This window comes from Ideonella sp. (assembly GCF_041918995.1).
Classification (GTDB): domain Bacteria; phylum Pseudomonadota; class Gammaproteobacteria; order Burkholderiales; family Burkholderiaceae_C; genus Ideonella.
Genome location: NZ_JAYRUN010000001.1, coordinates 274,414 through 331,203, shown reverse-complemented (window position 1 = coordinate 331,203; position 56,790 = coordinate 274,414). Strand labels below are relative to the sequence as shown.

44 protein-coding genes (2 of these 44 cut by a window edge) are annotated in these 56,790 nt (G+C 73.5%); 19 read left to right on the top strand and 25 right to left on the bottom strand.

The window, feature by feature from the left end; all coding sequences use genetic code 11:
- Positions 1-247 carry the start of a YajQ family cyclic di-GMP-binding protein gene (locus ACE3UN_RS01560; protein WP_374673137.1) on the bottom strand. The gene continues 254 nt to the left of window position 1, outside the view, so only the first 247 of its 501 coding nucleotides appear in the window; the start codon lies at positions 245-247; its stop codon lies off the left edge, out of view.
- Positions 248-375: 128 nt separating this feature from the next.
- Between ACE3UN_RS01560 and murB the strand changes: the two genes are divergently transcribed.
- A complete protein-coding gene (gene murB, locus ACE3UN_RS01555; RefSeq protein WP_374673188.1) occupies positions 376-1,392 on the top strand; it encodes a UDP-N-acetylmuramate dehydrogenase in 1,017 nt (338 codons plus the stop codon).
- Between the two features lie 21 nt (positions 1,393-1,413).
- Here murB and ACE3UN_RS01550 read toward each other — a convergent pair whose 3' ends face one another.
- Positions 1,414-3,804 (bottom strand): ATP-binding protein, encoded by a 2,391-nt coding sequence (locus tag ACE3UN_RS01550; protein ID WP_374673136.1) that lies wholly within the window; start codon positions 3,802-3,804, stop codon positions 1,414-1,416.
- A gap of 100 nt (positions 3,805-3,904) precedes the next feature.
- Complete coding sequence (locus ACE3UN_RS01545; protein WP_374673135.1) at positions 3,905-4,414, bottom strand: hypothetical protein; 510 nt, start codon at positions 4,412-4,414, stop codon at positions 3,905-3,907.
- Positions 4,415-4,623: 209 nt separating this feature from the next.
- Here ACE3UN_RS01545 and ACE3UN_RS01540 point away from each other — a divergent pair, with 209 nt between their 5' ends.
- Positions 4,624-6,315, top strand: a complete 1,692-nt coding sequence (locus ACE3UN_RS01540) for a long-chain fatty acid--CoA ligase (protein WP_374673134.1) — start codon at positions 4,624-4,626, stop codon at positions 6,313-6,315.
- Between the two features lie 25 nt (positions 6,316-6,340).
- On the opposite strand, the gene ACE3UN_RS01535 is transcribed toward ACE3UN_RS01540, so the two are convergent.
- The 3 genes from ACE3UN_RS01535 to ACE3UN_RS01525 all read right to left on the bottom strand — a co-directional run bounded on the left by ACE3UN_RS01535 (position 6,341) and on the right by ACE3UN_RS01525 (position 10,124).
- Positions 6,341-7,258: a glutaminase gene (locus ACE3UN_RS01535; RefSeq protein ID WP_374673133.1), complete on the bottom strand. Its 918-nt coding sequence runs from the start codon at positions 7,256-7,258 to the stop codon at positions 6,341-6,343.
- Positions 7,259-7,274: 16 nt separating this feature from the next.
- Positions 7,275-9,440, bottom strand: coding sequence for a prolyl oligopeptidase family protein (locus ACE3UN_RS01530; RefSeq protein ID WP_374673132.1), 2,166 nt, complete (start codon positions 9,438-9,440; stop codon positions 7,275-7,277).
- 114 nt (positions 9,441-9,554) lie between these two features.
- A complete protein-coding gene (locus tag ACE3UN_RS01525) occupies positions 9,555-10,124 on the bottom strand; it encodes a YaeQ family protein (RefSeq protein ID WP_374673131.1) in 570 nt (189 codons plus the stop codon).
- A gap of 116 nt (positions 10,125-10,240) precedes the next feature.
- Between ACE3UN_RS01525 and ACE3UN_RS01520 the strand changes: the two genes are divergently transcribed.
- Positions 10,241-12,334, top strand: coding sequence for a M3 family metallopeptidase (locus tag ACE3UN_RS01520; protein ID WP_374673130.1), 2,094 nt, complete (start codon positions 10,241-10,243; stop codon positions 12,332-12,334).
- On the opposite strand, the gene ACE3UN_RS01515 is transcribed toward ACE3UN_RS01520, so the two are convergent.
- Positions 12,235-13,827, bottom strand: a complete 1,593-nt coding sequence (locus tag ACE3UN_RS01515; RefSeq protein ID WP_374673129.1) for a DEAD/DEAH box helicase — start codon at positions 13,825-13,827, stop codon at positions 12,235-12,237. The two genes, ACE3UN_RS01520 and ACE3UN_RS01515, sit on opposite strands and share 100 nt — an antisense overlap.
- Before the next feature lie 348 nt (positions 13,828-14,175).
- Between ACE3UN_RS01515 and ACE3UN_RS01510 the strand changes: the two genes are divergently transcribed.
- Positions 14,176-16,416, top strand: a complete 2,241-nt coding sequence (locus ACE3UN_RS01510) for a TonB-dependent receptor plug domain-containing protein (protein WP_374673128.1) — start codon at positions 14,176-14,178, stop codon at positions 16,414-16,416.
- On the opposite strand, the gene ACE3UN_RS01505 is transcribed toward ACE3UN_RS01510, so the two are convergent.
- On the bottom strand, positions 16,394-16,630 hold the full coding sequence (locus ACE3UN_RS01505; RefSeq protein ID WP_374673127.1) for an RNA-binding S4 domain-containing protein: 237 nt from the start codon (positions 16,628-16,630) through the stop codon (positions 16,394-16,396). The two genes, ACE3UN_RS01510 and ACE3UN_RS01505, sit on opposite strands and share 23 nt — an antisense overlap.
- 300 nt (positions 16,631-16,930) lie before the next feature.
- On the opposite strand from ACE3UN_RS01505, the gene rsgA reads away from it, so the two are divergent.
- Positions 16,931-18,088, top strand: a complete 1,158-nt coding sequence (rsgA, locus tag ACE3UN_RS01500; protein ID WP_374673126.1) for a ribosome small subunit-dependent GTPase A — start codon at positions 16,931-16,933, stop codon at positions 18,086-18,088.
- A gap of 31 nt (positions 18,089-18,119) precedes the next feature.
- Here the strand turns inward: rsgA and ACE3UN_RS01495 are convergent, their stop codons facing one another.
- The 5 genes from ACE3UN_RS01495 to ACE3UN_RS01475 all read right to left on the bottom strand — a co-directional run bounded on the left by ACE3UN_RS01495 (position 18,120) and on the right by ACE3UN_RS01475 (position 23,611).
- Positions 18,120-18,722: a peroxiredoxin gene (locus ACE3UN_RS01495; RefSeq protein ID WP_374673125.1), complete on the bottom strand. Its 603-nt coding sequence runs from the start codon at positions 18,720-18,722 to the stop codon at positions 18,120-18,122.
- A gap of 19 nt (positions 18,723-18,741) precedes the next feature.
- Entirely contained in the window at positions 18,742-19,236 is a 495-nt protein-coding gene (locus tag ACE3UN_RS01490) for a DUF4440 domain-containing protein (protein ID WP_374673124.1), read from the bottom strand.
- 72 nt (positions 19,237-19,308) lie between these two features.
- Positions 19,309-20,508, bottom strand: a complete 1,200-nt coding sequence (locus ACE3UN_RS01485) for a hypothetical protein (protein ID WP_374673123.1) — start codon at positions 20,506-20,508, stop codon at positions 19,309-19,311.
- Complete coding sequence (locus ACE3UN_RS01480) at positions 20,505-21,392, bottom strand: hypothetical protein (RefSeq protein WP_374673122.1); 888 nt, start codon at positions 21,390-21,392, stop codon at positions 20,505-20,507. The genes ACE3UN_RS01485 and ACE3UN_RS01480 overlap by 4 nt, the downstream gene beginning before the upstream one ends.
- Before the next feature lie 113 nt (positions 21,393-21,505).
- Entirely contained in the window at positions 21,506-23,611 is a 2,106-nt protein-coding gene (locus ACE3UN_RS01475) for a prolyl oligopeptidase family serine peptidase (RefSeq protein ID WP_374673121.1), read from the bottom strand.
- Between the two features lie 165 nt (positions 23,612-23,776).
- Here ACE3UN_RS01475 and ACE3UN_RS01470 point away from each other — a divergent pair, with 165 nt between their 5' ends.
- Both ACE3UN_RS01470 and ACE3UN_RS01465 read left to right on the top strand, forming a co-directional pair.
- Positions 23,777-24,703, top strand: coding sequence for a DUF808 domain-containing protein (locus tag ACE3UN_RS01470; RefSeq protein WP_374673120.1), 927 nt, complete (start codon positions 23,777-23,779; stop codon positions 24,701-24,703).
- Positions 24,704-24,842: 139 nt separating this feature from the next.
- On the top strand, positions 24,843-25,085 hold the full coding sequence (locus tag ACE3UN_RS01465; protein ID WP_374673119.1) for a hypothetical protein: 243 nt from the start codon (positions 24,843-24,845) through the stop codon (positions 25,083-25,085).
- On the opposite strand, the gene ACE3UN_RS01460 is transcribed toward ACE3UN_RS01465, so the two are convergent.
- On the bottom strand, positions 25,064-26,236 hold the full coding sequence (locus ACE3UN_RS01460) for an alkane 1-monooxygenase (protein ID WP_374673118.1): 1,173 nt from the start codon (positions 26,234-26,236) through the stop codon (positions 25,064-25,066). The genes ACE3UN_RS01465 and ACE3UN_RS01460 overlap by 22 nt on opposite strands.
- 128 nt (positions 26,237-26,364) lie before the next feature.
- Here ACE3UN_RS01460 and ACE3UN_RS01455 point away from each other — a divergent pair, with 128 nt between their 5' ends.
- Complete coding sequence (locus ACE3UN_RS01455; RefSeq protein WP_374673117.1) at positions 26,365-27,357, top strand: tRNA dihydrouridine synthase; 993 nt, start codon at positions 26,365-26,367, stop codon at positions 27,355-27,357.
- Here ACE3UN_RS01455 and ACE3UN_RS01450 read toward each other — a convergent pair.
- Positions 27,349-28,254 carry an HDOD domain-containing protein gene (locus tag ACE3UN_RS01450; protein WP_374673116.1) on the bottom strand — a complete coding sequence of 302 codons (906 nt, stop codon included), beginning with the start codon at positions 28,252-28,254 and terminating at the stop codon, positions 27,349-27,351. The two genes, ACE3UN_RS01455 and ACE3UN_RS01450, sit on opposite strands and share 9 nt — an antisense overlap.
- 138 nt (positions 28,255-28,392) lie before the next feature.
- Here ACE3UN_RS01450 and ACE3UN_RS01445 point away from each other — a divergent pair, with 138 nt between their 5' ends.
- Positions 28,393-30,774, top strand: coding sequence for a putative bifunctional diguanylate cyclase/phosphodiesterase (locus ACE3UN_RS01445; RefSeq protein WP_374673115.1), 2,382 nt, complete (start codon positions 28,393-28,395; stop codon positions 30,772-30,774).
- Here the strand turns inward: ACE3UN_RS01445 and ACE3UN_RS01440 are convergent.
- The 6 genes from ACE3UN_RS01440 to ACE3UN_RS01415 all read right to left on the bottom strand — a co-directional run bounded on the left by ACE3UN_RS01440 (position 30,675) and on the right by ACE3UN_RS01415 (position 38,567).
- Complete coding sequence (locus ACE3UN_RS01440) at positions 30,675-31,091, bottom strand: heme-binding protein (RefSeq protein ID WP_374673114.1); 417 nt, start codon at positions 31,089-31,091, stop codon at positions 30,675-30,677. The genes ACE3UN_RS01445 and ACE3UN_RS01440 overlap by 100 nt on opposite strands.
- Positions 31,092-31,189: 98 nt before the next feature.
- Positions 31,190-32,038 carry an alpha/beta fold hydrolase gene (locus ACE3UN_RS01435; RefSeq protein ID WP_374673113.1) on the bottom strand — a complete coding sequence of 283 codons (849 nt, stop codon included), beginning with the start codon at positions 32,036-32,038 and terminating at the stop codon, positions 31,190-31,192.
- Between the two features lie 8 nt (positions 32,039-32,046).
- The gene (locus ACE3UN_RS01430) at positions 32,047-32,847 is read right to left on the bottom strand and encodes a ParA family protein (protein ID WP_374673112.1); all 801 of its coding nucleotides are present in this window, start codon (positions 32,845-32,847) and stop codon (positions 32,047-32,049) included.
- 83 nt (positions 32,848-32,930) lie between these two features.
- Positions 32,931-34,937 carry a serine hydrolase gene (locus tag ACE3UN_RS01425; protein WP_374673111.1) on the bottom strand — a complete coding sequence of 669 codons (2,007 nt, stop codon included), beginning with the start codon at positions 34,935-34,937 and terminating at the stop codon, positions 32,931-32,933.
- Positions 34,938-35,085: 148 nt separating this feature from the next.
- Positions 35,086-38,013: a protein kinase gene (locus tag ACE3UN_RS01420; protein WP_374673110.1), complete on the bottom strand. Its 2,928-nt coding sequence runs from the start codon at positions 38,011-38,013 to the stop codon at positions 35,086-35,088.
- Between the two features lie 26 nt (positions 38,014-38,039).
- Positions 38,040-38,567, bottom strand: coding sequence for an ECF-type sigma factor (locus tag ACE3UN_RS01415; RefSeq protein WP_374673109.1), 528 nt, complete (start codon positions 38,565-38,567; stop codon positions 38,040-38,042).
- A 97-nt stretch (positions 38,568-38,664) separates the two neighbouring features.
- Between ACE3UN_RS01415 and ACE3UN_RS01410 the strand changes: the two genes are divergently transcribed.
- The 4 genes from ACE3UN_RS01410 to ACE3UN_RS01395 all read left to right on the top strand — a co-directional run bounded on the left by ACE3UN_RS01410 (position 38,665) and on the right by ACE3UN_RS01395 (position 44,067).
- On the top strand, positions 38,665-40,281 hold the full coding sequence (locus tag ACE3UN_RS01410) for a diguanylate cyclase (protein WP_374673108.1): 1,617 nt from the start codon (positions 38,665-38,667) through the stop codon (positions 40,279-40,281).
- Positions 40,282-40,415: 134 nt separating this feature from the next.
- Positions 40,416-41,561, top strand: a complete 1,146-nt coding sequence (locus ACE3UN_RS01405) for a homoserine O-acetyltransferase (protein ID WP_374673107.1) — start codon at positions 40,416-40,418, stop codon at positions 41,559-41,561.
- Entirely contained in the window at positions 41,558-42,142 is a 585-nt protein-coding gene (gene metW / locus ACE3UN_RS01400; RefSeq protein WP_374673106.1) for a methionine biosynthesis protein MetW, read from the top strand. Before ACE3UN_RS01405 ends, metW begins: the two co-directional genes overlap by 4 nt.
- 200 nt (positions 42,143-42,342) lie before the next feature.
- The gene (locus tag ACE3UN_RS01395; protein WP_374673105.1) at positions 42,343-44,067 is read left to right on the top strand and encodes a S8 family peptidase; all 1,725 of its coding nucleotides are present in this window, start codon (positions 42,343-42,345) and stop codon (positions 44,065-44,067) included.
- On the opposite strand, the gene ACE3UN_RS01390 is transcribed toward ACE3UN_RS01395, so the two are convergent.
- On the bottom strand, positions 44,057-44,950 hold the full coding sequence (locus tag ACE3UN_RS01390; protein WP_374673187.1) for an AraC family transcriptional regulator: 894 nt from the start codon (positions 44,948-44,950) through the stop codon (positions 44,057-44,059). The genes ACE3UN_RS01395 and ACE3UN_RS01390 overlap by 11 nt on opposite strands.
- Positions 44,951-45,109: 159 nt before the next feature.
- Between ACE3UN_RS01390 and ACE3UN_RS01385 the strand changes: the two genes are divergently transcribed.
- A complete protein-coding gene (locus ACE3UN_RS01385) occupies positions 45,110-45,667 on the top strand; it encodes a carboxymuconolactone decarboxylase family protein (protein WP_374673104.1) in 558 nt (185 codons plus the stop codon).
- Between the two features lie 36 nt (positions 45,668-45,703).
- Here ACE3UN_RS01385 and ACE3UN_RS01380 read toward each other — a convergent pair whose 3' ends face one another.
- Together ACE3UN_RS01380 and ACE3UN_RS01375 are read right to left on the bottom strand one after the other, a co-directional pair.
- Positions 45,704-46,552: an enoyl-CoA hydratase-related protein gene (locus ACE3UN_RS01380; protein ID WP_374673103.1), complete on the bottom strand. Its 849-nt coding sequence runs from the start codon at positions 46,550-46,552 to the stop codon at positions 45,704-45,706.
- A 47-nt stretch (positions 46,553-46,599) separates the two neighbouring features.
- Positions 46,600-47,097, bottom strand: coding sequence for a hypothetical protein (locus ACE3UN_RS01375; RefSeq protein ID WP_374673102.1), 498 nt, complete (start codon positions 47,095-47,097; stop codon positions 46,600-46,602).
- Positions 47,098-47,205: 108 nt separating this feature from the next.
- On the opposite strand from ACE3UN_RS01375, the gene ACE3UN_RS01370 reads away from it, so the two are divergent.
- Together ACE3UN_RS01370 and ACE3UN_RS01365 are read left to right on the top strand one after the other, a co-directional pair.
- Complete coding sequence (locus ACE3UN_RS01370) at positions 47,206-50,598, top strand: BTAD domain-containing putative transcriptional regulator (RefSeq protein WP_374673101.1); 3,393 nt, start codon at positions 47,206-47,208, stop codon at positions 50,596-50,598.
- An 11-nt stretch (positions 50,599-50,609) separates the two neighbouring features.
- Positions 50,610-51,464: a lysophospholipase gene (locus ACE3UN_RS01365; protein ID WP_374673100.1), complete on the top strand. Its 855-nt coding sequence runs from the start codon at positions 50,610-50,612 to the stop codon at positions 51,462-51,464.
- A 200-nt stretch (positions 51,465-51,664) separates the two neighbouring features.
- On the opposite strand, the gene ACE3UN_RS01360 is transcribed toward ACE3UN_RS01365, so the two are convergent.
- Positions 51,665-53,185: a CoA-acylating methylmalonate-semialdehyde dehydrogenase gene (locus ACE3UN_RS01360; RefSeq protein ID WP_374673099.1), complete on the bottom strand. Its 1,521-nt coding sequence runs from the start codon at positions 53,183-53,185 to the stop codon at positions 51,665-51,667.
- A gap of 127 nt (positions 53,186-53,312) precedes the next feature.
- Between ACE3UN_RS01360 and ACE3UN_RS01355 the strand changes: the two genes are divergently transcribed.
- The 3 genes from ACE3UN_RS01355 to ACE3UN_RS01345 form a co-directional block, all read left to right on the top strand.
- Positions 53,313-54,266: a LysR family transcriptional regulator gene (locus tag ACE3UN_RS01355; RefSeq protein ID WP_374673098.1), complete on the top strand. Its 954-nt coding sequence runs from the start codon at positions 53,313-53,315 to the stop codon at positions 54,264-54,266.
- Positions 54,267-54,404: 138 nt separating this feature from the next.
- The gene (locus ACE3UN_RS01350; RefSeq protein WP_374673097.1) at positions 54,405-55,988 is read left to right on the top strand and encodes a methyl-accepting chemotaxis protein; all 1,584 of its coding nucleotides are present in this window, start codon (positions 54,405-54,407) and stop codon (positions 55,986-55,988) included.
- A gap of 271 nt (positions 55,989-56,259) precedes the next feature.
- On the top strand, positions 56,260-56,790 hold the 5' portion of the coding sequence (locus tag ACE3UN_RS01345) for a YecA family protein (RefSeq protein WP_374673096.1). The gene runs 225 nt beyond the window's last position; 531 of the gene's 756 nt are visible here — the first part of the coding sequence; the start codon lies at positions 56,260-56,262; the stop codon falls past the right edge of the window.

Here is a 56,790-nt window from a genome sequence, read left to right as displayed (position 1 = left end):
GGTCGAGGAAGCGGGCGTCGACGCCGCGCTTGGTGAGCTTGGCCATCAGCACGTCCTGCACCTGGCTCAGCTGGAAGTCGCTGTCGGCGAAGAGCGTGAGCGTCTTGTCCTTGCCCTTGTCGGCCAGCTCGACGCGGGCGTCCGAGCCCTTGAAGTCGAAGCGGGTGCCGATCTCCTTGTTGGCCTGGTCGGCCGCATTGCGCAGCTCGACGAAATTGGGTTCGAGAACGGTGTCGAAGCTGGGCATGGCGATGGTTGTCCGAAAGACGACAGGGGCAGGCCGGCCGGCGGGCCAGGCGGATGGGCGAAAATTCTGCCATGCAGGACCCCCGCCCGGCCGACGCGGCCGCCTCGCCTTCGCCCGACGCCGCGCCGCTGGGGATCGAGCACGATGTGCCCTTGCGCGAGCACAACACCTTCGGGCTGCCCGCCACGGCGCGCCGGCTGGTGCGCATCCGCCACGAATCCGACGTGCGGCGCGTGCTCGCCCACCCCGAGCTGGGCCGGGCGCCCAAGTTCGTGCTCGGCGGCGGCAGCAACGTCATCCTCACCCGCGACATGCCGGAGCTGGTGCTGAAGGTGGAGGTGCGCGGCATCCGCGTGGTGCGCGAGACCGACGACGCGGTGGTGGTGGAGGCGGGCGCCGGCGAGCGCTGGCACGACCTTGTCGCCTGCACGCTGGACATGGGGGTGGGCGGGCTGGAGAACCTGGCCCTCATTCCCGGCACCGTGGGCGCCGCGCCCGTGCAGAACATCGGCGCCTACGGCCTGGAGCTGGCCGACCGCTTCGCCTCGCTGGACACCGTGGACCTGGTGACGGGCCGCACCGTGACGCTGGACGCCAGCCAGTGCCGCTTCGGCTACCGCGACAGCGTCTTCAAGGGCGCGCTGGCCGGCAAGAGCGTGATCACCCGCGTGCGGCTTCGCCTGCCGCGGCCCTGGCGGCCCGTGCTGGGCTACCTCGACCTCGAGCGCAAGGTGGCCGAGACCGGCGTCACCGAGCCCGACGCCCGCACGGTGTTCGACTGGGTCTGCGCCATCCGCCGCGCCAAGCTGCCCGACCCCGCGCGGGTGGGCAACGTGGGCAGCTTCTTCAAGAACCCGCTGGTGAGCGCCGAGCAGTGCCGCGACATCATCGCGCGCGACCCGCACGTGGTGCACTACCCCATGCCCGACGGCCAGTTCAAGCTGGCGGCGGGCTGGCTCATCGACGCCTGCGGCTGGAAGGGCAAGGCCATCGGCCATGCGGGGGTCTACGACCGCCAGGCCCTGGTGCTGGTGAACCGCGGCGGCGCCATCGGCTCCGAGGTGGTCACGCTGGCGCGGGCCATCCAGGAAAGCGTCTACGGGCGCTTCGGCATCCGCCTGGATCCGGAGCCGGTGATCGTCTGACCGGGAGGGCACGCGGCTGCGTCAGCCGCGCGGCTCCGGCTCCAGCAGGCCCAGGCGGCGGCACATGGTCTGGCTGGCCTGCCAGGCCATGCGCAGCGACACGATGGCCGCGTCGGCGTCGTCGTCGCTCCAGGGGCCGGCATGGGCATGCACGGCCTCGGCGCGCTCGGCCAGCCACGGCATGCCCATGAGGTGGGCGGCACCCTTGAAGCGGTGGGCGCTGCCGGCCACCGCCGCGGCGTCACGGCGCTGCAGCGCGTCGATCAGGTCCGCCCAGGCGCGGGATGCGTCACCGAACAGGTCGGCCACCAGCACGCGCACCGCGGGCAGCCCGAGCAGGCCGCTCAGATCGGCCAGCGCCTTGGCGTCCACCGCCACCGGCGCCTCCGTGCGGCCGCGTGCGGGGGTGGCGTCGACGCCGTCACCCGGGGGCACGGGCGGCGTGGCGGGCGGCTCCCCGCCGGCCAGCGGGCGCGGCGCGCCGGGGGGCGCGGGGCCGTCCACGCCGAAGAACGCCAGCAGCAGCGATTCCAGCGCCGCCGCATCGAACGGCTTGACCAGGTGCGCGTCGGCCCCGGCGGCGGCCATGCGGTCGCGGGTGGCGTCGAAGGCATCGGCCGTGACGCCCACCACCTTCACGGTCGACAGCGGCCTGCCGCAGGTGCGCAAGGCCTGCAGGGCCCGCACCCCGTCCAGCACCGGCATGTGCACGTCCATCAGGATCAGGTCGGGCACGGCGCGTTGCGCCTCGTCCAGCGCCGCCTGGCCGTTGGCCGCGAACCGCACCTGGTGGCCGGCGCGCTGCAGCAGCGCGCCCACGTACTGCCGGTTGACGGCGTGGTCCTCGGCCACCAGCACGTCCAGCGCGCGCGGCAGGTGGCGCGCGGCGGCCGGCTCTGCGCGCCGGGGCGCCACCTGGGAGCCCGTCGTCTCCACCAGCGGCACCTCCAGGCTGAAGGTGCTGCCCAGGCCGGGGCTGCTGTCCACCAGGATGTCGCCGCCCATCAGCCGCGCCAGCCCGCGCGAGATCTCCAGGCCCAGCCCCGTGCCGCCATGGGCGCGGCTCACGCTGTCGTCGCCCTGGACGAAGCGCTCGAAGAGCTGCTGGCGCAGGTCGGGCTCGATGCCGCGGCCGGTGTCGCGCACGCGAAAGGCCATCCACACCGCCTCGCTGTCGTGCAGGGGCCGGCCGCGGGTGGGCGCGCGCTCGATGAGCAACTCCACCTCGCCGTGGTCGGTGAACTTGATGGCGTTGGACAGCAGGTTGAACAGCACCTGCTTCAGGCGCGTGGCATCGGCCAGCACGGTGTGCGGCGTGCCGGGCGCGATGCGCCACTCCAGGCGCAGCTGGCCGGCCGCCGCGGCGGGCGCCATGACGGTGTGCACGGCGCGCGCCAGCTCGCCCAGGTCCACCGCGTCGCGCCGCAGGGACAGCCGGCCCTGCTCCAGGCGCGACGCGTCGAGCAGGTCGTTGAGCAGCGCCAGCAGGTGGGTGGCGGATTCACGTGCCGTGCGCAGCGTGCGCCGCTGCACCTCGTCCAGCGGGCTGTCGTCCAGCAGCGCGAGCATGCCCAGCACGCCGTTGAAGGGCGTGCGCAACTCATGGCTCATGTTGGCGAGGAACACGCTCTTGCTCTGGTTGGCCACCTCGGCGCTGGCGCGCGCGGCGTCCAGCCGGGCCGCCAGCTCGCGCAGCTCGCCCTGCCGCCGGCCGGCCTGGCGGAGCTGGCGCAGCAGCAGCAGCGCGAAGCCGGCGGTGACCAGCGCCTGCACCAGCGTCAGCGACAGCGCCAGGCGCTGGTGGTCGTGCAGCGCCCGGCTGCGTTGCAGCGCGCGCTCGGCGGCCTGCTGGCTGGCGGCGCGGGACAGCCGGCGCAGGTCGGGCATCAGCAGCTCCAGATCGTCCCGCAGCGAGGCGATGGCGTCGGCCGTGGGCGTGCTCGTGCCCAGCAGGGCCACGGCCCGTGGCTGCCAGGCGCGCAGGGCCTGCAGCGTGCCCGCGGGTGCCGGGAGGGCGGAGGAAGGGGCCGACTCCGCATCCGGCGACGACTCACCCTGCAGCGGCGCCATCAGGCGGCCTGCCTCGGCCAGCCGCTCGCGCGCGCGGTGCCAGGGCACGGCAGCGGGTGGCGTGTCCGGTGCCGGCGGTGGCACCGCATGCAGCGCGTCCAGCAGCGCCTGCAAGGAAGCCTCCAGCTCGAACAGCCGCCAGGCCTGCCGGCTGTCCTGCGGCGTGGCCGCATCGCCCGCCACGCGGTCCAGGCGCAGGTGCAGCCATCCGGTGGCCAGCAGCGTGAGCAGCAGCACGGTGCCCACGCCCCACATGAGGCGCTGCACCGTGGCCGGTGCCCAACGGCCGCGCGTCGCGTCCGGCGCCACGGCGGGCGCCGCCTCGGCGGGCGGGGCGCTCACGGCGAGGGCGGGCGCAGGGGGCCGGGGGCCTGCGGACCAGGGGCGGGGGGGCGGAGGGGCATGGTGCGGAGCCGCGATTCTAGGCAGCCCCGCCGGGCCCTCACGGTGCGCGGCCGGCCATGACCGGGGCCGCCACGCCCAGGTGGCGCAGGGCACGCTGCACCACCCGGGCGTCGTTGCTGGCCCGGTGCCGGTCCACGCGCAGCCGGCGCTGTGCCGCGGCGAACGCGCGGTCCCACCGGGCGGCCTGCGATTCGTCGAGCAGCTGCCGCAGGTGGGCCAGGCGGAATGCCGGCGCCACCCCGGCGGCGTCGAACAGGCGCGCGAGCCAGGGGTAGTCGTGCGCCCAGTTGTCGGTGTAGGCCAGGCGCCCGGCCAGGTCGTCGTTGAGCATGCGCGCCACCACCGCCACCGGGCGGCCGTGGCGGCGCAGCAGGTCCCGGTCGATGCCGTGCAGGCGCTGGGCCCGCTCGTCCCAGTGCGTCCAGCCGGTGGCCGGCTGCACGAGTGTGCAGCGGGCGCCGCCATCCGGCAGCACGTAGCCCACCTCGATGGGGTAGCTGCCGGGTCCGAACCCGGAGGCTTCGATGTCGATGACGCAGGGCAGCATGGGATGCCGGGCGGACGCCGGGCAGGGGTGTGCGGCGGCGCGCGGTGCCCCCGGCGCGAGCAAGTGCTGTGCCGGCCGGCGGGGCACGGACGCCTGTCCCGGCGGTGACAGGGGGGCCCCGGGCATGCCCGGTGGTGGGGGCGGGCCGGGCGCGGCTATACCGGCAGATCGACGCCGCGCGCCTGCGGCCGCCACCTTCCGATCCCGCCATGATCCCTTCGCACCGCCCCCATCTCGCCCACTGGCCGCGCCGCCTGCCCCATGAGCTGGCGGTGCCCCAGACCAGCCTGTGGTTCAACCTCGAGGTCTCCGCGGCCCGCCATCCCGACAAGCCGGTGGCCTGGTTCTTCGGCACCTCGCTCAGCTATGCCGCGCTCAAGGCGCAGGCCGAGACGCTGGCAGGCTGGCTGCAGGCCCAGGGCGTGCGCCGGGGCGACCGCGTGGCGCTGTTCCTGCAGAACTGCCCGCAGTACCTCGTGGCCTTCTATGCCGTGATGCGCGCCGACGCGGTGGTGGTGCCGGTGAACCCGATGAACCGGGTCGACGAGTTCGGCCACTACATCACCGACCCCGGGACCCAGGTGGTCATCTGTGCGGCCGACCTGGCGCCCATCGTGGCCGAGGCCGACGCGCGCCTGGCGCCCGGGCAGCGGCTGCGTGCCATCCTGGCGACCCGTTATGCCGACATGCTGCCCGAGGTGGTGCCGCCGGACCTGGAGCCGCCCGCGGCCATGGGGCAGTGGCTGAGGGCCGACCCGCCGCTGCCGGCGGGCGTCACCCGCTGGGCGGATGCGCTGGGCGCGGGCCTGGCGCCTGCGGGCCCGTCGCAGGCGCAGCCCGACGACCTGGCCCTGCTGCCCTACACCTCGGGCACGACCGGCCTGCCCAAGGGCTGCATGCACACGCACCGCACGCTGATGCCCAACACGGTCGGCGGCGGCCTGTGGGGCTTCGCGTCGGCCGAATCGGTGAGCCTGGCCGTGGTGCCCATGTTCCACATCACCGGCACGCTGTACGGCGTGCTCGCGCCGGTGTATGCCGGCTCCACCATGGTCATCCTGCCGCGCTGGGACCGCGAGCTGGCCGGGCGCATGATCTCGCGCTACCGGGTGACGCACTGGACCTGCATCCCCACGATGATCATCGACCTGTTCGCCAGCCCCAACTACCGCAGCTTCGACCTGTCCAGCCTGCTGTACCTGTCGGGCGGCGGGGCGGCCATGCCGGCGGCGGTGGCCCAGCGGCTGAAGGACGAGTTCGGCCTGTCCTTCGCCGAAGGCTACGGGCTCACGGAGACCGCGGCACCGAGCCACGCCAACCCGCCCGAGCGGGCCAAGCTGCAATGCCTGGGCATGCCCATCTTCGGCGTGGACTCGCTGGTGGTGGACCCCGAGACCCAGCAGGCGCTGCCGCCGGGCGAGGTGGGCGAGATCATCACCAGCGGGCCGATGGTGTTCCAGGGCTACTGGCAGCACCCGCAGGCCACGGCCGCGGCCTTCGTCGAGAAGGACGGCCGGCGCTACTTCCGCACCGGCGACCTGGGCCGCATCGACGAGGACGGCTACTTCTTCATCACCGACCGCCTCAAGCGCATGATCAACGCCAGCGGCTTCAAGGTGTGGCCATCGGAGGTGGAGCTGCTGCTGTATGGCCACCCGGCCGTGGCGGAGGCCTGCGTGATCGCCGCGAAGGACGCCTACCGCGGCGAGACCGTGAAGGCCATCGTGGTGCTGCGCCCGGAGGCGCGGGGTCAGGTGAGCGAGCAGCAGATCATCGACTGGGCCCACGAGCACATGGCGGCCTACAAGGCGCCGCGCATCGTGCAGTTCGCCGAGGCCCTGCCGAAGTCGGGCTCGGGCAAGGTGATGTGGCGGCTGCTGCAGGAGAAGGAGCCGCACTGAGCGCCGGCCGCCTGCCCGGCGCGGCTCAGAACAGCGAGCGTCCGGTGAGCGTGGTGAAGCGTTCCAGCGCCACGCTGCCGGCCAGCGAGTTGCCCGATGCCTCCAGCGCCGGCGACCAGACGCACACGCCCAGCTCCCCCGGGATGTGGCCGACGATGCCACCGCCCACGCCGCTCTTGCAGGGGATGCCCACGCGGTAGGCGAAGTCGCCCGCCGCGTCGTAGGTGCCGCAGGTGAGCATGAGGGCCGACAGGCGCTTGGCCGAGCTCTCGCTGACGATGCGCTCGCCCGTCCACGGGTTGACGCCCCCGTTGGCCAGGAAGGCCACCGCGCGCGCCAGGTCCACGCAGTCCATGCGGATGGCGCAGTGCCGGCAGTAGGCGTCGATGACGTCGTCCACCGGATTGACCAGGTTGCCGAAGCTGCGCATGAAGTGCGCCATCGCCCGGTTGCGGAAGGCGGTGTCCAGCTCGCTGCGCGCCACGCGCAGGTCGTAGTCGATGCCGGTGTTGCCCGACAGCCGGCGCACGAACTCCACCAGCGCCGTCTCGGGGTTGACGAAGCGGGTGCAGAGCACGTCGGTCACCACCAGCGCCCCGGCGTTGATGAACGGGTTGCGCGGGATGCCTTTTTCCGTCTCCAGCTGCACCAGCGAGTTGAACGCGGTGCCCGAGGGCTCGCGCCCCACGCGCTGCCACAGCGCGTCGCCCAGGCAGGTGAAGGCGAGGGTGAGCGAGAACAGCTTGGAGATGGACTGGATGGAGAACGGCACGCGTGCATCACCGCACGCATGCACGCTGCCATCGAGCGTGACGACCGCCATGCCGAACTGGTCGGGGTGCACGCCCGCCAGTTCGGGGATGTAGCGGGCCACCTCGCCCTGGACGGCCAGGGGCCGTGCCTCCTGCTCGATCTGCTCGAGCACCGTCGAATAGCCGCCCATCGTCACCCGCGGGGCATCACTTGCCCAGCCGCTGCCAGAGGTAGGCCATCTCCAGGGCCTGGCGGTCGGCGTGCTGGAAGTTGTCCGCGCCGGCGCCGTGGCCGCCTTCGATGTTCTCGTAGTACAGCACCTCGTGCCCTTGCTCCATCATCCGGGCGGCCATCTTGCGTGCATGGCCGGGGTGCACGCGGTCGTCGCGCGTGCTGGTGATGATCAGCGGGTGCGGGTAGCGCACGCCGGGCTTCACGTTGTGGTACGGGCTGTAGCGGGAGATCACGGCCCAGTCCGCCGGCACGTCCGGGTTGCCGTACTCGGCCATCCAGCTGGCGCCTGCCAGCAGCTGGTTGAAGCGCCGCATGTCCAGCAGCGGCACCTGGCAGACCACCGCGTTGAACAGCTCGGGGCGCTGGGTCATCACCGCGCCCACCAGCAGGCCGCCGTTGCTGCCACCCATGATGCCCAGGTGGCGCGGGCTGGTCACCTTGGCGGCGACCAGGTCCTCGGCCACGGCGATGAAGTCGTCGTAGCTCTTCTGCTTGTTCGCCTTGATGGCCGCCTGGTGCCAGCCGGGGCCGAACTCGCCGCCCCCGCGGATGTTGGCCACCACCATCACGCCCCCCTTGGCGTACCAGCCGGTGCCGAAGGCGCCGGAGTACCAGGGGTTCATGGGCACCTCGAAGCCGCCATAGCCGTACAGCAGCGTGGGGTTGCTGCCGTCTGCCTTCGCGCCCTGCGGCCAGATCACGAAGTAGGGCACGCGCGTGCCGTCCTTCGAGGTGGCGAAGCGCTGCTCCACCTTCATGCCGGCCGCTGCGAAGTAGGCGGGGCGTGACTTGATCTTCTCCAGCGTGTCGCTGGTGGTGCTGCCCATCAGCAGGCTGTCGGGCGTGAGGAAGTCGACGTAGGTGGCCGTGAAGGCCTCGGCCAGCGGGTCGTTGGCCACCTTGGGGTCGTGCAGGCCCGTCACCGCCAGGGTGCCGGGGTAGGGCGCGGCGATGTCCTTCTTCGCCCAGCTGCTGTCGGCGCGGCGCGACCAGGCCTCGGCCCGGCCGGCCACGTTGTCCAGCACGTTGACCAGCACCTGGCTGCGCGTGAACGAGTAGCCCGACAGCGAACGTGCCGGCGTGGGCGTGAACAGCGCGGTGAAGCGGCGCTCGCCCTTCAGGTACGCGGTGGCGTCGGCGGCCAGCAGCGAGCCGCGTGGCCAGGTCGCGCCGCCCACGGTCCAGTCGCTGCGCAGTTCGACGAGCACCAGGTCGCGCCAGAACGCGAGCTGCGCGTCGGCCGGCTTGTCCAGCGTGACGGGCTTGTCGCCACGCAGGCTGCCGGCCACCGCGATCTCGGTGCTGAAGAAGTCGGGCGAGCGGCCGAAGGTGGTGCGTTCGAAGCCCGGCGTGTCGTCCACGTTGACGAAGGCGGAGACGTCGGTGGCGCGGCCCTCGTAGACGGTGACCGCCTGCGCCAGCGGCTGGCCGCGCTGCCAGCGCCTGATCACGCGCGGGTAGCCCGAGTCGGTGAGTGAACCGGGGCCGAAGTCGGTGCCGACGAACACCGTGTCCTCGTCCAGCCACTCGACGATGCTCTTGGCCTCGGGCAGGGCGAAGCCGCCCTCGACGAAGCGCTTGGTGGCCAGGTCGAATTCACGCACGACGGTGGCGTCCGCGCCGCCGCGCGACAGCGACACGAGGCAGCGCGTGGAGCGCCCGCCCAGGCAGCTGGCGCGCGACCACACCCAGTTGGTGCTCTCGGCCTTGCCCAGCGCGTCCACGTCGAGCAGCACCTCCCACTTGGGCGCGGGCTGGCGGTACTCGGCGAGCGGCGTGCGGCGCCACAGGCCGCGGGGGTGGTCGGCGTCGCGCCAGAAGTTGTAGAACCAGTCGCCCTGGCGCGTGGCGTACGGGATGCGTTCCTTGGCGTCCAGGATCTGCTTGAAGCGGGTGCGGTTGGCGTCGAAATCCGGGTGCGCCTCCAGGACCTTGCGGCTGGCGGCGTTGCGCTCCTTCACCCAGCCCAGGGCCTTGTCGCCCTGCACGTCCTCCAGCCACAGGTACGGGTCGGCCGGCATGGGGCTGACCGGGGCCGAGGCGGTGGGGGCGGCGGGCGCAGGGGGGGTGGCCATGGCGTGGAAGGTGGCGACGGCCATCAGCGTGGCGGCCAGGGGAGTGAGCAGGTGTCGTGGCATGGGTGGGGGTGGCGGGTGCTCGGTGTCGCGGTGGCGACGGGCGGCGCCGCCAGCCGGATGGGCGACGGCGGGCCGATCATAGAGGTGGCTGGCGCGCCGCCTCGTCAAGCACGGTCATCGTCCCGCCGGCGTGGCCGACTTCAGCGCCACCGGCGCGATCTCCACCGAGCTGCGGCCGTTGCCCACCCAGATGTGCCCGTCCTGCACGGTGATCTGCAGCTGCATGCCGCGCTCGGCCAGCGCGGCGAGTTCCTGGCTCTGGGCGGCAGGCACCTGCCAGACCTCCAGGTTGCCCAGCCGCGCCACCTTGCCCTGCAGGGCCGACCACCAGATCGGCACGGCGCTGCTGTAGGCCCACAGGCGCACGCGCTCGGAGCGGCCACAGGCCTTGGCCAGGCGCCGGTCGTCCGGCTGGCCCACCTCGATCCACTGCACCAGCGCGCCGGTGAGGTCCTTCTGCCAGAGGTCGGGCTCGTCGGTGTCGGACAGGCCGGCGGCGAACTCCAGCGCGCCGCGGTCGGTGTCCGGCGGCACGGCCAGGGCGAACGCGAGCACGCGCATCATCAGCCGCTCGTCCGTCTCGGACGGGTGGCGCGCCAGGGTCAGGGCGTGGTCGGCATAGAGCGACCGGTCCATGTCGGCGATCTGCAGCTGCGCCTTGTAGATGGTGGATTTGAGGGCCATGGGTGCGCCGCGGAGCGGGCGGCGTCGGGCAGGGTGGGGCGCGGATGGTATCAACCGCCGGCCGGGGCCAATCCCCGCGCGCCGGCGCGGTGGGAGGGCGGTGGCATCATCCCGCGATGATCGACACCGACAACCCCCTGCTGCAGCCCTGGTCGGCCCCGTTCGGCCTGCCGCCCTTCGACCGCCTCCAGCCGGGGCACTTCGCGCCCGCGCTGCGCGAGGCGATGCGCCGGCACCTGGCCGAGCTGGACGCCATCGCCGCGTGCGACGAGGCGCCCGGTTTCGACAACACCGTGGCGGCCTTCGACCGTGCGGGGGCCCTGCTCTACCGCCTGGATGCGCTGCTGGGCAACCTCACCGCCTCGGCCACGTCGGCCGAGCTGCAGGCGGTGCAGCGGGAGATGGCGGCGCCGCTGGCGGCGCACGAGACGGCCGTGCGCATGCACCGCGGCGTCTTCGCGCGGCTCGATGCCCTGCACGCCGCGCGCGACACGCTGCCGCTGGACCCCGACCAGCGCCGCCTGCTCGAGCGCCTGCACGCCGACGCGGTGCGCGCCGGGGCGCGCTTCAGCCCGCAGGAGCAGGCGAGCTACAGCGCCATCGTCGAGCAGCTGGCCACGCTGACCACGCGCTTTGCGCAGAACGTGCTCGCCGACGAGGCGGCCTACCAGCTGCGTCTCGAGGGTGAAGCCGACCTGGCGGGCCTGCCCGGCTTCGTGCGCGCGGCGGCGCGCCAGGCGGCGGCCGAGCGTGGCCTGCCGGCGGGCAGCCACGTCATCACGCTCAACCGTTCGCTCATCGTGCCCTTCCTCACCTTCAGCGAGCGGCGCGACCTGCGCGAGGCCGCCTGGCGCGCCTGGGTGGGCCGGGGCGAGGGGGGCGGCGACACGGACAACCGCGCGCTGATTCGCGACATCCTGCGCCTGCGGCAGCAGCAGGCGGCGGCACACGGCCACGCCTGTTATGCCGACTACGCGCTGGCCGACACCATGGCCGGCACCTCGCAGGCGGTGCGCGACCTGCTGGACGAGGTGTGGCGCCGCGCCTTGCCGGCGGCCGAGCGCGAGCGCCAGGCGCTGGTGGCCATGATGCGCAGCCATGACGTGGGCGCCGGGGATGGCGAGCTGCAGGCCTGGGACTGGCGCTACTGGTCGGAGAAGGTGCGCCAGGCCCGCTACGCCATCGACGAAGCCGAGCTCAAGCCCTACTTCCCGCTGGAGCGCATGGTGGAGGCGGCGTTCGATTGCGCTCAGCGCCTGTTCGGCGTGCGCTTCGAGCGCCGGCCGGACGTGGCGGGCTACCACCCCGACGTGGTGGCCTACGAGATGTTCGACCCACAGGGCGCGAGCGCCGGCCTGTTCCTGCACGACAACTTCGCGCGGCCGGGCAAGCGTTCCGGCGCGTGGATGAGCGAGTTCGACTACCAGTCGGTCAACCGCGGCGTGGCCGCGCCGGTCATCGTCAACAACAACAACTTCGCCAAGGGCGAGGCGGGCTCGCCCACGCTGCTGTCGTTCGATGATGCGCGCACCCTGTTCCACGAGTTCGGCCACGGGCTGCACGGCCTGCTGTCACGCGTGCGCTACCACCGCCTGGCGGGTACGCAGGTGCTGCGCGATTTCGTGGAGCTGCCCTCGCAGCTGTTCGAGCACTGGCTGAGCCAGCCGGAGGTGCTGGCGCGCCACGCGCGCGACTGGCAGACCGGCGAGCCGATTCCCGCCGCGCTCATCACCAAGCTGCAGGCGGCCCAGCGCTGGGGCCAGGGCTACGACACGGTGAGCTACACGGGCAGCGCCCTGGTCGACCTGGCGCTGCATGCGCGCACCGACGGCGAGCCGCCGGCCGACGTGTGCGCGTTCGAGCGCGAGACGCTGGCCGCGCTGGGCATGCCGGCCGCCATCGGCGTGCGGCACCGGCTGGTGCATTTCCAGCACCTGTTCGCCGGCGCCGCGTATGCCAGCGGCTACTACGTGTACCTGTGGGCGGAGGTGCTGGACGCGGACGCGTTCGATGCCTTCGAGGAGGCCGGCGACCCCTTCGATGCGCAGGTGGCGGCGCGCCTGCACCGCCACATCTACGCCGTGGGCGACAGCGTGCCGCCCCAGCAGGCTTACACCGGCTTCCGCGGGCGCTTGCCGGCGTTGGAGCCGTTGCTGTCGAAGCGCGGCTTGCTGGAGCCGGCCGCCGACTTGGGCGCGAAGCGGGGCTGAGCCGGACGCGCGTCGCCGTAGGGGCGGTCACGCCCCTCGGGACGGTCGCTCCGGCGCGGCTCGAAGCCGGGCCGGTCCGACGGCGCGAAGCGCGGGTCGTGGCGGTCGGCGCGGAAGCCCGCGTGGCCGTGCGGCGCACGGTGCTCGCCGTGGTGGCCGCCCGGATGCCCGCCGTGGTGACCACCCGGGTGGCCGCCATGGCCCTGGCCCGGCCGGCCGCCGAAGAAATCGCCCACGCGGCCATAGCCCGGGCCGCTGCGCGAGCCGCCGAACTTGCCACGCGGCGCGCCGGCGCGCGGCGGGCGCTGCACGGTGTCCGGCACCGGGCGCTTGGGTTCCAGGCCTTCCACCGTGGCCACCGGGATGGGCTGGGTGGTGTAGTGCTGGATGCGGCGGATCATCGGCACGTCGCGGCGCTCGGCCAGCGTCACGGCACGGCCGGCGCGGCCGGCGCGGCCCGTGCGGCCGATGCGGTGCACGTAGTCCTCGGCCTTGAGCGGCAGGCCGTAGTTGATGACGTGGCTGATGGTGGGCACGTCGATGCCGCGGGCGGCCACGTCGGTGGCCACGAGGATGCGCAGGTGGCGCGAGCGCAGGCCCTGCAGCACACGGGTGCGGCGGCCTTGCGGCATGCCGCCGTGCAGCGAGGCGACCTTGTGGCCCATCTCGTGCAGGCGGTCGGCCAGGCGGTCAGCGTCGATCTGGGTGCTGGTGAACACCACGGCCTGGTCCACGTCGCGGTCGGTGAGCAGGTGGTCGAGCAGCGCGTGCTTGTGGTCCAGGTCGTCGGCCCACATGATCTGCTGCGCGATGTTCTCGTGCTTCTCGGTGTGCGCGGCGATCTCGATGCGCTCCACGTCGTTGCGCTGCAGGCGCTGGGCGAGCTGGCCCACTTCGCCGGCGAAGGTGGCGCTGGCCATGAGCGTCTGGCGCTGGGCCGGCAGGGCCGCGGCGATGTGCTCGATGTCCTCGATGAAGCCCATGTCGAGCATGCGGTCGGCCTCGTCCAGCACCAGCATCTCCACGTGCTCCAGCACGGCCTTGCCGCTGCCGAGGTGGTCGATCAGGCGGCCCGGGGTGGCCACCAGGATGTCCAGCGGGCTGCGCAGGGCCTTGAGCTGGGCGCCGTACGGCACGCCGCCCACCACGTTGGTGACGGCCAGCCAGGGCACGAAGCGGCCATAGTCGATGGCGGCCTTGCACACCTGCATGGCCAGCTCACGGGTGGGCACCAGCACCAGCACGCGCGGGCCACGCACCTCGCCGCGCTTGGGCTTGTTGGCGGGGTCCTTGCGGGCCTCGAGCACGCGCATCAGCGCGGGCAGCACGAAGGCGGCCGTCTTGCCGCTGCCGGTGGCCGAGCACACGCGCAGGTCACGGCCGGCCAGGGCGGCCGGAATGGCACGCGACTGCACCTCGGTGGGTTGTTCGTATTTCGCGGCTTGGAGCGCGCGCAGGAGGGCCTCATCGAGGCCGAGCGATTCAAACGTCATGACAAGTCCTTGCACGCGGCCCTTCAGTCAGGGGACGCGCACGGTCGGGCTGGTGAAACACATCGCCGCCGACCGCGCCCGCGGCTGGTTACGCGGGCCTTCAAGGACTCCCTTTGCCACTCACGCCGCCAAGAGCAGGCAGCCGGGCAAGTAAAGACAGTGGGAGGTCAGAGGGGATGAACGATTCGCGTACCGGGCCTCGAAACGCTGCGGTGCAGCTTGCCCTGAAGATCGCGAACGGCGGATTCTATCGTAAACCCTAGGAATGCGCCAGGGGCCTTCCCGGCCTGCTTCACACGCCTTCACATGCGCCCCGCACAATCCGGCGGTCATCCCGCCGTGCCCACCATGATGCGCTCCCGCCTGGCCCTGCTGGCCGCCTTCGCCTCGCCCGTGCTCGCCGTCGCCCAGGCCTCGCGGCCCGACGCGCCACCCTCGCCGCCACCGCCCGCCAGCCCGGCGGCCAGTGCGGTGGCGCCCGAGGTGCAGCGGGTGGAGGTGACAGGCGGGCGGCCCACCGACGTGCAGGAGCGCCGCCAGTCCACCGCGGCCAAGATCATCGTGGGCCGCGAGGAGATCGAGCAGTACGGCGACGCCTCGCTGGGCGAACTGCTCAAGCGCCTGCCCGGCGTCACGGTGAGCGGCAACGCCGGCCGGGGCGGCAACATCCGCATGCGCGGCCTGGGCGGCGGCTACACGCAGATTCTGCTGGACGGCGAGCGCGTGCAGGGTGGCCTGTCGCTCGACGCGATCGACCCGGAGATGGTGGAGCGCATCGAGATCCTGCGCGCGCCCACGGCCGAGACCGGCGCCCGCGCGGTGGCCGGCACCATCAACATCATCACCCGCGAGGGCTTCCGCAAGCGGCTGAACGACCTGAAGCTCAATGCCGGCCTGGAGAACGGCATCGTCACGCCGAGCCTCAACTGGACACGGGACGACAAGTGGGACGACGTCACCACCCACCTGTCGCTGAACCTGTGGTCCTGGCGGCGGCGCGACGAGGGCGAGACCACCACCACCACCGTCGAGAACGGGCAGACCTTCGTGCAGCGCGAGGGCAGCCGCGACGAGGCGCACCGGGCGGGCATCAACGCCAACGCGCGGCTGCAGTGGCCGCTGGGCGAGGGCCAGAGCTTCACACTGATGCCGTTCCTCTCGTTCAACCAGGGCGGCAGCGACCGGCGCCAGGCCCTGGTCACCACCGGCACGCCGCCGGACGGGCTGACGCTGTACGACCTGGCCGAGGGCGACCACGCAGGCCGGTTCATGCTGGCGCGCCTGAACGCGAACTGGCGCGCGCGCCTCGGCGAGGGCCGCTTCGAAGGCCGCGGGGGCGTGGGTGCCTCGCAATCGACGAACGAGTCGGTGCGCCGGGAGTTCGATGCAGACGGCTACCTGCTGCGCACCGTCGACGACACCAGCGACTCGCGTGAGCGCAATGCCCACCTGAACGCCAAGTACTCGCTGCTGCTGGAGAACGGCCACAGCCTCGTCAGCGGCGTGGAGCTGGACCTTGCGCGCCGCACCGAGGCGCGCACCACGCTGGAGGACGGCGAGCCGCAGCTCAGCGAGTTCGGCGGCAACCTCCGGGCCGCCACGCAGCGCGTGGCCGTGTATGCGCAGGACGAATGGAGCCTGTCGTCCCAATGGGCCGCGCACGCGGGCCTGCGCTGGGAGGGCATCACCACCGAGGGCGAGGGGGCGGACGCGGTGACGGAGCGCAACACCTCCAGCGTGTGGACGCCGCTGCTGCATGCGGTGTGGAAGCCCGAGCCCAAGTCGCGCGACCAGGTGCGCCTGAGCCTGACGCGCAGCTACCGCTCGCCCACGCTGCAGAACCTGCTGGCGCGCCCGGCCCTGTCCACCCGCTACCCCACGGACGGCACCAACACGCCCACCCACCCCGACCGCGCCGGCAACCCCGCGCTCGCCCCCGAGCTGGCCACCGGGCTGGACATCGCCCTGGAGCGCTACCTGCCGGGCGGCGGGCTGCTCAGCGCCAATGTGTTCCACCGCCGCATCAGTGACCTCATGCGCACACTCACCACCCTGGAGGACGTGCCCTGGTCGGACGAGCCGCGGTGGGTGGCGCGGCCGCAGAACGTGGGCGAGGCCACCACCCAGGGCGTCGAGCTGGAGGCTCGCTTCAAGCTCAGCGAGCTGCTGGACGATGCACCGGGCGTGGACCTGCGCGCCAACGTGAGCGTGTTCCGCTCCACCGTGGACAGCGTGCCGGGCCCCGACAACCGCCTGGAGCAGCAGCCCGGCGGCACGGCCAACCTCGGGGCCGACTACCGCTGGCCCGGCCTGCCGATCACGGTGGGTGGCAACGTCAACCTGACCCCGGGCTACCGCACGCGACTGTCCGAGGCGCAGTGGATCGTGCAGGCACCCAAGCGCGTGCTGGACGCCTACGCCCTCTGGACCCTGCGGCCCGACATGCGGCTGCGGCTGTCGGCGAGCAACCTGCTGGCCCAGGACGCCGAAAGCCGCGGCGCCACCCGGGCGGAGGACTACGCCGAGACATCGACGTCGCTGTCCCCCACCTACCTCAGCTGGCGGGTCAGCCTGGAGCTGAAACTCTGACCTGCTGGCCCCCGGCGGCGTGCACGCGCACCACCTGGCCGGCGCGGATCTTCGCGGTCTTGCGGGTCTCCACCACGCCGTCGACCTCCACCTCGCCGGCGACGATCCATTGGCGGGCGGTGCCGCCACTGGGGGCCAGGCCGCTGGCCTTGAGCAGCGCATCGAGTGCGATGTGCTCGCCACGCAGGACGAGTTCGAGGGTGTTGTCGGGCATGGGGGGATTGTCGCGCGGCCGCCGCGCCGGCATTGACAGCGGCCGGCCACCCGGCGCACAGTGCGACTCGGCGCGGCACGTGGCCGCCCGGGCTCAGCCGAGCCAAGCGCCATCAAGCGCCATCAACCGCCATCAACCGCAGAGGAGGCCACCATGGATGAAGTCGTCACCACCCGCCTCGCGGTTCGTCCCTCGCGCCCTGCCTTGATGCGCTGACGCTTCAGCGCCCCGTCGGGCCTCCGACGGGCGATCCGCACCCCACCGTTCCTTCCGGCCGGCCCGTCCAGGCCCGGCTGCCGCATGCGCGCCCGCACGGTGCTGCGCATGGCCCTGTCTTGCGGATCTCCCGTCACCATGCTCGATTCCATCGACTTTCCCGCCCTGCGCGGCGTCGGCCTCACCCAGGCCGTGCTCGCGCAGCTGTTCCACCTGCGCGCGGAGCCGGGCGACCGGCTCATGCGCATCACCGAGGTGCAGCGTGACCGCCTGCGCCTGCACGATGGCCACGCCGACACGGTGGCCGCCCTCTGGCCCACGCTGCGCATCGCGCTGCAGATGGGCGACGAACGCCTGGTCGTGGGCGACTGGGTGCTGGTGCGCCCGCCGGTCGCGGGCGATGACAGCGCCTGGGTGGTGGCCCGCGTGCCGCCCGTCACCCACCTGGTGCGGCGCGACGAAAGCGGCCAGCGCCAGCCGTTGGTGAGCAACGTCGACACCGCGCTGCTCGTCATGGGCGCGGGCGCCGATTTCAACCTGCGGCGCCTGGACCGCTACCTCGCGCTGGTGCGGCTGGCCGGCATCGAGCCGGTCGTCGTGCTGAGCCAGGCGGACCTGTGTGGCGACATCCCCGCGCGCGTCCAGGCCGTGCATGCGCACCTGGGCGGTGAGGCGGGGGCCAGCGTGGCGGTGCTGGCGCTGGACGGGCGCGATGCCTCGGCCGCCACGGCCCTGGCGCCCTGGCTGGTGCCGGGCCGCACGCTGGTGCTGCTGGGCTCCAGCGGCGCGGGCAAGAGCACGCTCACCAATACGCTCACCGGCGCCACCGGCGACGACGCCCAGGCCACCGGCGGCGTGCGCAAGGGCGATGGCCGTGGCCGGCACACCACCACGGTGCGATCGCTGCACCGCTGCCTGGGCGGCGCCTGCATCATCGACACGCCGGGCCTGCGCGGGCTGCAGCTGGATGCCGACGAGGCGCAGCTGGACGCGGTGTTCGAGGACATCGCCAGCCTGGCCGGGCATTGCCGCTTCCGCGACTGCCGGCACGAGGACGAGCCGGGCTGCGCCGTGCGCGACGCGGTGCCGGCGGGCCGGCTGCTCAGCTACCAGAAGCTGCAGCGCGAGGCGCGCCGGCACGAGATGACGCTGCTCGACCGGCAGCGCCAGATGGCCGAGTGGAAGGCGCGTTCGCGCGGCGCCAAGGCGGTGGACCGGGCCAAGCGCGGGCACATCGGCTGAGCCCGCGCCGGCGGGCGCAGGGCGCTGCCGCTCAGCGTGGCTGGGCGGCGCGCCAGTCCTGCACGGCCTTGAGCGTGGCGGCCACGTGGCCGTCCGGGTCCATGCTCTGGTAGGCCAGCAGCACCTTGCCCTGCGGGCTGATGACGTAGGAGATGCGATTGGCCATGCTCGGCACCACGGCGATCTGCGCGTCGTACTGGCGGATCACCTTGGCGCCCGGGTCCGCTGCCACGGCGAACTGGCTGCGGCAGGCCTCCACCGAGAACTTCTTCAGCGTCTCGATGTCGTCGTTGGACATGCCGACCACCGTGGCGCCCAGTGCCGTGAACCTCGGCGTGGCCTCGGCGAACTGGTGGGCCTCCACCGTGCAGCCGCTGGTGAAGGCCTTGGGGTAGAAGTACAGCACCACCGGGCCCTTCTTCAGGGCATCGGCCAGCACGAAGCGGAAGGGCTGGCCGGCCAGGGCACCGTCGGCGCTGAAATCGGGCGCAGCCGCGCCCACCGCCAGCGCGGCATGGGACAGGCCCGGCAGCGCGCAGGCGGCGGCCAGCACCAGGCTGACGCTCAGCCGCCGGCGGCGCGCAGACGGGGTGGCAGGCAGGGGAGCAGGGGGGCGGTGGGCGGGCGTGTGCATAGCGCGATGGTGCCTCGGATCAGGGCCGCGCGCACTCGCACGCGGGGTTGCCCATGTCCAGCACGATGCGCCAGACGCCCGGTGCCTCCTGGCGCCACACCGAGTTGAAGCGCCCCACGAGCTTGCCCGCCGGGTCGCGCACCGGCCCGGCGCTCAGCGCCAGATGGCCGTCGCTCATCACGAGCACCTGGTCGGGCTCCCAGGAGAACGGGGCCTGCGGGCCATCGAAGAAGCGTTGCCACGCCGACACCACGGCGGCCGGGCCGCGCAGCGGCCCCTGGGCACCCTGGAAGACGGTCTCCTCGGACAGAAAGGCCTGGAAGGCCTCCAGGTCGCGGTCGGCCATGGTCTTGGCGAAGGCGCGCTCGGTGGCCATCACGGTGTCGCGCAGGCGGTCGGACGGCGTGGGGGCCGCGGTGGCCTGCGCCCAGGACCCGGGCGTGGCCAGGCCAAGGCCCAGGGCGGCCAGCAGGTGCCGGCGGGTGGACAGGGGGCGGGAGGGCAGCGGCGTCATGGCATGGGCGGCATCGGGCAACAGCGTGGGTGACGGGGCGGGCGTTGCGCGCGACCGCGCGAGTGCCGGTGCTCAGGGCCCGGTGCCCAGGCGGTCGAGCGCGTCCTCGGCCTCGCGCACGTCCTTGGTGTACTCGTCGAGGTAGCGCTGGCGCTCCTCGCTGCGCCATTCTGCGTCGGAGAACGCGCTCAGCGCGTAAGCAGCTGTGGTGTGCACGGTGCCCGTCCGCCGCGGCAGCAGCGCCCGGTCCGGGAAGGCGTCGGGCTTGAGCAGGAAGGCCTCCACGTCGCGCAGCACCAGCGGGAACGCCGGCTGGCCGTCGCGCAGCAGCCTGCCGAACACCTGCAGGCGCAGCTCGCCCGGCCCGGCGCCCAGCTCGCCGTTGAAGGTGGCCAGCGCGAAGGGCTTGCCGCGCACGTCGTCGATGCGGCCGCTGGCGACGTAGCGGCCCGGGCGCAGCACCTGCACCGGGAGGTACAGGTTCAGCGATCCCTGCTCGACGGCCTCGCGCACGCCGGTGCCCCAGGTGGCCGGCACCTCGGGCGAATAGATCACGTCGAAGAAGGCGTAACCGGGGTGGTCGCCCGACTGCAGGGCCAGCTCCACGCGGATCACGCCGTCGAGCTGGGCGAAGCCCTGGCTGGCCGGGTGCAGGCGGAAGCTCAGCACGCCGTCGCCGGCCCGCGCGTCGCCTGCGCGGCCGTCATCGGTGAAGCGCACGTTCACCGCGGGCACGCGGGACGCCCGCACCCCCGTGGCGCCCTCGTGCGCGAAGGCGCGCGGCACCTCCAGCGGCAGCCGGCGGCCTTCCGCGTCCACGGCGGCCACGGTGAGCAGCACGCCCTCGTCGCCCTGGGCGAAGACGCGTTCCTGGGTGGTGCGCAGGTTGAGCCCCTCGACGACCGCGCCGCCTGGGTTGCGCAGGGGGCGCTCCTCGACGATGGGCCGGTTGGGGTAGACCTGGTCCGGGTGCGCGGCGATGGGGCGCGACTCGTGGGGGTAGCGCGTGGCCTCGCGGTAGTTGTCCAGCGTGAAGCGGGCGCGCTGCAGGCGCTGCTCCCACAGCGCGCGCTGCGCCTGCCACTGCTCGGCCGTGAGCGACGCCGGGCGCGGCGTGGCGGATGCGGCCGCCGGGGGCGCCGCCGCCGGCCCCGCCGGCGCTGGCGCCAGGGCCACCGCGTCGTGCGCGGCCTCGCCGGGCCACCACGCGGCCAGCAGCAGCAGGGCGGCGGCAGCCACGCCGCCCGCCAGGGCCAGGCGGCGACGGGTCACCGCGCGTTGGCCTCCATGTCGGCGCGCACCTTGCTCACGATGCCGCCCCAGTTGCCGTTGGTGTAGTGGTTGAACGACTCGGTGCTGTCACGGAAGGCCACCGAGTGGTAGCCCCACTTGGCGCGGCCGCCCTCGTTCTTGGCGGTGCCCAGCGTCAGGTCGTTGCAGAACCAGTCGCTGGGGTTGCAGTAGGAGCCGCCGCCGGTGCCGGCCACGCCGCCCGAGGAGTGGTAGGCGATGGCCTCGTCGTCCTGGCCGGGCAGGATGAACGAGTACAGGGTGCCGCTCGCGCCCGCGTACATGTACATCCAGGTGGCGCGCGTGGCGCTGTGGTCGTACATGGCGCGCGCCGTGCTGGTCTTGAGGTCGGACACCAGCGGCTCGCTGATCGCCCAGTCGCCCGAGTTGGCCAGCTCGGAGCCGCCCGCGGCGCCGCCGGCCACGTCCACCCACTTGATGTTCCAGCCGGTCTGGGTGCTGCCGTTGAGGTCGCCGCACTGGCCCGCCGCGTTGGGGGTGGCGTTCTTCAGCTTGCGCGCCGTGCCGCCGTACATCGCCAGGGCGTAGCCGATCTGCAGGTTGCCCGCGCTGTGCACGGCCACGTAGCACCAGTTGTTGCCGGTGCAGTAGCAGTCGAGCGCGTCGCGCACCAGGTAGTTCTGGTCGGCCACGTGGTTGTAGCCGTCCCAGTTCACCGATTTCTTGTTCACCCCGGCGTTGGCCGTGGCCGGGCCCCAGTAGGTGAAGTCGGCGTGGTTGCCGAGCTGGCCGCCGCCGGTGCGGCCGTTGATCCACAGCGAGTAGTTCGTGGCGTGGGCCACGGCCGCCAGGCCGCCCGCCACCGCGGCGGCCATCAGCACGCCGCGCATCGTCCTTCCAGCCATGCCTGTCTCCTCGGTGTTGTTCGAAAAAAGAACGACCGTTCGCAAAACGGCCCGCACATGATGCGCGGGCCGTGCGACCGAGAAAAGACGGGGCTAACCCGATCGGCGGGCGATCAGCGGCCGGCGCCGTCGAGCCGCATGGTCTGGCGCAGGAACATCACCGTCGCGTAGAACTGGAAGTCCGCGTTTTCCTTGCGGGCGAAGCCGTGGCCCTCGTTCTCGGCGCGCAGGTACCACACCGGCGTGCCGTTGGCGCGGGCGCGCTGCACGATCTGCTCGGCCTCGGTGTAGGGCACGCGGGGGTCGTTGCGGCCCTGGATGACGAACAGCGGCTTGGTGATCCTGGACGCGTTGGTGAGCGGGGAGATGCGCTCCAGGTGGGCGCGCATGGCCGGGTCGCGCTCGTCGCCGTACTCCACGCGCCGCAGGTCGCGCCGGTAGCTTTCGGTGTTGTTCAGGAAGGTGACGAAGTGGGAGATGCCCACCACGTCGATGGCGCCGGCGATGCGGTCGGCGTAGTGCGTGGCGACCGCCAGGCTCATGTAGCCGCCGTAGCTGCCGCCCGCCACCACCACGCGCGAGGCGTCCAGGTTCGGCTGGGTGGCGATCCAGTCCAGCAGCGCGCCGATGTCCTTGACCGAATCCTCGCGCTGGAAACCGTTGTCCAGGGCGAGGAAGGTCTTGCCGTAGCCGGACGAGCCCCGCACGTTGGGCTGCAGCACGGCGATGCCGAGTTCCTCCACGTAGTAGTTGTTGCGGTTGAGGAAGCCGAAGGTGGCCTGGCCTTCCGGGCCGCCGTGGATGTTGATCAGCACCGGACGCTTGCCGGTGAAGCGCGCGGGCGGCAGCGTGAGCAGACCCGAGATCGGGCGGCCGTCGAAGCTCTTCCAGCGCACGATCTGCTGCGGCGCGAAGCGCGAGGGGTCCACGCCGGGCGGCGCGTAGGCGCGCGTCCAGGCCTGCACCCGGCCACTGTCGGCGTCGAGCGTGTAGACCTGGCTCGGGCCCGCCGCACTGTTCAGGGCGAAGGCCACCTCGTTGCCCCCGCGGGGGTGGAAGCGGATGCCGCCGAGGCTGCCCGCGGGCACGGCCGGGGCCGGCAGCTCCTTGAGCGTGCGTGCGTCGAACAGGCGCAGCTTCTCCTGGCCGTCCTCGTTCAGCGTCAGGGCGGCCAGGCGGCCGTCGTCGCTGAGGTCGCCGCCCGAGACATCCCACGGGATGTGGCCGGTGACGCGGGTGATGGCACCCGGCTGGCCGTCGGCGCCGAGCGCCACCTGCAGCATCTCGTTGAACTCGCCCATGCGGTCGCTGACGACGAACAGCGCGCGGCCATCGCGCGAGAACGCACGCGGGAAATGCGTGGCCTTGAGCGCCTGGCCGGGCGCCGGCAGCAGCTGGCGGCGTTCGCCGGCGCGCGGGCCCTCCAGGTCGATCACCCACACCTGCGACTCGTTGGCCGACAGGTAGTTGACGAGCGCCAGCTGGCGGTTGTCGCGCGAGATGGCGCCAACGCCCCAGCCGCCGCCGGGCAGCGTGGCCACCAGGCGCCGGCCCTCGGGCTGCTCCGGGTTCATCAGCCACAGCTGGGTGTCGATCTGGGCGCGCGAGGCGCCCTGGGCCGTGCGGTCCAGTGGCACCGACGTGTGCAGCAGACGGCCGGGCTGGCCGGCCTGCGGCCACAGGAAGCCCTGCAGGTCGTGGCGCTGGTCGGGGTCGGTCACCTGCGTCACCGCGCGGGTGGCCAGGTCCATGCGGTGCAGCTGCGTCACCTCGTTGCCACCCGTGCCCCGCTCGAAGACGATGTAGCGGCCCTCGGCCGGCTCATAGGCGGCGGTGGTGACCGGGTCGGCGAAGTCGGTCAGGCGCTCCGGCTCGGCCATGGGGGCGGTGAGGCGGAACAGCTGCGCGGTGCTGGCGCCGGCGGCGCGGTGCGCCACCAGCATCTCGCGCCGCGTCGGGTGCCAGTCGACGAAGCTGTGGCCCCGGAAATCGGTGTAGCGGGCCACCGCGTCGGCCAGCGCCTGCGGCACGGGCGGGATGCCCTCGACGTGCAGGTTGGCGTTGGGGGCGACGGTGGCCGAGGACGCGCCAGGCGCCGCGGCGGGCGGTGGCGCCACCCCCGCGCAGGCGGCCAGCACGACGGCGGCGGACGCGACGGCAACGCGGGCCAGCCGGCGGGGACGGGCCAGGCGGGAACGGGACGACAGGGCAGGAGGCATGGTCGGGCTCGAGTCTTGCTGGCTGGGGCGCTCGTGGCGCCGGCCGGCGGGCGTGGACGGAATGCGGACGTGGCCCGCGGCGCTCGCGGGCCGGCCGACTGTACCGCCGCCCGCAGGCCCTAACATCCGGCGCTTGCCCACCCCACGGACCCCACGGACCCCACCATGGCCGCTGCCAGCCTGCTTGCCCTGCTTGACGACATCACCACCGTCCTGGACGACGTGGCCGTGCTCACCAAGGTCGCCGCCAAGAAGACGGCGGGCGTGCTGGGGGACGACCTGGCGCTCAACGCCCAGCAGGTGGCCGGCGTCCGGGCCGATCGTGAGCTGCCGGTGGTGTGGTCGGTGGCCAAGGGGTCCTTCATCAACAAGGCCATCCTCGTCCCGGCGGCGCTGCTCATCAGTGCCTTCGCGCCCTGGCTGGTGACGCCGCTGCTGATGGTGGGTGGCGCGTTCCTGTGCTTCGAAGGGGCGGAGAAGCTCGCCCACCGCCTGTTCCACAGCGCCGAGGAAGACGCGCAGGACCGCGCCGAGCTCACCGAGGCCCTGGTGCAGGGCGAGGACCTGGTGGTCTTCGAGCGGGACAAGATCAAGGGCGCCGTGCGCACCGATTTCATCCTGTCGGCCGAGATCATCGCCATCACGCTGGGCGCTGTCGCGGGCACCTCCCTCACCACCCAGGCCAGCGTGCTCACCGTGGTGGCGCTGGTGATGACGGTGGGGGTGTACGGCCTGGTGGCCGGCATCGTGAAGCTCGACGACGCGGGCCTGGCGCTGAGCCGGCGCGCCAGCGGCGGCGCGCAGCGCCTGGGCCGCGCGCTGCTGGTGGCCGCGCCCTGGCTGATGCGCGGCCTGGCCGTGGCGGGCACCGCGGCCATGTTCCTGGTGGGTGGCGGCATCCTCGTGCATGGCATCGCCCCGCTGCACCACGCCATCACCGACGCCGCCCATGCCACGGGGGCGGCCGGCGTGCTGGTGGAGATGCTAGGCAACGCCCTGGTGGGCATCGCGGCCGGCGTGCTTCTGGTGGCCGTGTTCCAGGCGGTGCAGCGGCTGCGCGGGGTGTCGCGCGGGGTGTCGGACAAACACTGACAGCGCTGGCCGCCCGGGGCCGACAGTGCGGCGCGGCGGCGCCCCCTGACGGCCGCGCACGGCAGCGCCTAGAGTGGTTCCAAGCGCCACGCGGGCCCCTTGGTCACCCGCCCATCCCCGGCGCACCGTGGAGACCCCGATGGAACTGCCTCTCGACACCGCGGCGGCCGCACCCGCCAGCCACCCGCGCTACGCGCTGCGTTTCCAGTCCCTGTTCCAGCAGGGCCGGGCGATGGTCTTTCCCTGTGACGAGCAGGGGCACGTGGACCTCGACGCCTTGAGCGACCGGGCGCGCCAGAACTACCTGTACGCCCGCGCCGTGATCGGCTTCGAGTACGCCACGCCGTCGGTCACGCGCGACTACTCGGCCGAGCTGCACTGAGCGCGCGCCTCACCGCGGTAGCGCGCCAGCAGCGCCTGGCGCCTCGACGGCTGCAGGTTGGCCCGGGTGACATCGCCCCCGTAGTGCGCCAGCACCCGCCGGTCCATCACCGCGAACCACAGCGGCGGCACATACGCCAGCAGCAGCATGGCGGCGTAGCCCGAGGGCAGCTGCGGGCTGTGGTCGAAATGGCGCAGCGCCTGGTAGCGCCGCCCGGGGTGGGCGTGGTGGTCGCTGTGGCGCTGCAGCTGGTACAGGAACAGGTTGGACAGCGCGTGGCTGGAGTTCCAGGAGTGTGTGACGTCGCAGCGCTCGCGCCGGCCGTCGTCCTGCACGGCACGCAGCAGGCCGTAGTGCTCGATGTAGTTGACCACCTCCAGCAGGGAGGCCCCGTACAGCGCCTGCACCGCCAGGAACACCAGCACGCCGGGGCCGAAGGCCGCCGCCAGCGCCGCGTACAGCGCGACGGTCATCGACCACGCCTGGAGCAGCTCGTTGCGGGGGTGCCAGGCGGGCAGGCCACGCGCCGCCAGCCGGCGCGCCTCCAGACGCCATGCCGAGGCCAGGCCGCCGGCCATCGTGCGCGGCAGGAAGGCCCAGAAGCTCTCTCCCAGCCGGGCGCTGGCCGGGTCGTCGGGCGTGGCCACGCGCACATGGTGGCCGCGGTTGTGCTCCACGAAGAAGTGCCCGTAGGCCACCGGCGCCAGCACCACGCGCGCCAGCCAGCGCTCCCAGGCGGGGCGCTTGTGGCCGAGCTCGTGGGCAGTGTTGATGGCCACGCCGTTGATGCCGCCCACCGTCAGCACCAGGCCCGCCCAGCCGGCGATGCCCAGCGGCATGGACGCCGCGATCACGCAGCCCAGCCCCGTGGCCGCGTACTGGAACGGCACGAAGGCCACCACCACCCAGCGGTAGTACGGGTCGGCCTCCAGCGCCGGCACGGCCGTTTCGGGCGGGTTGCGGGGGTCGGTGCCCCACAGCGCATCCGCCAGCGGGATGACGCCGTACACCACCGCCGGCAGCAGCCACAGCCACAGCAGCTCGCCGGACCGCCAGAACGACAGCAGGTGCCAGGCCGCCGCCGCGGCGAACGCGGGGCTCAGCAGCCAGAGGTGGCGGCGCGGGTCGCGCCAGGGGGGTGGGGCGCTCATGGGAGTGGGGTCCGGCCCGCCTGGCGGCCTCCGCCCTCGGGGCGGCCCGGCGGGCTCATGGTCCAATCCTCCGCCCGGCGCGGCGCCCGGTCAATCCGGGGCGCCCCGGCGATGCCCACGACAGCCCCATGCAACTGCTACTTGCCCCGATGGAGGGGCTGCTCGACCACCACCTGCGCGACATGCTCACCCGTGTGGGCGGCATCGACCGCTGCGTGAGCGAGTTCATCCGCGTCACCGACACCCTGCTGCCCGAGCGGGTGTTCCTGCGCGTCATCCCCGAGCTCGCGCAGGGCGGCCGCACCCCGGCCGGCGTGCCCGTGCGCGGCCAGCTGCTGGGATCGGACCCGGTGTGCCTGGCGGAGAACGCCGCGCGCCTGGCGTCGCTGGGGCCCACCGGGGTGGACCTGAACTTCGGTTGCCCGGCGAAGATCGTCAACCGCCATGGCGGCGGCGCCTCGCTGCTGGACGACCCGGAGCTGCTGCACCGCATCATGCGGGCCGTGCGGCGGGCGGTGCCGGCCGGCCTGCCGGTGTCCGCCAAGATGCGCCTGGGCACGGAGGACGACCGCCGGGCCGAGGACTGCGCCCGCGCGCTGGCCGAGGGCGGGGCGGCCGAGATCGTGGTCCATGCACGCACGCGGCGCGACGGCTACCGGCCGCCTGCGCACTGGCACCGCCTGGCGGCGCTGCGCGAGGTGGTCGCCGTGCCCCTGGTGGCCAACGGCGAGATCTGGACGGTGGACGACGCCCGGCGGTGCCAGGCGGCCAGCGGCTGCCGCGACCTGATGCTGGGACGCGGCATGGTGGCCGACCCCGGGCTGGCGCGCGCGGTGCGGCAGGCGCTGCAGCCCGTGGCGGCGACGCAGGCGCAGGACGCGCCCCCGGCGCCGGACTGGCCGCAGCTGCTGGCCCTGTTGCGCCAGTTCTGGGCGGGCCTGGACCCGCACGTCACGCCCCGCCACCGGCCCGGCCGGCTGAAGCAGTGGCTCAACTTCCTGCGCCGCCGCCACCCCGAGGCCGAGGCCGCGTACCAGCGCTGGCGCGCCGTCACCGACCCGGTGCGCCTGCAGCAGGAGCTGTTCGACGGCGCCGGCCCGCTGGCCGACGGCTCACGCTAGCGCGAAGGTGTCGCGCAGGTCCTCGGCCCACTCGGCCAGTTCCCCCTCGCCGGCGCCCAGCCACGCGAGCGCCCGGGCCCCGTGCTGGGTCCAGTCGGCGTCGGTGGGCAGCCCCTCGTCCCGGCGCATCAGGTGCTCGGACACGGTGAGCATGGCCACCAGCTGGTCCACCTCGGGTTCGCCGGCGCCCTGGCCCAGCATGTCCAGGTCGTGGTGACGCCGGATGGCGGCCATCACGGTGGGGCCCAGCAGCCACAGGCGCGCCACGAGCGCGCCCACCACGGCGTGGTCGGTGCGGTGGTTGGCGTTCTCGGTGGCGATGGGCGAGCGGTCCACGCGCGCGGCGGCCTCGGCCAGGGTGCCCCCGTAGCCGGGCAGGCTCTGCAGCATCACCGGCAGGCCCACGTGGGAGAACAGCCCGCAGGTGTGCGCCACGTCGGGCGGCGTGCCCAGCAGGTGGCGCGCCAGGAAGGCCATGGCGTGCGCCCGCTTGGTGGAGCGCTCCCAGAAGCGGGCCAGGCGCGGGTTGTTCACCGGCAGCGCCCGCCGCACCAGGTAGGTACGCATCTCGGTGGCGGTCTGTTCCAGCCCGAGCCGGTTCATGGCCTGGCCCACGGTGTGCACCGGCATGTCGCCGCGGTACAGCGCGCTGTTCGCCACCTTCAGCAGCGCGGCGGACATGGCCACGTCGCTGCCAGCGATGCGCGCCACCTCGTTCAGGTCCGGCTCGGGCTGGCGCAGCGCGTCCTGCATGCGCAGCAGCAGCTGCGGGCAGGCCGGGATGACGATGTGCCGCAACGGCCCGCGGGCCACCGCGTGGTCGAGCTCCTGGTCCAGGGCGGTGGCCGGGGCGGTGGGGGTCGACGTGGCGGGCATGGTGGACGGGGTGGGTCGCATTCAGCCGCTTATCGGCCGGTGTGGCGATTTCTGTACATCCGCGTGACGCCTTGCTGATTCAGGGCAACTGCGGCCTCAGGACCGGTCCGGGAGCGCCGATCATGTCGTGTCGGCCCGTTTCCGTGGGCCGGGGACCCGATGCTTCCTTCGCTGTTCGCCAACACGCTCGTCAACTTCACCGTGGGCCTCGCCCTGGTGATGGCCTGGCGCACCCACCGCGAGCAGCAGTTCCTGCATGCGCTGGGCCTGTCCACGCTGATGCAGGCCATGGCGCCGGTGGCCTTTGCCCTGTGGTGGCATGGGCAGGGCCTGGTGGCGGCCGGGGCCGCCGTGCTGCTGGCGGTGGCCGGTGGCGGCAGCCTGCTGCTGCTGGCGCTGGGCGTGGCGCGCCTGGCGGGGCGCGAGCCCCCGGCCCGCACGCGCTGGGTGGTGGCGGTGGGGCTGCTGCTGCTGTATGGCGCCCTGGTGCCGCTGAACCTGCGGGCGGCCGCCTTCGCGCACGCGGCCCTGTCGCTGGTGGTGGGCATGCTGGCGGCGCGCTGGCTGTGGCCGGGGCCGCTGGCCGAGCGCCTGAGTGGCGTGCTGCTGATCGCGGTGGGCGCCGTGCAGTTCGTGTTCCTGCTGGTGGGCGAGCCGGGCGCGGGCTGGCAGGCGGCCCTGGGCACCGTGCTGCGCGCGGCGCTGGGGCTGGCGCTGCTGTATGCCGCCGTCGCGCGCAGCGCGGCCGCCACCCGCCACCTGCGCGACCAGTACCTGCGCATGACGGAGAAGTCGCACTTCGGCGTGGTGGTCATACAGGACGAGCAGGTCGTGTACGCCAACACGGCCGCGCGGCAGATCTACCTGCGGCCGCTGCCCCAGCCCATCCCCGTGCCCTGGCACAGCGAGCACCTGCTGGACGAGGACCGACAGGCCGCGCGGCAGCGCCACCTGGCCGTGGTCACCGGTGCGGTGGAGCACGCCAGCTGGGCGGGGCCGCGCACCCGTGCCGACGGCCGGCGGCTGCAGCTGCGCTTCGCGTCCTGGCGCATCGACTGGGATGGCCGGCCCGCCGAGCAGGTGGTGGTCATCGACGACACCGAGCACCACGACACCACGGCGGCCCTGCTGCACCAGGCCACGCACGACGGACTCACCGGGCTGCCCAACCGCAGTGCCCTGATGGCGCAGCTGGCGCAGTGGTGCGGCCAGGGCCGCCCCTTCGCGCTGCTGGTGATGGACGTGGACCGCTTCCAGCTCTTCAACGAGGCGCATGGCCCTTCGGTGGGCGACCTGCTGCTGTGCGCGCTGGGCGCGGCGCTGCGCGAGGCGGTGCCCGAGCCGGCCCGGCTGCTGCGCCTGGGCGAGGACGAGTTCGCCCTGCTGCTGCCGCTGCAGGGCGTGGCGCCGGCGGCGGCGGCGCAGGCGCGCGCGCTGGCCGAGCGGGTGCGGGCCCGCCTGCGCGACCCGCTGGTGCTGCCGGCGCACCGCTTCTACGTGGACATGTCGATCGGCATCGCGCTGCACCCCGACATGGCCACCCAGCCCGAGGCGCTGCTGCGTGCCGCGCAGGCCGCCGTGCATGCCGCCAAGGCCATCCCGGGGCTGGCGGTGTGCATGGCCGATCCGCGGTTCGAGCGCGGCTCTGGCGCGTCGCTCCTGGCCGAGCAGGGCCTGCGGGCCGGCCTGCGCAACGAGGAGTTCGTGCTCGCCTTCCAGCCCAAGCGCAGCGCGCGCGATGGCAGGCTCACGGGCTTCGAGGCGCTGGTGCGCTGGCAGCGCCCGGGCGCGGGCCTGGTGAGCCCGGCGGATTTCATCCCCGCGGCCGAGCGCACCGGCCTCATCGGCCCGCTGGGGGCGCTGATCCTGGACAAGGCCTGCGCCCAGGTGGCGGCCTGGCAGCGCGCGGGCGTGGCCGGGGTGCCGGTGGCGGTGAACGTGTCACCGCTGCAGCTGCTGGACGCGGGCTTCGCCGGGCTGGTGGGGCGCACGCTGGCCCGCCATGGCGTGTCGCCCGACGCCCTGGCCATCGAGATCACCGAATCCGCGGCGGTGGCCCACCTCGACGATGCGCGCCAGCGCATCCAGGAGCTGCGGGCGCTGGGCCTGGAGGTGTCGCTGGACGACTTCGGCGCCGGCATCTCCTCGCTGAACATCCTGCGCAGCCTGCCGCTGCAGGGCGTGAAGCTCGACCGCCTGCTGATCGACCCGCTGCCGGCACCCGACGCGCTGGCCGTGGTGCGGGCGGTGTGCCAGCTCGCCTCGGCGCTGGGCATGACGGTGGTGGCCGAAGGGGTGGAGACCGCGGCCCAGGCCGACGCCGCGCGCCAGGCGGGCTGCGACCAGCTGCAGGGCTACCACTTCGGGCGGCCGCTGCCGCCGGCCGATGCCGAGGCCTGCCTGCGGCGCGCGACGGCCGGGGCCGACGGCGCGGCGGCGGCTCAGCCGCCCGGCGGCACCACGGACGCGATGCCGGCCTTGGCGATCTGCGCGTCCTCGCTCGACTTGACGCCGCTCACGCCCACGGCGCCCACCAGGTAGCCGCCGGCCATCATGGGCACGCCGCCCTCGAGCATGCCCTCCAGCCCGGGCGCGCTCAGGAACGCGGTGCGGCCCTGGTTGATGGTGTCCTCGAACTGGCGCGACTCGCGGCGCCCCAGCGCCGCCGTGCGGGCCTTGGCGATGGCCATTTCCGACGTGATCGCCGGCGCGCCGTCCAGTCGGTACAGGCCCATCAGGTGCCCGCCTTCGTCGACGACGGCGATGGACACGGGCCAGTGGTGCGTCCAGGCCAGGGCGCGGGCCGCGTCCAGGATCTTGATGACGTCGGCGTGGTCGAGGCAAGGCTTGTGGTGCATGGGGCGGCGTCGGGATGGTTGGAAAACCGGGCAGTATGGCGGGCCGTGGCGGCACGGGGTATCCCCATGCAACAAGCGGGCCGGGCCCTTACGGCCCCTCAGGAGGTGATAAAGCGGCGCAGCACGGCGAAGGCGGCGTCGGGGTCGTCGCGCCAGGTGCCGTGGCCGCAGCCGGGCAGCACCCGCAGCTCGGCCAGGCCGGGCGGCAAGGCATGGAAGATGTCCTCGCTGTCGGCCACGGGGCACACCGGGTCGTCCGCGCCCGCCAGCACCAGCACGGGGCAGCGGGCCGCCGCCAGGCCGGGCGCCAGGTCCATGCCGGGCATCTCGTGCACGATGAAGTGGCGCAGGATGTCCGGGCGCAGCCGGCCGCGGTGGCGCGCGTCCGGGTCGGCCGGCGGGCGCGGGTTGTACAGCGGCATCAGCTGCGTCAGGTAGGCAGCGGTGTTGGCCTCGTCCCGCGCCGTCCAGAAGGCCTCGGCCAGAGCGCGTGCCGACGGGCCGCCCAGCTGCGCGAAGCGGTCCAGCTTGCGCGGCAGGTTGAACGCCGCCGAGGTGGACGACAGGATCACCTTCCCGGCGTGGCCGGGGTGGCGGGCCAGGTAGCGCTGCGCCACGAAGCCGCCGAAGGACTGGCCCAGCACGATGGGCCGCTCGATGCCCAGCGCGTCGCACAGCCGCACGACGTCGTCCGCCCAGGTGTCCAGCGTCCACTCGTCGGGCGGGCGCGGGTCGCTGCGGCCGTGGCCGCGGTGGTCGTAGGCGATGACCTGGCAGATGTCCGTGAAGGCGCCGAAGGCCGGCTTGAAGCTGCTGTGGTCGAAGCCCGGGCCGCCGTGCAGCAGCAGCAGCGTGGGCTTGTCGCGCAGCACCGGGCCGTCGGGCACCTGGCCGAAGCCGTCCACGTCCACATACAGGCGAACCCCCGGGGAGACGGTGATGCGCATGGCGTGGCTCAGCGGGCCCGGCGGGCGCGCGTCGGCGCCGGGGCGGGCTGCAGGGCGGCGTGCAGCTCGACGAAGGCCTGGGCCAGCGGGTGGCGCGGCTCCAGGTGCACCAGCGGCAGCGCGCGCTCGTGCGATTCCTTCACCTTGACGCTGGCGTTGAGGTAGGGCTGCAGCACGGGCAGGCCCTCGTCCATCAGCGCCTGGACGATGCGCTGCGGCAGGTTGGCGCGCGGCTGGAACTGGTTCACCACGATGCCTTCGACGCGCAGGCCAGGGTTGTGGTCGGCCTGGATCTCCTGCACGTTCTCCAGCAGCGCATAGAGGGCACGGCGGGCGAACTCGTCGCAGTCGAAGGGGATCAGGCAGGTGTCCGCGGCGATGAGCGCGGAGCGCGTGTAGAAGTTCAGCGCGGGCGGCGTGTCGATCCAGATGTCGTCGTAGTCGTCGGCCAGGGCGGCCAGCGCATCGCGCAGCTTGTAGATCTTGTAGCGCGATTCGAGCTTGGCATGCAGCTCGTCGAGCGCGGGCTGCGAGGGCATGAGCGACAGCCGCTCGAAGGGCGTGGCCAGGACGTGGTCGGCGGTGTCGCGCGGGCGCACGCTGAACTTCAGCGTCTGGTCGAAGAAGTCGGCCGCCCCGCGGTCCACCTCGTCCGCCGCGTCGCCCAGCAGGTAGCGCGTGGAGTTGCCCTGCGGGTCGAGGTCCACCACCAGGGTGCGGCGCCCCTGGGCGGCGCCCACGGCGGCGAGGTTGCAGGTGATGGTGGACTTGCCCACCCCGCCTTTCTGGTTGAACACGACGCGTCGCATGGTCCCTCTCGCCCTCTCGGCTGGCAAACGGGGGGATTGTGCACTGCACCATCCCCCCGGCGCCATGGGCGCAGCTGCGGCGCTTACCAGGTCTTCAGCGCCTCGCGGATCTCGTCGCGGTACAGCTCGTTGGCGCCCGTGTTGTAGGCGTTGGTGTAGTCCACGTCGGCCTGGCAGTTGGTGCCCGGGGTCTGGTAGTCCTCCCAGCAGGGCACCGGCGTGTCGCTGATCAGGCGGCCGAAGGCGTAGTCGCGCCAGGTCTGGATGCCGCTCACGTACACCGGCAGGCGGATCAGGCCGGTGCCCGAGCGCACGATCACCTTCTGGCCGCAGTCGCCGTTGGCGTCCGGCAGGCAGGTGCCGTAGCTGCCCCCCTTGCCCCAGGTGCGCACCAGGTTGCCGAACTGCGAGGCGATGGCCGACTTGCCGAGCTTGGCCGCCTCGTCGTTGATGATGGCCTGCAGGGCCGCGCTCACGCCCATGCCGGGGTTGGCGGATTCCAGGAACTCGCTGCGTGCGCTGTTCGTGTTGCTCAGCAGGGTGCCGGCCCACACGCCTTCGTAGATGCGGGCCAGGTCCGCGGCCGTGGTGTCGTTGCGGCGCAGCGTGGGCTCGTACTTGCCGGTGGCGGTGTTGCGGTAGGCGCAGCCGATGTTGTGGCGCAGCGTGGTGCCGGTCAGGCCGCTGGTGGTGGCCGTGGTGTTGAAGGGCGTGAAGCCACCGTAGCGGATCACCGTGCCGCGCGTGGTGCGGTTGTCGGAGATGCGCATCATCTCGTCCAGGCCGGTCTCGAAGTTGTAGTTCGTGCGGCGATTGGCCGGCACCTCGAGCGCGGTATCGGGGCAGGCGTCCTTGCCCGCGTTCATGTCGTACTCGTAGTAGGTGAAGGCGCTGTCGAGCGTGTCCGTGCCGGCCTCCACCCGCTTCATCGCATGCAGCAGGTGCAGCGATTTCAGCGAGCTGGCCGTCTCGGCGCGCCGGCTGCCGTTGAGGTCCACCTTCACCGGGCCGTTCACCTGCTTCAGGTAGGACTCGAAGATGCCGCGGGTGGGGTTGCCGCTGGCGTCCAGGAAGGTCTTGCCGAGCAGGTCCCGCATGCGGCGGGTGGACGTGTTGGCGTTGTCGATGAACACGGCGTCGTAGCGGCGCACGCCGTTGACGAGGTAGGTGGTCACGTCGATGGGCCGCGAGGCCACCTGGGTGCCGTAGTTGTTCAGGTCGGCCATGGACGCGAAGCCGTACTGGTACCACCAGGCCGAGGCGTCGGCGCCGGTGTTCTTCACCTGGATGAAGTTGTAGGTGCCGTCGGCCTGGCGCTCCAGCTTGACGAGGCGGCCCTGGAAGCTGGCCACCTTGCTGGCGATGGACGAGGGCGTCTGGTTGATCCACCACTGCCAGCTCTTGGCGTCGCTGCCGGTGTTGGCCACGAAGGCCGCGGTGTACTTCTTCACCCCGCCTTCGGTGTAGCTGTCGATGTCGATCATGCGGTGGCCGCTGCTGTCGATGTGCGACGTGATCTGCGCCGAGCTCACGCCCATCAGGTAGCTCCAGGCGCGCGCCGCGCCGGCGGTGTTGCTCACCATCACCACGGCGAAGCGGATCTGGCCGCCGCCGATGTCGTAGGGCTCCACCTCGATCAGCCGGCCGTTGTTGGCGTTCAGGTAGGACGACACCTGGGCGGCCGTCAGGCCGTAGTACCACCACCAGCCCGGCACCGCGTAGGCGCCGCTGTTGGGCACCATGCGCACGGTGAAGCGCGGCACGCCGCTGGTGACCGAGTACACCTCGATCTCGGTCAGGCGCGCCTTGTTCTGGGTAAGGTAGGTGCTGACCTGCGAAGCCGTGACGTTGGTGTAGGTCCACCAGCCGGTCGGCACGTTCACCGAGTGGTCGTCGGTGAGCGCCTGGCTGTCCAGCGCCTCGGGCTGCATGTCGGTCATGGCGGCGGCCATGTCGGGCGTGTCGTCGTCCGCGGCCAGGGCGGCGGTCTGCAGGGTGGCCAGCGCCAGCGCGGCGGCCAGCATGCTCAGGCGGAACGCGGCCGGCGTGGTGGCGCGCGGGGCGGACGGGAAGCGGGAAAGGCGGTTCATCATGGAAGGCTCCGTGTCGGGGGAAGGGGTTCAGTGCGGTGCCGCGGGTTGTCGTGCGGCCCTACTGATCAATTCGCAGCCGGACACGGCGACCGGACACGCGCCTCCCCCCACGCTTAGGGGCGTGCAGGGTCCCTCCGATGGGGGGTCAGTGGACGAGCCGGATGCGCTCGGGCGCGTCGGCACCCGCCTGCCGCCGGTAGGCGGCGCGCGCCTCGCGGGCCAGCGCCGCGGCGGCCTGCGGCTGGCCCGCGGCCTGCAGCCACTGCGCGCGCACCAGGCGAGCCAGCTCGCGGTCCGGGTGCGCGGCGTCGCCGTGGGCCGCGCGCAGCAGGGCCTGCGCTTCCTCGATCCAGGGCTCCGCCTGGGCCGTGTCACCTGCCGCCAGCCGGGCCAGCGCGCCGTTGAGCCGGGCGCGCGCCAGGCCGATCTGCCCGGCGGGCCCCAGCGAGCCACCCCGCTCGCGCCACAGCGCGGCGGACGCCTCCGCCGCCCGCACGCCCTCGGCCGCCCGTCCGGCGGCGGCCAGCGCGGCGGCGTGCAGCATCAGCGTGGCGGCATGGCGGGTGTCCTGCTGGCCGGCAGCCACCTCCTCGGCCCGCACGGCCTCCAGCACGGTCACGGCCTCGGCCGCCCGGCCAGCCAGCAGCAGCGCCGAGCCAAGCCGCCGGCGCAGCCCGCGCAGCTCGGACGCCGACAGCGCTGCGCCCTCGCGGGTGGCCAGGCGCACCGAGTCGCGGGCGGCCTGCTCGGCCTGCGGCAGGCGGCCGGTGCGCATCAGCGCCATGACGTGGAAGGACAGGTTCAGCGCCGTCTCGCCGTCCTCGGCGCCGTACACCGCGCGGGAGCGCTCGACGTTGTCGGCGAACACGCGGTGCGCCATCTCGTAGTGGCCGGCGTCCAGGTGCACCATGCCCAGCGTGCGTTGCGACTGGATGGACAGCGAGTTGTGGCGGCCGGCCAGGTGGTCCAGCTCGGCCACCGCCCGCTGCAGCGAATCGGCCGCCGCTGGGAAGCGGCGCAGCTGCCACTGGGCGAAGCCGATGTCCGAGCGCATGGAGGCGCTGCCCATGCCGTGCGCGCGCCAGTCCTGGGACAGCAGGGGTTCGAGCTCGGACAGGGCGACCCGCGCCTCGGCGTGGCGGCCCTGGATGGCCAGCGAGGTGGCGATCTTGCTGCGCACGCTGGCCACCTCGAAGCTGCCCGGACCGTGCTGGCGGGCCAGGCCGGGCAGGGCGGCCTGCAGCGTGGCGCGGCCCTCGTCGTAGCGGGTGAGCTCCATGAGGTTGTCCGCCATCGCGACCTGCAGCTCCAGCCACGGCACGGGGCGCTCCGAGGCCGCGCGCTCGATGGCCGGCCGCGCCCGCGCCAGCGTGGCCAGCGAGGCCTCATGGCGGCCGAGCGAGGTCTGCGTGCGGGCCAGGTCGATCAGGGCGGCGGCCTGCTCCGGGCCGCCCTCGCCGTGCTCGCGCGTCACCAGCGCCAGGCGCGCCTCGGCCAGCGGCAGGGCGCGCCGGCCGTCGCCCAGCTTCAGGTACAGCTGCACGAGCAGGCCGCCCAGCGTGGCGTGCAGCGCCGGCTCGTCGGCCAGGCGCGCCTGCAGGTCGCGCTCGCCGCGCGCCATGAGGTCGCGCACGGTGGGTTCGCGGCCCTGCGCCTTCGCCGGGTCCACCTCGTTGAACAGGCCCACCAGGAAGGCCTGGACCGCCTGGCTGCGCTGGGCCTCGCGGCGCGCGCGCTCCGCCTGGTCCAGGGCCACCGCCAGGCCGGCCACCAGGCTGGCCGCCGCCAGCCCGCCCGCAGCCACCGCCGCCGTGTGGCGGCGCACGAACTTGGTCAGGTGGTACCAGGTGCCCGGCGGGTGCGCCTGGACGGGCTCGTGCTGCAGCCAGCGGCGCAGGTCCTGCTCGAAGGCCTCGGCCGAGGCGTAGCGTTCGGCGGGCTGCTTGCGCAGGGCCATCAGCACGATGTTGTCGAGGTCGCCGCGCAGCTGCCGGCGCAGGCCCGCCGGGCGGGTGGCGCGGTGGGCGGCGGCCTGCGCTTGCGGAGCCAGCCGGCTCGGCCGCGCCGGCTGGGTGGTGAGGATGGCGTCCTCCAGCGCACCGCGCGTGTCGCGCGGCAGGCGGTAGGGCCGCTGCCCGGTGCACAGCTCGTACAGCAGCACGCCGAGCGAGTAGATGTCCGAGGCGGTGCCGATGGGCTGGTGCGGCGCCCGCGCGATCTGCTCGGGCGAGGCGTAGTCGGGCGTGAGCGGGGCGTGCGCCCACTCGGTGCGCGCGCCCGCGTCGGGCGCGTCGGCGTCGTCCAGCAGGGTGGCGATGCCGAAGTCCAGCAGGCGCACGCGCCCGTCGTCGCCCACCAGGATGTTCGAGGGCTTCAGGTCGCGGTGCACCACCAGGCGGGAATGTGCGTACTGCACCGCCTGCAGCACCTGCAGGAACAGCACGATGCGCTCGCGCAGCGGCAGCTGTCGGGCGTCGCACCACTGGGTGATGGGCGCGCCCTCCACCCACTCCATGGCCAGCCAGGGCTGGCCGTCGTCCGTGACGCCGGCGTCGTACAGGCGCGCGATGTGCGGGTGCTCCAGCGCCGCGAGGATGTCGCGCTCGCGGGCGAAGCGGTGGGCCAGCCCCGGCACCAGGGCGCCCGGATGGGGCAGCTTGAGCGCCACGTTGCGCTGCCAGTCGCCCTCGTGGCGTTCGGCCAGCCACACGGTGCCCATGCCGCCCTGGCCCAGCGGCCGCAGCAGGCACCAGGGGCCCACCTGCCGCAGCGGCTCGGTGTCCGCGGCCGGCGGCGTGCTGCCCAGGCGCTCGCTGGCGGCGGCCTGGGCCAAGGCGGGCAGCGCGTCCAGCACGTCGATCACGGTGGCGGGGCCGCCCCGGGCGGGGGGCGCAGCCCGGGGGCCGGGCGCGTCGTCCGCCTCGGCCAGCAGGGTGGCCAGCTCCTCGCGCAGCGCGGCGTCGTCGGCCGGCAGCGCGGCGAGCCAGGCGGCGCGGTCGGCCGGCGGCAGGGCCAGCGCCTCGTCGAGCCGAGCCGACAGGCGGGCGAGGTGGCCAGGGGGCAGGCGCCTCATCGGGGCGTCCGGCGCGCGCCGCCGGCCTATTGCAGCACGGCGCGCAGCAGCAGCCGCGCCTTCTGCCAGTCGCGCCGCACGGTGCGGTCGGTGACCCCCAGCGCCTCGGCGATCGCCACCTCGTCCAGGCCGGCGAAGCAGCGCATCTCCACGATGCGTGCCAGGCGGTCGTCCACCTGCGCCAGCTCCTCGATGGCGTCGTGGATGCGGATCACGTCGTCGTCGCGCACGGACACCGACTCGGCGATGTCGGTGTTGAGCGTCACGTGCAGGTGGTCGCCGCCGCGGCGCTCGGCGTGGCGCTGGCGCACGAAATCGATGACGACGAAGCGCATGACGCGCGCCGCGTAGCCCAGGAACTGGCCCGGGCTGAGACCGGCCAGCCCCGGCTGACCCTGGAAGCGCAGGTAGGACTCGTGCACCAGGGCGGTGGTGTCGAGCATGGTGAGCTGCTCGCTGCGGCGCAGTCGGGCGCTGGCCAGGCGGCGCAGCTCGGCGTACATCTGCCGGAACAGTTCGTCGGCGGTGTCCGGGGCGGGCGGGTCCGTGCGCATGGTGGCGCGGGAGTATGGCGCCATTCGGCCCCGCCGGGCAGCGGGGCTGACACGGAGGGCTCAAGTCGGCGGTGCGGTGGACGATGACCACCGTACGATGCCCACGACCGCGCCGCCGACGCCTGCCCATCCTGCCGATGGCGACCCCCTGGCCGCTGCGCGTGCGGCCATGAACCAGGGCCAGGCGCAGGAGGCCGCGCTGCTGGCGGCGGCGGCCTGGCGGGCGGCGTCGCCGGCCGACGAGCGGGCCCGCGGCGAGGCCGGCCACCTGCTGTGCGTCAGCCACTACCGGCTGGGCAACTGGGCCGCGATGCTCGACTCGAGCGAATCCACGTTGCCGTTGCTGCAACGCACCGGCATGGTGGCCGAGCAGGTGGAGCTGCTGCGCTGGGTGACGCTGGCGGCCTGCGAGCTCGGGCGCTTCGAGCAGGCGCTGCGCTCGGCCAACGAGTCCTGCGCCCTGGCCGAGCAGCACGGGCAGAGCGCGCAGTTCGCCCTGTCGCTGGTCACCCTGGGCATCTGCATCGAACGCATGGGCGACCCCTGGCAGGCGCACCGCCTGATGGAAGAGGCGCTGGCGCGCATGGAGGGGGTGGACGACACCTACGCGCGCTGCATGATCCTGAACAACCTGTGCGCTTCCTACATCGGGGCGCACTACCTGCTGCGCGACGGCGGGGCGGCCGAGCAGGCGCGGCAGGTCATCCACAAGGCGGCGCAGCACGCCCGCGAGGCGCGCACCCTGGCGCCGCAGCTGCCCGGTGCGGCCTTCTTCACCGCCATCATCGACGCCAACCTGGCCGAGAGCCTGGTGCACCTGGGCGAGCTGGACGAGGCGGACGCCCTGGTCGAGGGCGCGCTCGCCAGCGTGACGGGCCAGGGCAACGTGGCACGGGCCTGGCGCATCCGCTACATCCGCGGCATCCTGCTGCTGGCCCGCGGCCATGCCGAGCAGGCCGCCCCGCAGCTCACCGCACTGTGGCACGAGCTGGAGGGATCCCAGCAGCACAACACCCTGACGCGGGTGCACGACGCGCTCTACCGCTGCTGGCGCCGGCTCGGCGACCCGGGGCGCGCGCTGGTCCACCTGGAGAGCTTCGAGGCCATCGAGCGTCGGCGCGTGGTGAGCCAGCTGCAGGCCCAATCCGCGCTGTTCGTGACGCGCGTGGAGGCCGAGCGCTCACGGCTGGAGGCGCAGGCCGAGCGCCAGCGCGCGGCCGAGCTGGAGGCCCACGCCCTGCGCGACCCGCTCACCGGCCTGGGCAACCGCCGCCTGATGGAGCAGCGCCTGCCGCAGCTGCTGGCCGAGGCCGAGCAGGCCGGCTCGCCGGTGGCCGTGGCCGTGATCGACCTCGACCACTTCAAGCAGGTGAACGACCGCTTCGGCCATGCCGCGGGCGACCGCGTGCTGGTGGCGCTGGCCGACCTGCTGCGCAGCAACACGCGCGGCGACGACCTGCTGGTGCGGCTGGGCGGCGAGGAGTTCCTGGTGGTGCTGTCGGGCGCCACGCCGGCGCGCGCCCGCGAGGTGACCGAGCGCCTGCGCCAGCAGGTGGAGCAGCACCGGTGGGACGGCGTGGCGCCGGGGCTGCGCGTCACGCTCAGCGTGGGCCTGGCGAGCGCGCCGCCGTATGAGCTGGGCGCGCTCAGCGAGGCCGCCGACGACGCGCTGTACCGGGCCAAGCAGGCCGGCCGGAACACGGTGGTCGGCTGATACACTGCCGGCCTTCAGCGCCGATTTGTCCGGATTGCGGGCGCTTTCCAAATGCAGCTAAAAGGGACCCGACCGACCCGGTGTCCGCCTTTGCTGCTGCGGCGCCGGGTTTTTCGTCAAGGGTTCACTCCGTCATGAGATCCGTCGGGATCGTCACGCCACAGGCGATGCACTTCGCCGAGCCGCTGCCGCTGCGCAGCGGCGCCCAGTTGACCGACTACACACTGGTCTACGAGACCTACGGCACGCTCAACGCCGACGCCAGCAACGCCGTGCTGGTGTGCCATGCGCTCAACGCCTCGCACCACGTGGCCGGCGAGCACGCCGACCGCCCCGGCAGCACCGGCTGGTGGGACAACCTCGTGGGGCCCGGCAAGCCGCTGGACACCGACCGCTTCTTCGTCATCGGCGTGAACAACCCGGGCTCGTGCTTCGGCTCCACCGGCCCCATGCATGCCAACCCCGACCCGCAGGCCCAGGGCCGCCCCTATGGCGCGGATTTCCCCGTGGTCACGGTGGAGGACTGGGTGGACGCGCAGGCCCGGCTGGTGCAGCGCCTGGGCATCCGCCAGCTGGCCGCCGTGCTGGGTGGCAGCCTGGGCGGCATGCAGGCGCTGGCCTGGACGCTGCGCTACCCCGAGCGGCTGCGCCATTGCGTGGCCGTGGCCACCGCGCCCAACCTGTCGGCGCAGAACATCGCCTTCAACGAGGTGGCGCGCCGGGCCATCGTCACCGACCCCGATTTCCACGGCGGCCACTTCTACGCCCACGGCGTGGTGCCCAAGCGCGGGCTGCGCGTGGCCCGCATGATCGGCCACATCACCTACCTGTCGGACGACTCCATGGAGGCCAAGTTCGGCCGCGCCCTGCGCGAGGCCGAGCTGAGCTACAGCACCCAGGCGATCGAGTTCCAGATCGAGAGCTACCTGCGCCACCAGGGCGACAAGTTCAGCGAGTACTTCGACGCCAATACCTACCTGCTCATCACCCGTGCGCTCGACTACTTCGACCCCGCGCGTGACGCAGGCGGCGACCTGGCGGCCGCCTTCCGCCCGGCGCGCGACACGCGCTTCCTGGTGGTGAGCTTCACCACCGACTGGCGCTTCTCACCGGCCCGCTCGCGCGAGATCGTCAAGGCGCTGGTCGACAACCGCACGCGGGTCAGCTACGCCGAGATCGACGCGCCGCACGGCCACGACGCCTTCCTGCTGGAGGACCCGCGCTACCACGGCGTCATGCGCGCCTACTTCGACCGCGTGGCCACGGAGGTGGGGCAATGAGTGAGCGGCGCGACATGGAGGCCATCGCCGGGCTGGTGCCCGAAGGTGCGCGCGTGCTCGACCTGGGCTGCGGCACGGGCGAGCTGCTCGCGCACCTGCGCGACCACCGCGGCTGCACGGGCTATGGCGTGGAGCTGGACGACGCCAACCTGCTGGCCTGCGCCCGCCGCGGCGTGGACGTGATCCAGCTCAACCTGGAAGAAGGGCTCAAGCTCTTCGACGACCACAGCTTCGACGTCGTGCTGCAGCTGGAGACGCTGCAGCACCTGCGCAACACCGAGCACATGCTGCGCGAGACCGCCCGCGTGGGGCGCATCGGCATCGTGAGCTTCCCCAACTTCGCCCACTGGCCCAACCGCCTGTCGGTGGCCCGCGGCCGCATGCCCGTCACCCGGGCCTTGCCCTACGAGTGGTACGACACGCCCAACATCCGGGTGGGCACCTACAAGGATTTCGAGGTGTTGGCGCGCAAGAACGGCCTGGACATCCTGGACAGCTTCGGCCTGCAGGCCGGCCGCGTGGTGCGCCGGCTGCCCAACCTGCGCGCCAGCGTGGCGGTGTTCAAGTTCGAGAGGGCGTGAAGTCCTCACACCGTCACACATCCACCCTCAAGGGGGGGATTGCGCGGCCGAAGAGGCGTGGCACCATGTCAACATTTCGTCACATGCCTGTGCTGTGACGGCCCGCCCGGGCCTTCGCCCCGGACCCACCACCCCTGGAGTTCTCGCTGATGCGCCGACCCTCGTCCGCCGTTTCCCGCCCCGTCCGTCTTGCCGCGCTCGTGTCCCTTGCGCTGGCCGGCACCGCGGCCCATGCCGTGTCGCCCCTGCGCACCAACGTGCCGATGATGACCGACCAGCTCATCATCAAGTACCGCGACGACACGATGTCGGAGAAGATGGTCCAGGCGGCGGCCGAGGCGGCGCCGTCGCTGGGCCTCGCGCAGGCGGCGGCGGCGCGCCACGGCGTGGCCATGTCGGTGGCCCGTCGCACGGCCACCCGCGCGGTGGTCACCAAGCTCGACCGCCGCCTGCCCGAGCATGTGGTGGCCCGCATCGCGGCCGAGATCGCGGAATCCGATCCCTCGGTGCTGTACGCCGAGCCGGACCGGGTGATGCGCCACGCGGCGCTGCCGAACGACCCGCAGCTGGCGAACCAGTGGCACTACACCTCGGCCGCCCCGGGCGGTGCCAACGTCCAGAACGCCTGGGGCCTGAGCACCGGCTCGGGCGTGGTGGTGGCGGTGCTGGACACGGGCTATCGCCCCCACGCGGACCTGAACGCGAACATCGTCGCGGGCTACGACTTCATCCATGACGCGGCCGTCGGCAACGACGGCAACGGCCGGGACAGCAGCGCGCTGGATCCGGGCGACTGGGTCGCCGCCGACGAGTGCGGCGCCGGCTCCGACGCGTCGGACAGCAGCTGGCACGGCACCCACGTGGCCGGCACCATCGCGGCGGTCACCAACAACGGCGTGGGCGTGGCCGGTGTGGCCTACGGCGCCAAGGTGCAGCCGGTGCGTGTGCTGGGCAAGTGCGGCGGCTACAACTCCGACATCGCCGACGCCATCATCTGGGCGTCCGGTGGCAGCGTGGCCGGCGTGCCGGCCAATGCCACGCCGGCCCGTGTCATCAACCTCTCGCTGGGCGGCTATGGCGCCTGTGACGCCACCACGCAGGCGGCGGTGAACGCCGCCCGCAGCCGCAACACCGTGGTGGTGGTGGCGGCCGGCAACTCGGCCGACAACGTGGCCAACTACTCGCCCGCGAGCTGCACCGGCGTGATCACCGTGGCGTCCGTGGGCCGGCAAGGCTCGGCGGCCTACTACACCAACTCAGGTGACGCGGTGGTGCTGGCGGCTCCCGGCGGCGACCAGAGCTGGGGCAACTCGGACGGCGTGCTGTCGACGCTCAACGCGGGCACCCAGGGCCCCGGCGCCGACAACTACGCGTACTACCAGGGCACGTCCATGGCGGCGCCCCATGTGGCCGGCGTCGCCGCGCTGATGATCTCGCGCAACCCCGCGCTGATCCCCAACGGCGTGCAGGCCCGCATGCGCACCGCGCTGAAGTTCTTCCCGGGCAGCTGCAGCGGTTGCGGCGGCGGCATCCTGGATGCCTACTGGTCCGTCGTCGGGGCCACGGCCTCCTCGATGTCCGAGCGGGAGCCGAACAACGTGCGCGGCACGGCCACGGCCGTGCTGTCGAAGAACTCGTCGGTGAACGCCTCGGTGAGCGGGACCGACGTGACCGACTACTACAAGGTGGTGCTGCCGGGCCGCACGACGCTGCGCGCTTCGCTGGCCCCCACGGCATCCACGAACGACTTCGACCTGTCGATGGAAGATGCCGCGGGTGTGCAGCTGGGCAGCAGCGCCAAGAGCGCCGGCCTCACGGACCGCGTGATCTACCGCAACGCCACCGGCTCGTCCAAGGCCGTCTACATCAAGGTGGTGAAGTTCGGCAGCTCCGCGGGCACCTACGCCCTGGCGGTCAACTGGTAAGCCCCGGCGCGCCCGGCGCCGCGTCCTGGCGCCGGGTGCTTGTCGCCGTGCCGGCAAGCCATTGCCGCGGCGACGCCGCCAGCCGCTGGCTGAACAGGCGCGACAGCGCCGAGGCGTTCGCATAGCCCAGTTCGCTGGCGATCTTCTTCACCGGCTGGCCCTCGCGCAGGCGCGCCTGCGCGAGTGTGAGCCGCCAGTCCGCCAGGTAGGCGGCGGGCGTGGTGCCCACGGTCTGCCGGAAGGCGGCCGCGAAGGCACTGCGTGACATGCCCGCCGTGGCCGCCATGCCGGCGAGGCCCCAGGCGTCCCCCGGCCGCTCGTGCAGGGCGGTGAGCGCGCGCGCCAGCCGCGGGTCCGACAGCCCCTGCAGCAGCCCCGCGTGCAGGCCCACCTCCTGCGGGTGGTCGAGCAGCCAGCGCAGCAGCTGGATCAGCACCACCTCGAACAAGCGGTCCGCCAGCAGGCGCGAGCCACAGCGCACCGCCGCCGTTTCCGCGAACAGCAGGTCCAGCGTCGCCGACAGTCCGGGCAGGGCCGCGAGCGGCAGGCACACCATCGGCGGCAGGGCCGCCACCAGGGGATGGCGCGCGCCGCCCTCGAAGGCCAGCGTGGCGCAGGTGAAATCGCAGCCCTCGGCCAGCGCGTGGTGGAAGTCGTGCGCCAGCGGCCGCGGGTAGAACAGCAGGCTGGGCTCGCGCACCTGCAGCGTGCGCGGTGCGCCGCTGCGCGGGCGGTGGGTCACGCGCATCTCGCCCCGGCGCATCACGTGCAGGAAGCCGTGGCCGGGGTCGTCGGCGAAGCGCGTGGTGCCGCACAGCGGGCCGGCATGGAACAGCCGCGCACTGACGCGGAACCGGTCCAGCAGCGGCGACAGGCGGTCGATGGCCGGCGTCGGCGCCGGCAGGCCGGGTGCTGGGGCAGCGGCAGGGGCAGCGGCAGGGGGTTCAGGACGCATGGGTATGAACGGTGGATGATGCGCATCCTATCGTGCCCCCCCTGCGCCCACACTGCGGGCTCCCCTTTCCCTTATCAGGAGCCCACCATGTCCCGACTCACGCTGATCGACCCCGCCAACGCCACGGGCGAGCGCCGGCAACTGCTCGACGCCATCCACGGCGCGTTCGGTGCCACCCCGGCCATGTTCCGCACCGTGGCGCATTCGCCCGCCGCGCTGCGCGCCATGTGGAGCGCCTTCGGTGCCCTGGGCGGCGGCACCCTCGGCGCCCGCCTGGGCGAGCAGATCGCCGTGCGGGTGGCCGACCTGAACGGCTGCGCCTACTGCCTGGCCGCCCACACCGCGTTGGGGCGCAAGGCCGGCGCCAGCGCCGAGGAGATGGCCGCCGCGCAGGCGGGCGAATCGGCGGATCCGCGCACCCAGGCAGCGCTGCGCTTCGCGGGTGCGCTGGTGGAGCGGCGGGGCCACGTGCACGCGCAGGAGGTGCAGGCGCTGCGGGATGCGGGCTTCGACGAGGAGGCCACCGTGGAGATCCTGGCCCACGTGGCGCTGAACCTGTTCACCAACTACGTGAACGTCGCCTTCGACGTGCCGGTGGATTTCCCGGCCGTCGCGCTGCGCCGCCCGGCGCCTGTGGCCGCCTGAACGGCCCCGCCTCAGCGGCGGGCTCGGCGGACGGGCTCAGCGTGCGCCGGGCAGCGGCGCCAGCGGCTCGAAGCGCGCGGGCTCGCGGCTCTTCCAGGCGCGGATGGCCTCGGCCATCTCGCCCAGGTCGAACAGGGCGCCCTGCAGCATGGCCATCTGGGCGAGGGCCTCGGCCGTGCCGTGGTCGCGCGCGATGTTCAGCGCCTGCTTGCTGCCGGAGATGGCCAGCGGGCTCTTGCCCGCGATCTGGCGCGCCAGCTCGTCGGCATGGGTGGCCAGGGCATCCGCATCGGGCAGCACGGCGTTCACCAGCCCGATGGCCAGCGCGCGGTCCGCGCCCACGCGCTCGCCGGTGTAGGCCATCTGGCGCGCCATGCCGGGGGCCACGATCTTGGGCAGCCGCTGCAGCGAGCCCAGGTCGGCCACCATGCCGATGTGGATCTCCTGCACGGTGAAGAAGGCGTCCGCGCTGCACACGCGGATGTCGCAGGCCGCCGCCAGGTCCAGCGCGCCGCCGATGCAGCCGCCCTGCACGGCGCAGATCACCGGGAAGCGCGCTTCCTCCAGCGCGTCGAAGCAGGCCATCAGGCCGCGCAGCCCCGCCTGGAAGCCCTGGCGCTCGCGGGCGGTGGCCACCTGCAGCATGGGGTGGTCGGCGGCACCGAACACGTCCAGCGCCATGCCGGCGGAAAAGTGCTTGCCGGTGGAGGCGATCACGAGCACGCGCGTGCGGCCCGCGGCGTCCAGTGCACGCACGGCGTCGCGCAGGGCCGGGAAGAACGCCGGGTCCATGGTGTTCATCTGCTCCGGCCGCGACAGCGTGAGACGGGCGATGCCGCTCACGTCGTCGTGGTCCAGGCGGAAGTAGGCAGCGGCAGAGGTCATGGCGGCTCCGGACAGGGGATCCGCCAAGCGTAACCGCTGCCGCTGGCTCAGAACGTGACGAGCATGCAGCGGTCGTCCATGAAGCCGTTCTTGCCGGCCACGCCGTTGACGAGCCACATGGCCTTGATGGTGTGGCTGCCAGGCGGGACGGAGATCACGGCCACGGCGCTGCGCGCGGCCCAGTACTGCTGCTGGTTGCCCAGGTTCTGCGGGCCGGCGTAGAACGGGGCCCCGTTGTCCAGCGAGAACGCCAGGCGCAGTTCCGCATCGGCGTCCACCCCGGCGTCGGCCGAGAAGGTGATGTAGGCCGACTTGGCCACGGTGCCGGTGTTGTTCAGCGTGCGGCTCATGCCCGGAATGGCCTGCCAGCCGTTCTGCGACAGGTGCGAGACCACGTTGCCGCCGCCGGTGCCGTCCACGCTGCAGTTGCTGACGGTCTTCTGCGCGGCCTGGGCGGCGGTGGCGCCGAGCGCGAGGGCCGCGAGGCCTGCCACCAGGGCGAAGCGGCGGGCGGCGGAACGGGTGAGGGTGTGGGCGGTGGCCATGGTGCTGACTCCTTGAGGCATGTCGTGTGCGGCAATCCTTCGGGGTGCCGCGCCCCGGGACATCCGGGTGCCAGGCCACTGTAGGAACGGCTCCGTTAGGATCCCGTTATGCGAGACGAGGCCGAGGCAGTGGGGCAGGTGGTGGCGACAGGCCGCCCGGCGATGCAGCTGCGGCTCGCCGGTGCCGCCCCGGTGCTGCACGACGGCACGCGCAGCTGGCCGCTGGCGCCCCGCGACGCGCTGCTGCTGGCCTGGCTGGCGCTGGAGGGCCCCACGCCGCGCGAACGACTGGCCGCGCTCATCTGGCCGGACAGCGACACCGCGGCGGCGCGCAACACGCTGCGCCAGCGGCTGTTCCAGCTGCGCCGGCAGGCCGGCTCGGTGCTCGTCGAGGGCCAGGCCGTGCTGGCCCTGGCGGACGCGGTCGTCCATGACCTCGCCGACGGCGACGGCGTGCTGGGCGACCGCGACGCCGGCGCCACCGGCGAGCTGGCGCAGTGGCTGGACCGGCAGCGCGCCCAGTGCCGCCAGCGCATGCGCCTGGCGCTGGAGCGGCTCGCCTCCCTGGCCGAGCAGGCGCAGGACTGGGGCGGCGCACTGGCCCATGCCGAGGAGCTGGTGACCCTGGAGCCGCTGTCGGAGCCCGCGCACCGCCGCGTCATGCGCCTGCACTACCTGCGCGGCGACCGTGCCGGCGCGCTGGCGGCCTTCGACCGCTGTGAGCGCTGGCTCAAGGACGAGCTGGGCGCCCGCCCCGGCCCCGAGACCCTGCAGCTGCTGGCCACGGTAGAGGCCGCCGGCGCCGATGCCCCGGCCCCCGCGCCGGCGGCCGCGCGGCTGCCGGCCAGCGTGCTGCGGCCGCCACGGCTGGTCGGCCGCCAGGCGGCCCTGCGGGCGCTGGACCATGCCCGCCAGGCCCAGCGCGTGCCGTGGGTGCAGGCGGAGGCGGGCCTGGGCAAGACGCGGCTGCTGCAGGCGCTGGCCGAACGCTGGCCCGGCCTGGTGCCGGCCGCCGCCCGGCCCGGCGATGCGGCGGTGCCGCTGTCGGCGCTGGCGCGGGTCATGGCGACGCTGCACGCGGCCCACCCCCAGGCGGCGGAGCGGCTGGGGCGCACCCAGCGTGTCGAGCTGGCCAGGCTGGTGCCGGCGCTGGCTCCGGATGCGTCACCCGCCGCTGCCGCGCCGGCACCGGAGGACGAGGCCGCGCTTGGCCGCGCGCTGGCCGCCTGGTGGCAGGCGCTGGACGGCGGCTTCGCCGGCCTGGCGCTGGACGACCTGCAATGGGCCGACGAGGCCAGCCTGGAGGTGCTGGGCGACTGGATCGTGGCCGCGCCCGCCGATGGCGAGCGCGCGTGGGTGCTGGCCAGCCGGCCGGTGGCGCCGGGCAGCCCGGTGATGCGGCTGTGGGACCGGCTGGCCGCCGCGTCGCTGCCGGACCCGGTCCCCCTGGCGCCCCTGGACGAACCGGCGCTGGCCACCCTGGTGGACAGCCTGGACCTCGCCGGCACGCCGGACGGGCTGGCCCAGGTGCTGCACCGGCACTGCGGCGGCAACCCGCTGTTCGTGCTGGAGACCATCCGCCAGGCCTGGGCGAACGGGCTGGTCGGCCAGCCCGCCCCGGCGTGGGTGGGCAGCCGGCCGCCGGGCGTGGCCGCGGTCATCCGCGACCGCCTGGCCGGCCTGCCGGCGGGTGCACTGGCGCTCGCGCGCGTGGCCGCCGTCGCCGGCCCCGATTTCGACGTGGCCCTGGCCGAGGCCGTGCTGGGGCGGCCGGCCGTCACGCTGGCGGACGATTGGGCGGTGCTGGAAAGCGCCCAGATCCTGCGCGATGAAGCCTTTGCCCATGACCTGGTCTTCGAGACCGTGCGCGACGGCGTGCCGGCCGCCATCGGCCGGCACCTGCACGGCCGCATCGCGCAGCACCTGGCCAGTCGCGAGGGGGCCGCGCCGCGAGCCGCCCGCATCGCCGGCCACTGGGAGCGCGCCGGCCAGCCCCTGCGCGCGCTGCCCTGGCTCGCGCAGGCGGCCGAGCTGGCGTGGCGACGGTCCCGCCCGCGGGAGCAGCTGGATTTCCTGCGCCGGCAGGCCGACATCCTGGTGGACCACGACCGCGTGGCCGAGGCCTTCGACGTGCTGCTCTCGGCCACGCGCCACCACCTGGGCGTGGATCTCTCCAGCGACGCCGGCACGGCCTGGTGCGACCGGCTGGACCGCCTGGCCAGCGACGAGCGGCAGCGCCTGCAGGCCCGGCTGCTGCGCCTGCACCTGCTGGCCCAGCGCGGCGACGACCCGAAGGCGCTGCTGCCCGAGGCCGACGCCTGCGTGGCCACCGCCGCGGCCCTGGGGGATGCCGCCCTCGCGGCGGAGGCCGCCAGCGAGCAGGGCCGGGTGCTGGTGATGGCGGACCTGTGCGGCCCGGCCGTGGCGCCACTGACCGCCGCCGCCACCTGGGCGCGCGACCACGCCGGGCCCGCCGCGTACTCGGAGGCCGCCGGCACGCTGGCGGTGGCGCTGGACAACACGGGCCAGCTCGACGCGGCCCTGCCCTGGCACCGCGCGGCGGTCGACGCGGCGCATGCCGCCGGCGATCTCTCGCAGGCCAAGACCGTGCTGTCCAACCTGGCCTGCAACGGCATCGACCGCGGCGACCTGCAGCAGGCCGTCACCCACCTGCGCGAGGCCCTGGCGCTGGCCGCGCGCATGGACGGTCAGGCCGCCCAGCAGGGCCAGACACGCTGCCTGCTGGGCGGCTGCGAGATTGCGCTCGGCCACTATGCGCAGGGCCTGGCGCTGCTCGACGAGGCCGAGCGCGTGCTCGCTGCGGAGCAGCCGCATTTCCTGCCCGTGATCGCCTCGCACCGCGCCATGGCCTGGTGGCAGATGGGGCAGGACACGCGCGCCCTCCAGGCGCTGGCGGCTGTTCCGGACGACGAGGGCACGCTACTGGTGGCGCGCGTGCGGCGGGCGGTGCTGCGCGCCCGGCTGGCTCGGCAGGCGCCGGGCAGCCCGGCCACCGCCGCCGCCGAGCTGGACGCCGCCCTCGCGCTGACCCCCGCGGACATCCGGCCCGACCTGCACTGGCCGCTGCGCGTGGAGCGCGCCCGCGGTCTGCCGCCGCCGCAGGCGCTGGACGAACTGGCCGCGGCCCGCGACGCCACCCGCGCGCTGGGCCTGGGCGGGGCCTGGCTGGCCGCGCTGGTGCGCAGCATCGAGGCCGCCACGCCGGCCGAGCCGCAGCAGGCCGCGGCCTGGGCGCGCGAGGCGCTGTCCGCGGGCCAGCGGCTGACGCCCGCCACCCTGTACCCCGCCGAGCTGTGGTGTGCCGCGGCGCGGGCGTTCGAGGCGGCGGGGGCCCCGGCCGAGGCGCGGCGCTGCTGGGCCGCGGCGCGCGACTGGGTGCAGGCCCGCGCCGACGAGGACGTGCCGCCCGCCTGGCGCGCCACGTTCATGGCGCATCAGCCGGTGAATGTCTCGATACGGGCGGCGGCTGCGCGCGCCTAGACTCGCCGGCCATGCACGACATCCTCACCACGCACGACGGCCTGGCCCTGCGCCTGACCGCCTGGCCGGCGCCCGGCGCGGCCAGCCCCCATGGCACCGTGCTGCTGGTGCACGGCCTGGGCGAACACGCCGGCCGCTACGCCCACGTGGCCGCGGCGCTGAACGCCGCCGGCTGGGCTGTGCTGGCCTTCGACCAGCGCGGCCACGGGGATTCCGCCGGCGCCCAGGGCGACATCGCCGAGCCCGACAGCCTCCTGCGCGACCTGGCGGCGGTGGTGGACGAGGCGCGCCGCCGGCGGCCCGGCCCGCTGGTGCTGCTGGGCCATAGCATGGGTGGCCTGGTGGCCGCGCGCTTCGTGGCCGAGGCCCTGCAGCCGGCGCCCGCCGCCTGGGCACGCCCCGTGGAGGCGCTGGTGCTGTCGTCGCCCGCGCTCGACCCGGGCGTGAACGCCGTGCAGCAGCTGCTGCTGGCGGTGGTGCCCCGGCTGCTGCCGCACCTGCGCGTGGGCAACGGCCTGCAGCCGGCGTGGATCAGCCGCGACCCGGCGGTGGTGCAGGCCTACCAGGCCGACGCCCGCGTGCACGACCGCATCAGCGGCCTGCTCGGGCGCTTCATCGCCCAGGAGGGCCAGGTGGTACTCGACGCCGTGCCGCGCTGGGCGCTGCCCACGCTGCTGATGTGGGCCGGCGCCGACCGCTGCGTGCGCCCCGCCGGCTCGGCCACCTTCGCTGCCCGCGCGCCGGTGGCCGTGGTCACGTCACGCGAATGGCCCGGCCTGGCCCACGAGATCTTCAACGAGCCCGAAAAGGCCCAGGTGCTGGCCGAGCTGACGCGCTGGCTCGCGGAGCGCTTTCCTTCCCCCTGAAGGCACCGCGCATCAGCCGCCGCCTCCCAGCCAGCCACACGCCCAAGGCTCTGCGCAGCAGCCGCCGCCTCCCAGCCAGCCACACGCCCAAGGCGCTGCGCAGCAGCCGCCGCCTTCAAGTGGCGTGCGCGGATCCGGCTTGGCCGGTCCGCTGCGCGAGCCCCCTCGGGGGGCAGCCCCCGGGAGGGGGCGTGGGGGCCTCATTTGGCCGTCGGCATCACGAACTCGGCGCCCTTGGCGATGCTGGCCGGCCAGCGCTGCATCACGCTCTTCTGCTTCGTATAGAAGCGCACGCCTTCCTCGCCGTAGGCGTGCATGTCGCCGAACAGGCTCTTCTTCCAGCCGCCGAAGCCGTGCCAGGCCATGGGCACGGGGATGGGCACGTTGATGCCCACCATGCCCACTTGCACCCGGCGGCTGAACTCGCGCGCGATGCCGCCGTCGCTGGTGAAGCAGGCCACGCCGTTGGCGTACACGTGGCTGTTCACGAGTTCCAGCGCCTCGGCGAAATCCTTCACCCGCACGCAGGCCAGCACCGGGCCGAAGATCTCCTCCTGGTAGATGCGCATGGCCGGCGTGACATGGTCGAACAGCGTGCCGCCGGTGAAGAAGCCGCCTTCGTGGCCCGGCACCTGGTGCCCGCGGCCGTCCACCACCAGCGTGGCGCCTTCTTCCACGCCCAGGGCCACGTAGCCCTCGATGCGGTCGCGCGCCTCGCGGGTGACGATGGGGCCCATCTCGGCGTCGAGCTCCATGCCGTTCCTGATCTTCAGGGTGCGCGCGCGCTCGGCCAGCTTGGGCACGATGGTGTCGGCGATGTCGCCCACCAGCACCGCCACCGAGATGGCCATGCAGCGCTCGCCGGCCGAGCCGTAGGCGGCGCCGATCAGCGCGTCCACCGCCTGCTCCACGTCGGCATCGGGCATCACCACCATGTGGTTCTTGGCGCCGCCCAGGGCCTGCACCCGCTTGCCGTGGCGCGCGCCCGTTTCGTAGATGGTCTGCGCGATGGGCGTCGAGCCCACGAAGCTCACCGCCTTCACGTCGGGGTGGGTGAGCAGGCCGTCCACCGCCAGCTTGTCGCCCTGCAGCACGTTGAACACGCCGTCGGGCAGGCCGGCCTGCCTGAGCAGATCGGCGATGAACAGGCTGGGCGAGGGATCCCGCTCGCTGGGCTTGAGCACGAAGGTGTTGCCGCAGGCCAGCGCCACCGGGAACATCCACATGGGCACCATGCACGGGAAGTTGAACGGCGTGATGCCCGCCACCACGCCCAGCGGCTGGCGCAGCACCCAGTTGTCGATGCCGGTGCCCACCTGGTCGGTGTAGTCGGTCTTCAGCAGCTGCGGCGCGCCGCAGGCGAACTCCACGATCTCGATGCCGCGCGTGACCTCGCCCTGTGCGTCGGTGAACACCTTGCCGTGCTCGGCGGTGATCATGGCGGCCAGGGTGTCGCGGTGCTGGTTGAGCAGCCCCAGGAACGCGGTGAGGATGCGCGCGCGGCGCAGCGGCGGCGTCTCGGCCCAGGCCGGGAAGGCGGCGGCCGCGGCGGCCACGGCGGCATTCACCTCGTCCGTACCCGCCAGCACCACCTCGCGCGCCACCTGGCCGGTGGCGGGGTTGAACACCGCCTGGCGGCGGCCCGAATCGCCTTCGGTGCGGCGGCCGGCGATCCAGTGGCCCACGGGGGCGGTGGCGGTGTAGGGGGTGGGGGCAGACATGGCAGGGCTCCGCGCTGGGAAAGGACCGTGAAGGGACAGGGATGCCGGCCAGTCTAGGCAGCCGCGCCGCCGGCGCCTAGGCCGCTGCGCTGGATTCATTGTTCTCCTCGGTGAACAATGCAGCCTCATGGCAAAGCACCAATCCGCCAGCCCCCGCTGGGCGGCCATCCATGCGCTGACCGTGCTGGCCGAGGCCGGCAGCTTCACCGCCGCGGCGCAGCGGCTGGGCCTGAGCAAGGCCGCCATGAGCCAGCGCGTGGCCGAGCTGGAGGCCGCCGCGGGCGTGCCGCTGGTACAGCGCACCACCCGCAGCATGCAGCTCACGGACGCGGGCCGCCAGCTGGTGGCGTCCAGCCAGGGCGCGTTCGCCGCCATCGACCAGGCGTTTTCCGAAGTGCGGGACCTGGCCGCCATGCCGCAGGGCCGGCTGCGGGTGACCGCGCCGGTGGCGCTGGCGCGGCAGCAGCTGGTGCCGCTGCTGCCCGGCTTTCTGGCGGCGCACCCGGCGCTGCAGATCGAGCTGGACCTGTCCGACCGCCTGCGCCCGCTGGCGCAGGAGGGCTTCGACCTCGCCATCCGCCACACCAGCACCCCGCCCGACACGCACGTGGCCTGGATGCTGCGCGAGAGCCGCACGCTGCTGCTGGCCAGCCCCGCCTACCTGGCGCGCCGGCCGGCACCGCGCGAGCCCGCCGACCTGGCGGCGCACGACTGCCTGGCCTACCCGCGGCCGGGCGAGACGGCGGCCTGGAGCTTCGAGCCGCAGCGCCCGGTCGGGCGCGGCGTGAACGGGGCCAGCGCGGGCGGGGCAGGGCGCGTGAGCGTGGCCGTGCGCGGCCCCTTTGCCGCCAACAACAGCGAGGCGCTGCGCGAGGCGGCGCTCGCCGGCCTGGGGCTGGCGCTGCTGCCGGACTTCAGCGCCCGCCCGGCGGTGGAGGCCGGTGCGCTGGTGGAGTTGCTGCCCGGCTGGCGGCCGGTGGGGGCCTTCGGCACCCACATCTGGGCCATCCGGCCCTATGCCGCCCAGGTGCCCCGCGCGGTGCGCGCCCTGGTGGACTGGCTGGCCGAGCGGCTGCCCTGAGCGGGAATCACCGAGAAAAACTGAACGCTTGCCATGCTCTTCCGCTGATCTGGCTCAACTTTGGGCCACGACCATCCGATAGGCCACCACAACCCGTGCTTGCTGCGGGAGCCTGAACAACGCCTGACGGAGACAACGATGGCCGTTCCCTCGATTGCGCATCTCACCCTGGCCCGGCGCTTGGGGCTGGGTTTTGGCAGCCTGCTCGTGCTGCTGTTGCTGGTGGCGGGGCTCAGCGTGAACGCGCTGCGTGCCCAGGGCAGCCGCGTGCAGGACATCGTCGGCGTCAAGAACGAGAAGCTGGCGCTCGCCAACTCGATGCTCGAGAGCATCAACAGCCTGGCCATCCAGGCGCGCACGGTGACGCTGCTCACCGACGTGAAGGCCATCGACGCCGAGATGAAGGTGATGGCCGAGGCGCGCGGACGCTACGAGAAGAGCGAGGCGGCCCTGTCCGGCCTGGTGGCGCAAGACGCCACGCCGCAGGAGCAGGCGCTGCTCAAGGACATCGCCGAAGGCGCCAAGAAGACCATCCCGCTGATGGATCGCGCCGCCAAGGAAGGCGCCATGGGCGCCGGCGTGGAGGCCACCATGACGCTCACCGAGGCGGTGCGCCCGGTGGAGACCGTGTGGCGCCAGAAGGTGGCCGAGCTCATCGGCATCGTGCAGCAACAGAACACCGCGGCCGCCGCCGAGGTGCTGGCCGCGCAGCAGCGTGCCCTGGCGCTGGTGGGCGTGCTGCTGGCCGGCGCGATGGCCGCCGGCGTGCTGCTGGCCTGGCGCACCACACGCAGCATCACCGGGCCCGTGGGCCGCGCCGTGAAGGTGGCCGAGCGCATCGCCCAGGGCGACCTCACGTCCACGGTCGAGATCCACGGCAACGACGAGATCGGCCGCCTGCTGCAGGCCATCCACGGCATGCAGGACCGCCTGCGCGAACTGGTGGGCGACATCCGCCAGTCGGCCGATTCCATCCAGACGGCCAGCACCGAGGTGGCCGTGGGCAACCAGGACCTCTCGCACCGCACCGAGCAGACGGCCAGCAGCCTGCAGCAGGCGGCGTCATCCATGCACCAGCTCACCGCCACGGTGAACCAGAGCGCCGAATCGGCCTCGCAGGCCAACCAGATGGCCAGCTCGGCATCGAGCGTGGCCCAGCGCGGCGGCCAGGTGGTGGCGCAGGTGGTGGCCACCATGGAAGAGATCAACCACAGCTCGCGCAAGATCGCCGACATCATCGGCGTGATCGACGGCATCGCCTTCCAGACCAACATCCTGGCGCTGAACGCCGCGGTGGAAGCCGCCCGCGCCGGCGAGCAGGGCCGCGGCTTCGCGGTGGTGGCCGGCGAGGTGCGCAGCCTGGCGCAGCGCAGCGCCGAGGCCGCCAAGGAGATCAAGGGCCTCATCGGCACCAGCGTGGACAAGGTCGAGGCCGGCACCCGCCTCGTCAGCGACGCCGGCAGCACCATGAACGAGATCGTGGCCAGCGTGAAGCGCGTGTCCGACATCATCGGCGAGATCACCGCCGCCGCCGCCGAGCAGAGCACCGGCCTGGGCGAGGTGAACGGATCGGTCGGCCAGCTCGACCAGATGACCCAGCAGAACGCCGCGCTGGTGGAGCAAAGCGCCGCCGCCGCCGAGAGCCTGAAGGGCCAGGCCGCCCGCCTGGCCGAGCTGGTGAGCGTGTTCCGCCTGCAGCGCGACGCGAACTACGTGCACTGAACCAGACCAAAAAAAACGACCTCACCCTCACGGGTCAGGTCGTGCAAGTCCTCGAGGAGAGGACGTCGTTGGGCCAGTGGCCCGCCCCGGGCGCCGCAGTGCGCGCGGGGTGAGGGCGTGCCGCGATTCTGGGCGGGCGCCCGCGCCCGGGACATCCCTCGCATGGGGGGCCGGGGTCGGGGGTCGCCCTCAGGCTGCCGTCAGCCTGGCGTGATGCCGTGGGCGCCGGCGGCCCCGCCCGCTGCGGCCGGCGCGGCGCCACAATCGGGCCATGTCCCAACGCCCGCCCCCCCGCCGCCCCGGCGGCGCCCCGCGCCCCGCACCGGGCGCACGCGCCCAGCGACCGGCGCCTGCCCCGCACGCCACCTCCGTCGAGCCGGCCACCGCCCCTGAGCGCCTGAGCGACGCCGACCTGGCCGCGCTGGAAAGCCTGCTCGAGCGCATCCCCGAGCCGGCCGAGCCGCTGGACGTGATGATGCTCGACGGCTACCTCTGCGGTGTGCTGCTGCAGCCCCGTCCCGTGCCCGAGGCCCAGTGGTGGAAGCACGTGCTCGACGTGGACGGCCGGCTGGTGGCCCCCGGCTTCGACACCGGTTTCCTGCAAACCTTGGTGCGCCGCCGCCACGCCGAGCTGGACGCCGCCATCGCCCAGCGCCAGTGGTTCGACCCCTGGGTGTTCGAGCTGGAGGATGACGAAGACCCCCTGCAGACCGTGATGCCCTGGGTGGCCGGCTTCGCCACCGCCATGGAGTTCTTCCCCGCGCTGATGCGCAGCGATTCCCCCGACGTGGCCGAACCGTTG

Coding starts and splice junctions, on each gene's coding strand:
- ACE3UN_RS01545 (WP_374673135.1), bottom strand. CDS start 4,414: ATGCTGCCCTGCGTCATCGACATCGAAGCCTCCGGGTTCGGACCCGGC.
- ACE3UN_RS01540 (WP_374673134.1), top strand. CDS start 4,624: ATGATCCCTTCGCACCGCCCCCATCTCGCCCACTGGCCGCGCCGCCTG.
- ACE3UN_RS01535 (WP_374673133.1), bottom strand. CDS start 7,258: ATGGGCGGCTATTCGACGGTGCTCGAGCAGATCGAGCAGGAGGCACGG.
- ACE3UN_RS01530 (WP_374673132.1), bottom strand. CDS start 9,440: ATGCCACGACACCTGCTCACTCCCCTGGCCGCCACGCTGATGGCCGTC.
- ACE3UN_RS01525 (WP_374673131.1), bottom strand. CDS start 10,124: ATGGCCCTCAAATCCACCATCTACAAGGCGCAGCTGCAGATCGCCGAC.
- ACE3UN_RS01520 (WP_374673130.1), top strand. CDS start 10,241: ATGATCGACACCGACAACCCCCTGCTGCAGCCCTGGTCGGCCCCGTTC.
- ACE3UN_RS01515 (WP_374673129.1), bottom strand. CDS start 13,827: ATGACGTTTGAATCGCTCGGCCTCGATGAGGCCCTCCTGCGCGCGCTC.
- ACE3UN_RS01510 (WP_374673128.1), top strand. CDS start 14,176: ATGATGCGCTCCCGCCTGGCCCTGCTGGCCGCCTTCGCCTCGCCCGTG.
- ACE3UN_RS01505 (WP_374673127.1), bottom strand. CDS start 16,630: ATGCCCGACAACACCCTCGAACTCGTCCTGCGTGGCGAGCACATCGCA.
- rsgA (WP_374673126.1), top strand. CDS start 16,931: ATGCGCGCCCGCACGGTGCTGCGCATGGCCCTGTCTTGCGGATCTCCC.
- ACE3UN_RS01495 (WP_374673125.1), bottom strand. CDS start 18,722: ATGCACACGCCCGCCCACCGCCCCCCTGCTCCCCTGCCTGCCACCCCG.
- ACE3UN_RS01490 (WP_374673124.1), bottom strand. CDS start 19,236: ATGACGCCGCTGCCCTCCCGCCCCCTGTCCACCCGCCGGCACCTGCTG.
- ACE3UN_RS01480 (WP_374673122.1), bottom strand. CDS start 21,392: ATGGCTGGAAGGACGATGCGCGGCGTGCTGATGGCCGCCGCGGTGGCG.
- ACE3UN_RS01475 (WP_374673121.1), bottom strand. CDS start 23,611: ATGCCTCCTGCCCTGTCGTCCCGTTCCCGCCTGGCCCGTCCCCGCCGG.
- ACE3UN_RS01470 (WP_374673120.1), top strand. CDS start 23,777: ATGGCCGCTGCCAGCCTGCTTGCCCTGCTTGACGACATCACCACCGTC.
- ACE3UN_RS01465 (WP_374673119.1), top strand. CDS start 24,843: ATGGAACTGCCTCTCGACACCGCGGCGGCCGCACCCGCCAGCCACCCG.
- ACE3UN_RS01460 (WP_374673118.1), bottom strand. CDS start 26,236: ATGAGCGCCCCACCCCCCTGGCGCGACCCGCGCCGCCACCTCTGGCTG.
- ACE3UN_RS01455 (WP_374673117.1), top strand. CDS start 26,365: ATGCAACTGCTACTTGCCCCGATGGAGGGGCTGCTCGACCACCACCTG.
- ACE3UN_RS01450 (WP_374673116.1), bottom strand. CDS start 28,254: ATGCGACCCACCCCGTCCACCATGCCCGCCACGTCGACCCCCACCGCC.
- ACE3UN_RS01445 (WP_374673115.1), top strand. CDS start 28,393: ATGCTTCCTTCGCTGTTCGCCAACACGCTCGTCAACTTCACCGTGGGC.
- ACE3UN_RS01440 (WP_374673114.1), bottom strand. CDS start 31,091: ATGCACCACAAGCCTTGCCTCGACCACGCCGACGTCATCAAGATCCTG.
- ACE3UN_RS01435 (WP_374673113.1), bottom strand. CDS start 32,038: ATGCGCATCACCGTCTCCCCGGGGGTTCGCCTGTATGTGGACGTGGAC.
- ACE3UN_RS01430 (WP_374673112.1), bottom strand. CDS start 32,847: ATGCGACGCGTCGTGTTCAACCAGAAAGGCGGGGTGGGCAAGTCCACC.
- ACE3UN_RS01425 (WP_374673111.1), bottom strand. CDS start 34,937: ATGAACCGCCTTTCCCGCTTCCCGTCCGCCCCGCGCGCCACCACGCCG.
- ACE3UN_RS01420 (WP_374673110.1), bottom strand. CDS start 38,013: ATGAGGCGCCTGCCCCCTGGCCACCTCGCCCGCCTGTCGGCTCGGCTC.
- ACE3UN_RS01415 (WP_374673109.1), bottom strand. CDS start 38,567: ATGCGCACGGACCCGCCCGCCCCGGACACCGCCGACGAACTGTTCCGG.
- ACE3UN_RS01410 (WP_374673108.1), top strand. CDS start 38,665: ATGCCCACGACCGCGCCGCCGACGCCTGCCCATCCTGCCGATGGCGAC.
- ACE3UN_RS01405 (WP_374673107.1), top strand. CDS start 40,416: ATGAGATCCGTCGGGATCGTCACGCCACAGGCGATGCACTTCGCCGAG.
- metW (WP_374673106.1), top strand. CDS start 41,558: ATGAGTGAGCGGCGCGACATGGAGGCCATCGCCGGGCTGGTGCCCGAA.
- ACE3UN_RS01385 (WP_374673104.1), top strand. CDS start 45,110: ATGTCCCGACTCACGCTGATCGACCCCGCCAACGCCACGGGCGAGCGC.
- ACE3UN_RS01380 (WP_374673103.1), bottom strand. CDS start 46,552: ATGACCTCTGCCGCTGCCTACTTCCGCCTGGACCACGACGACGTGAGC.
- ACE3UN_RS01375 (WP_374673102.1), bottom strand. CDS start 47,097: ATGGCCACCGCCCACACCCTCACCCGTTCCGCCGCCCGCCGCTTCGCC.
- ACE3UN_RS01370 (WP_374673101.1), top strand. CDS start 47,206: ATGCGAGACGAGGCCGAGGCAGTGGGGCAGGTGGTGGCGACAGGCCGC.
- ACE3UN_RS01365 (WP_374673100.1), top strand. CDS start 50,610: ATGCACGACATCCTCACCACGCACGACGGCCTGGCCCTGCGCCTGACC.
- ACE3UN_RS01360 (WP_374673099.1), bottom strand. CDS start 53,185: ATGTCTGCCCCCACCCCCTACACCGCCACCGCCCCCGTGGGCCACTGG.
- ACE3UN_RS01355 (WP_374673098.1), top strand. CDS start 53,313: ATGGCAAAGCACCAATCCGCCAGCCCCCGCTGGGCGGCCATCCATGCG.
- ACE3UN_RS01350 (WP_374673097.1), top strand. CDS start 54,405: ATGGCCGTTCCCTCGATTGCGCATCTCACCCTGGCCCGGCGCTTGGGG.